We start from the raw sequence: 46,526 nt of genomic DNA, 5'->3' as shown, positions 1-46,526 counted from the left end.
GTTTTTACACGTTTCCTGAACGGTGACTGCGTCATGGGCACCACCAGGCGCGGACCGGCGTCCGAGACGTGCTGGACAGGTATGTCGCCGACCACGCCGTCGCGCTCGCAGCCGTCGCCCGACTCCATCTCAGAGCTGATCGCGGAGGCGCCGGGGGCAGCGCAACGCCGCGGACGCCGTCCGGTGCGCGGATTGGTGGCGTGCGCAACTCGCGCGGTTACCGACGCCTCGCCTGCGCCGGGCAGTCGTCGACGTGGTGAGCGAAAGGGGCGGTGCGGTCGATGCCGCGGTGACCGCGCGCCTCGACGACATGCGGTCGCGGGTCGGCATCACCGCGTCCGCGCCCGAGACCGTAGGTCCGCTGCCGGTTGCGCCGGACGGGCCCGAACCCGGACACCGCGGGCTCGAAGACCGGATGACGATCCTGATCGGTGCGTCCGCGGGTCTCGGCCTGGGCAGGCTGGTGGTCTCGCCGCTGTCGATGGTGCCCGCCCTCGACATCGCGACCATCCCGCTCACCCTCGCGCTGGGAGCCCTCGCGGCGTGGTGGCTGACTCGGGTGCGCGGGCACGTCGCCGAGCGTGCCCACGTCCTGCAGTGGGCCGGCGAGGCGTTGGTCCACGTCCGGTCCCAGTGGGAGCAGTTCGCCCTCGGCCGAGTGCTCGCGGCAGAGACTCGGGTGAGTGAGGCGATCATCGCCGAGAGCCGGGTGTGTGCCGGGAAGGTGGACGAGCGGGTCGCGCAGATCGACGCCGAACTCCGGCGGCTCGTTGCGCGGCGGAACGCGCAGCTGTCCTCCTGTGAACGCGACCTCGTGGCGGTCGACCGCGGGCTGCAGGAGGTCCGCCGGCGGTCGGGGGAACCGAATCGGCGCGTCGAACGTCTGAATACATAGGTATCCGACCGATGTTGGCCGGTTTCCTGTGGGATCGTGTTGAATTATCTTGATGTGTCTTGATTTGTGCGTGAAACTGGTTCGAAATGTGAAGGGAGACCGCGGTGGCGACCACTGAGAGTTTTCTGGTCCCGGACGTGCCGGACCTCGATCCGAACACTTTCGGCCACGATTCCGGGGCGGTCACCCTCACCGATCCGACCCACGACATCGACGGCGACGGCGTCCTGGACACCCAGACCGTCGACGCCGAAGACGCGGTCGTCCTCGCCTCTGACCTCGACTCGGACGGCGAAGCAGACCATCTGACGATGATCCACGAGGACGGTGCCTACTCGTCGTGGATCATCGCGACGGCGACGGCGTCGTGCACTGGCAGCAGACCGATGGTGGCACTCTCGGTAACGGCTGAACACCTCCGAAATCCGCACTCCAGACCCGGGAAAGGCCCCTGGCAGCGCTACTGAATCGTTTCTGTGACCATTCCAACCGCACCCGATTCCCCGAGATGGGACTCGCGGCGTTAACCTCTAGGGATAGGACACCCGGCGCCCGCGTCTTCCATGTGGCATGGACGGCCTGGCTGGACCCCGCCGAGAGGGGAAATCGGACCGTCTGGCAGTCGCTGCGAGGCTCTCTCAGCGGACGGCAGATGGTCCGGTTCCGGCTCACCCCAGGAGAGTTTGATGACCTCAGCGACCATTCCCGGTCTGAACGGAACTGACGGCACGCCCCCCACGGAGCACAGTGAGCTGCTCGCCTGGGTTCGAGAGGTTGCCGAACTCACTCAGCCCGAACGCGTCGTCTTTGCAGACGGCTCGGACGCCGAATGGGATCGACTGACCGAGCAGCTCGTCGCGGCAGGCACGTTCACCCGCCTCAACGACGAGAAGAAGCCGAATTCGTTCGTCGGCAACTCCGATCCGTCGGACGTCGCACGCGTCGAATCCCGCACCTACATCTGCTCGCGTGAAGAGATCGACGCCGGGCCCACCAACAACTGGATGGACCCGACCGAGATGCGGTCGCTCATGACCGACCTCTACCGCGGCAGCATGCGCGGACGCACCATGTACGTGGTGCCGTTCTGCATGGGTCCGCTCGGCGCCGACGACCCGAAGCTGGGCGTCGAGATCACCGACTCCGAGTACGTCGTCGTGTCGATGCGCATCATGACGCGCATGGGTACCGCCGCCATGGAGAAGCTCGGCAAAGACAAGCCGTTCGTGAAGGCGCTGCACTCCGTCGGCGCGCCTCTCGAAGAGGGCCAGGCCGATGTCCCGTGGCCGTGCAACGACACCAAGTACATCACCCACTTCCCCGAGGACCGCGAGATCTGGAGCTACGGCTCCGGCTACGGCGGAAACGCTCTGCTCGGTAAGAAGTGCTACTCGCTGCGCATCGCGTCGGCGATGGCCCACGACGAGGGCTGGCTGGCCGAGCACATGCTGATCCTCAAGCTGATCTCCCCGGAGGACAAGCCGTACTACATCGCGGCCGCGTTCCCGAGTGCCTGCGGCAAGACCAACCTCGCGATGATCCAGCCCACCATCCCCGGATGGCGCGCCGAGACCCTCGGCGACGACATCGCGTGGATGCGGTTCGGTGAGGACGGCCGCCTGTACGCCGTCAACCCGGAGTACGGATTCTTCGGCGTTGCGCCGGGCACCAACTACGGCTCCAACCCGAACGCGATGAAGACGCTCGAGGCCGGCAACTCGCTGTACACCAACGTCGCGCAGACCGACGACGGCGATGTCTGGTGGGAGGGCCTCGAAGGAGACCCGCAGCACCTCGTCGACTGGAAGGGCAACGAGTGGACGCCCGAGTCCGGCGAGAAGGCCGCGCACCCCAACTCGCGCTACTGCACCCCGATGTCGCAGTGCCCGATCCTCGCCCCCGAGTGGGACGACCCGCAGGGTGTGCCGATCTCCGCGATCCTGTTCGGTGGACGCCGTAAGACGACGGTGCCGCTGGTCAGCGAGTCCTTCGACTGGCAGCACGGCACGTTCCTCGGCGCCACGCTGTCGTCCGAGCAGACCGCTGCCGCCGAGGGTGCCGTCGGCACCGTCCGCCGCGACCCGATGGCCATGATCCCGTTCATCGGCTACAACGCCGGCGACTACCTGAACCACTGGATCAACCTCGGCAAGCACGCGGATGCCGAGAAGCTGCCGAAGATCTTCTACGTCAACTGGTTCCGTCGCGGTGACGACGGTCGCTTCCTGTGGCCCGGTTTCGGCGAGAACTCCCGAGTGCTGAAGTGGATCGTCGACCGCATCGAGCACAAGGCGGGCGCCGAGTCGACCCCGATCGGATTCGTTCCGACCGCAGCCGATCTCGAGCTCGGCGGCCTGGACGTCGACGCCGACGATGTGGACGAGGCGCTGAAGGTCGACGTCGACGAATGGAAGCAGGAGCTGCCGCTCATCGAGGAGTGGTTCGAGTTCCTCGGCGAGAAGGTTCCCTCCGGCATCCGTGACGAGTTCGAGGCCCTGAAGCAGCGCCTGAGCTAGTCCCTCCCCGGTGACCGAATGTCACAGTGGTTCAGTTCGGCTGAACCACTGTGACATTCGTCGTTCGAGGGGCGATTCTGCAGTAAACGCATACCATTCGGTTTGTAAAGGGCTCGATTCTCGAAGCTCGCACGCGACGAAAGGATTGCAGATGCAGACAGGGACCAGCAGGGGCATGAAACGACTCGCCGGAGGCGCCGCACTCGCTGCCGCAGCCGCCGCCACCGTAGCCGTGACCATGCCGGCGACGGCGTCCGCAGCAACGGAAGTCCAGCCTCCCACCGTGGTGACCGCGGCCGACGGAAACACCCTCGCCATCACCGTCACCAACCCCAACGTCCTGAATCTGCTGGACGCCCAGTCCTGCGGTGCAGTCGCTTTCGACGCCACCAAGTTGCCCGCCGTGCTCGCCGATCCCACCGTTGTTCTCGAGCCGGGATTCGTCACGTGGGCCACCAACCCGATCGAGCGTGTCCTCGCCAACCAGGCCGGCGACGCCGTCAAGACGTTCACCACACCGGAACTCCCGGACGGCGCCTACGCGGTGATCGGCGAATGCCTGTCGCTGACCACCGTCGCCAACCCCCAGACCACGCTGCCGCAGATCGTCCTGGTCGGCGGCCCTCTGGGCGGAATCCAGTTCGGCAGCTAGATCCGGAAGCAGGGCCGGCGATCACACCGTGATCGTCGGCTCCTCCGCTGTGGACAGGGTGAGTATCGCGCGAACCACGTGCGAGTTCCGCTCCAGCCGCGACTCGAGGTCGCGGAGAGTGTGGGCGACGCGCGACTCCGCGTAATCGCCGACCAGGTCGACACTCGCCACCAGGTACGCCTGTCGCGGTCCGAGGTACTCCATGCGGAGAAATGTCACCCGGTCGACCTCCGGCAGCGCCTTGAGGGCCTCGATGCCGGCCTGGCGCAGAGCGGGCGACGCCTCTTCGCCGATCAGGAAGCGCCGATTGCGATCGATCAGGATCAGCGCGATGACGCCGAGCAGGATTCCGACCAGGATGGAGCCGACGGCGTCCGGGATCGCCGACCCCGTGATCTGGTGGAGGAGAACACCCAGGAATGCGATGACCAAACCGAGGAGTGCCGCAGCGTCCTCTGCGAACACCGCCCGGGTGGTCGGGTCCGACGTGCGGAGTGCGTGCGCCAGCACGTCGCGGTCGATGGCGATGGCCTCGGTACGCAACTGCCGGTACGCCTGCTGGAACGAGATGGACTCGAGAACGAACGAGACGCCGAGCACCACGTACGCGACGGCGAAGTCCGTGGCCGGTTCGGCGTGGACGAGTTCCTGGATGCCGTGCGTGATCGACACCCCCGCACCCAGCGCGAACAGTCCGAGCGCCGCGAACATCGACCACACGTAGGCCTCACGCCCGTACCCCAGCGGGTGGACGCGGTCCGGCGTGCGCTTGGCCCGGGAATTGGCGATCAGGAGCAGGATCTCGTTGCCGGAGTCGGCCCACGAGTGGGCGGCCTCCGCCACCATCGACGCCGACCCGGTGATCACCGCGGCGACGGTCTTGGCCAGCGCGATCAGAAGGTTCGCGCCGAACGCGAGGACGACGGTGAGCGCGCTCTCGCCTGCGGCGTCGTCACGGCTGGTGTCCGGAGTCGATGCGGTCACCCGATCACGCTAACGCCTGTGCGCCTTTCTGGTAGCTGCAGCAACCAGAAAGGCGCACGAGCGCGAAGCGCCTATCCGCTGTAGCCGGGCGGCATGAGGACGGACTTGGTCTCGCAGAACGCTTCGAGGCCCTCCGGCCCGTTCTCTCGACCGATGCCGGAGGCCTTGTAGCCGCCGAACGGTGATCCCGGGTCGAATGCGTACCAGTTGATGGCGTAGGTGCCGGTGCGGATCTGCTTCGCGACGGCGAGCCCGTGATCGATGTCGGTGGTGTACACCGAGCCGGCGAGGCCGTAGTCGGAGTCGTTGGCGATCTTGATCGCCTCGTCCTCGGAGTCGTAGGGGATCACGGACAGGACGGGTCCGAAGATCTCCTCGCGGGCGATCGTCATCGAGTTGTCGACGTCCGCGAAGATGGTGGGCTCCACGTACCAGCCCCTGTCGAGGCCCTCGGGGCGGCCGCCGCCGAGCACCACGCGGGCGCCCTGTTCCTTGCCCTTGGCGATATAGCCCTCGACGCGGTCGCGCTGCTTCTCGGAGATCAGCGGTCCGAGTTGCGCGGCGGGGTCGGACGGATCTCCGACGGTCATGAATCCGGCATCGGCCACGAGCGCGTCCAGGACCTCGTCGTAACGGGACCGCGGGGCGAGGATCCGGGTCTGCGCGACGCACGCCTGGCCGGTGTTCATGAGCCCGGACATCACGAGCATCGGCATGGTGGACGCGAGGTCGGCGTCCTCGAGGATGATGGCCGCCGACTTGCCGCCCAGTTCGAGGGAGCAGCGCTTGAGGTTCTGTGCGGCGATGGCCCCGATCTTGCGGCCGACGGGGCTGCTGCCGGTGAACGTGATCTTGTCGATCCCCGGATGCGACACCAGGTATTCGCCGGTCTCGGCGCCGCCGGGCAGGACGGAGATGACGCCTTCGGGTACCCCCGCCTCCGCGAAGATCTCGGCGAGAAGGTGGGTGGAGAGCGGAGATTCGGGCGCGGGCTTCAGCAGGACGGTGCAGCCGGCGAGCAGCGCCGGGGACAACTTGTTGACGGCGAGGAACAGCGGCACGTTCCAGGCGAGGACGGCGGCCACCACGCCGACGGGCTCCCGCAGCACCCTGGTCTGGCCGAATGCGCCGGTGCGGGTCTGCTCCCATTCGAACTCGTTCGCGAGCCCGGCGTAGAAGTTCAGGGTCGCGAGCGACGGCGTCTGCTGCATCATCCCGACCATCGCCGGCGGCTGACCCATCTCGGACGAGATCAGCGCGTTGAGTGTGTCGCCGCGCTCCTCGATGAGTTTCGCGGCCTTCGCGAGGATCTCACCGCGCTCGGCGGGCGTGGTCTGCGGCCACGGCCCTTCGTCGAACGCCTGCCTGGCCGCGGCGACGGCGTCGTCGATGTCGGCCGGCGACGCGACGGGACAGCTGCCGACGCGTTCCTCGGTTGCCGGGGAGAACACTTCGAGCACCTGATCGGTGGCCGGGGCCACCCACTTGCCGCCGATGTACAGCTTGTCGTAGTCGGTCATGAGTCCATTCCTCGTGTCGTTCCCCCGGTCAGGAGGCGGTGTCGGTGAAACTGTCGAATCCGTAACGTGCGTGGGGGCCGATCGCGGCGACCTCGAACAGCCCGGTCCCGACGACGCTCCGGCCGCCGTCGTCGAGCCGGAAACGGGTGAGATTGTCGACGGGGCAGAACATCCGGAGTCCCGGTTCGATCTCGGACGCTCGTTTGCGCAGTCCCTGGACCACCAGTTCGCCCTGCCACATGCCGTGCCGCCAGTCGGCTTCGAGTCCGTACCCGGTGCCGATGCCGATGTAGTTGGGAACCAGCAGTTCGCAGGTGACGGTGACGACCTCGCCGGTCGGCCGGTGGAAACTGAGCGACGCCGCCGTGACGTCCCGCGTTCCCGGCTCGAACTTCAGCTCGTGTTCGGGTCTGCCCAGCCATTCGGGTTCGCGGCCGGCGTCCGGCCAGATGCGGACGGCGTCCTCGACGATGCGCCGGCCGAGTTCGTCCTCCTGCAGGACGACGGACACGGTGTAGTCCTCGAACTGCATCACCGAGTAGATCCAGAAGAAGTTCTGGATGCCGTCGACGGCTCGCCGTCCGGGAGGTTCGGACTCACCGACCGGGCGCACCCCCCACGACCGGTCGCGGTTACCGCGCCAGGTGTCGGGGGTAACGGTCCGGCTCTGCCCGTCGATGGTGAGTTCGCCTGCCCAGGTGCCGGTCTGGACGAAGCGGCTGGTGTCGAACGTGACGCGCTCGAGCTGCCTACGGAAGTGGCGGGGCTCCAATGTCGCGGGGATCGCGCCGTCGAAGGTGAGGTCGAAGGACAGGTCGTAGTCGCCGGGTTCGAGCACCACCCGGAGGCGCTGCAGACCGTCGAGGACCTCGACGCGGAACGGTCCGACGGCGGTGGCGGAGCGGTCGTGACCCAGCGCCGCCGATCCGCGGACGACGATGTGGTCGTCCCCGCGGCGGAGCACCGCGAACGCGTCCGTCACGCCGAGGTTGGGATACTGCCCGAGGCCGATGATGAGGAACAGATCGGACTCGGCGGACGGATAGCAGTTGAAGTAGTAGCGGTCGTAGAAGTTGCGGTCGGACGTCGCGACGCGCCGAATGGGTTCGGCCACCTGATGAATGGGATAGTCGTCCATCGGCGACAGCGGGTTTCCCGCGTAGTCGGCACTCATCGGATCTTCGCCCAGTATGTGCCGTCGAGCATCGCCTCGAGCGACGCGCGGTGCATGATCATGTCGTCCGGGTCCTCCGGGGCGACGGCCTGCCCGAAGTGGATGGCGCGCTCCTGGATCCGCAGCATGATGGTGGCCTGCCGCAGTGCCGCGTAGGCGGTGTAGTACTCGAGATCGCGGGGCGTGTGGCCCGTCAGTTCCTCGTAGAGGGCGGCGAGGTCGTCGAGTCGCAGGAAGTCGGGCATCCCGTCGAGTCCGGCGGCCGCGGCGATGTCCTCGAAGAACCGGTGCAGGTATGTCATCCAGCCCAGGTCGAGTTCGCGGGGTCCGAGTGCGGCCATCTCCCAGTCGAGTACGGCCACGGGCCGGAAGTCCTCGAACATCATGTTGCCGATGCGGGCGTCGCCCCAGCAGAAGACGGCGGGGGAGTGGTCGTCGGGGAGGTTCTCCTCCATCCACGCGAAGCCGCGTTCGATCAACGGGGACCGGGGACCGGACAGCGTCGTCCATTCGTAGTAGTCGCGTTGCTGCCGGATGTGCGCGGCGAGCGCCTCGGTGACGGTGGGACCGGAGCCGGGCAGTCGCAGGAACGCGAACCGCTCCCACGGCCGGTCGATGTCGTGCAATTGCGCAAGCACATTCACCGCACTGTGCTGCAGCAGCGCGCGCTGCTCCTCGGTCGCCTCCGTAACCCACGACCCGAAGTTGTAGGGCATCACGTCGGGCGGGACCTGCCCGGAGACGCGGGCCATGACGAAGAACGGGGCGCCCAGCGGACCGGGATCGGGCTCGGACCAGTAGACGACCGGGACGGGGACGGCGGAGTGCTCCCGCACCTGCGCCATCACCTGGAACTGTCCGTCGAGGTCGTAGCTCGGGAAGACGGGCATCGTCGTGTCGGCCGGCGCGACCCGCGCCACCAATGGGTGGACCTCGCCGGACCAGGTGGCGTCGAACAGGATTGTCTCGCTCGACATGCCGTTGGCGTCGGGGAGATGGACGTGCGTGACTTCCGGTGCGGCGTCGGAGGGCAGTTGCGTGGCGAGCCAACGTTGCAGCGCGCCTCGCAGCACCTCGGGGTCGCGACGGGAGTCAGTGGGCCGGGCGACTTCGGACGAGTGATCGGAGTCGTCAGCGGATCGGGCAGTGCTCGTGCTCACGGTCACCTCCTCTCCTGAACGTGGTGTGACCCTGAACACTAGAACACGTTACAGAATTTCGGAACAGGTGAGGAGATCCCGTTGTGTCAGTCGTCGTCGACGGCCAGGACTCCCGCCCCGACGAGGGTTCCGGAGGCGCCGAGTTCCGCCGGGACCACCCGCAGATTCGCGACGAAGGACAACCGGGCGTGACGGGCGGCGGCCCGGCGCATCGGGTCCCACAACGGGGGTCCGGCCTGCGCGAATCCGCCGCCGATCACCGCGAGATCGACGTCGAGGAGAGCCGCGGCCGACGCGATGGCCTGGCCCAGGGCGGTCCCCGCGCGATCGAGCGCGGCCACGGCGACGTCGTCACCGTCCGCGGCGGCCCTCGCCAACTCCACGCCCGTCGTTCCGCGCCACCCGTGGGCGCGGGCCCAGCGCACGGACGACGGTCCGCTCGCCACCGTTTCCAGGCATCCGACCCCGCCGCAGGTGCAGGGTTCGGTTCCGCCGGGGACCACCAGGTGACCGATGTGTCCCGCGTTGCCGGTCCGCCCGGTGGCGATGCGGCCGCCGAGGACCACTCCGCCGCCGATGCCGGTGGACACGACGAGGCTCAGCAGGTCGGGGACTCCCCGTCCGGCGCCGTGGTGGTGTTCACCGAGTGCGGCCGCGGCGCCGTCCATGGCGAGTCGTGCGGGGACGCCGGGGAAGAGATCCTGCACGGCGTCGACCAGTCCGAATCCGCCCGACCACTCGGCGATGTTGATCGGGGACGCGGAGCCGGCGACCGTGTCGACCGGTCCTGCGCAGGCGATCCCCACCGAGGTGATCGTGGCCGTTCCAGCGACCTCGCGGAGCAGGGCGGCGCACGCGTCCGCGACGCCGGTCGCCGGGGTCGGCGTGGTCGCCGGACGCGGGACGGTGCCGTCCGCGTCGACGAGGCCGGCGGCGATTTTGGTGCCGCCAATGTCGAGAGCCAGCGCGACCACGGTCAGTGCTTCCGCATCACGAGGACGAGGTTGCTCACCAGGAACTCGCGCAGTCCGGGAACCCGCACCATCCACCACGCCCACCGCGGGTGGTAGCGGGGGAAGGCCGCCAGGAACTCCGCGTCCCTGCTGTGTCGCGCCCACCGAAGACCGTCGGTCGCACCCACTTTGAACAGGGAGACGCCGTAGCGATTTTTTGGTTCGCGGCCGTTCTTCCGCAGGTAACGGCGCGCGGCGTACTCGCCGCCCAACGCATGCCAGGGTCCGGTCTCGTGCCCGCCGAACGGCCCCCACCACAGCGTGTACGACAGCACGATCAGGCCGCCGGGTTTCGTCACGCGGACCATCTCGTCCGCCATTGCCCACGGTTCGCTGACGTGCTCGGCGACGTTCGACGAGAAACAGATGTCCACGGACGAGGTCCGGAAGGGCAGTGCCAGCCCCGATCCGCGGACGGCGCCGCCGACGGCGAGCCCCGCGGCGTGCATTTCCGACGGGTCCGGTTCCACCGGGACATACCGGGCGCCGGCCTCCTGGAACACGTCCGCGAAATAGCCGGGTCCGCCGCCGACGTCGAGCACGGTCGTCCCGGTGAGGTCCGATTCGGTGAGACCGCCGTACAGGTCGCCGATGAGTTCGACGGAGTCGCGGGCGAGGGCGCCGTAGAAGAGGTCGGGCGCGGTCTGTTCGTGCCGGAAGTCGCTGAGCAGGCCGAACGACCGTTTCAGGGTTGCCCGTCGACCGAATCGCCGGGTCACGGGAGGCGTCGTCACGAGACTGAACCTTAGCGAGTGCAGCCGCCCGGACGGCAATCCGCTCGCGGTGGCTGCAACATCCGGCGGAATGCGACCGATAGGGTGTTCGGGGACTACCGCGCGGAACGTCCCGCCCCGAGACACAAGTACCGCACCGACCACAGGAGTATTTGAACGTGCGAGAGGTTCTGCTGCTCTGCTGGCGCGACACCGGTCACCCCCAGGGTGGCGGCAGCGAGCGGTACCTCGAGGAGGTCGGCGCCCAGCTCGCGGCGCGGGGAATCAAGGTCACTCTCCGCACCGCCGGTTACCGTGGCGCCGCCAAGAAGGAGACCGTCGACGGCATCGACATCAGCCGGGCCGGCGGGCGGTACAGCGTCTACCCCCGCGCCCTCGCCGCGATCGCCGCGGGCCGGCTCGGTTTCGGTCCCCTCCGCGGCATCCGCCCGGACGCCGTCATCGACACCCAGAACGGCATCCCGTTCTTCTCCCGCGTCGTCGCCGGCGCGCCCGTGACGCTGCTCGTCCACCACTGCCATCGGGAGCAGTGGCCGGTCGCGGGCCGGCTGATGGGCAAGATCGGCTGGTGGGTGGAATCACGGTTGTCGCCGCGCACCCACCGCGACGACCAGTATCTCACCGTGTCGCTGCCATCCGCCGACGAACTGGTGGAACTCGGTGTCGCGCGTGAACGAATCGCGGTGGTGCGCAACGGAGCCGACGACATTCCGCTCGGCGTCGAGGTCGGTGGCACCGGCACCCGGACCGCGCATCCGAGCGTGTGCGTGCTGTCACGGCTGGTGCCGCACAAGCAGATCGAGGACGCCCTCGAGGCCGTCGCCGCCCTGCGCCCGACGATCGCCGACGTGCACCTCGACGTCATCGGCGGCGGCTGGTGGGAGCAGAACCTCCGCGACCGCGCGCACGAACTCGGCATCGGCGACGCCGTCACGTTCCACGGGCACGTCGACGAGACCCGCAAGCACCGGGTGCTGTCGCAGTCGTGGGTGCACGTCATGCCGTCCCGCAAGGAAGGCTGGGGCCTCGCCGTCATCGAGGCCGCGCAGCACGGCGTCCCGACCGTCGGCTACCGCAGCTCCAAGGGACTGACGGATTCGATCGTCGACGGCGTGACCGGAGTTCTCGTCGGCAGCGCGGAAGCGTCGACGGCGGACGTCGGCGAACTGACCGCGGCGGTCAACGCGCTCCTGCTCGACCCCGAGACCCGTCTGGTGCTCGGTGAGAAGGCGCGTGTCCGGGCCGGCGAATTCTCCTGGAGGCACACCGGGAACGGTGTTCACGAGGTGCTGGCGGGCACCGCCGCGGGCCTCCGCACGTCAGGGCTGGTGTCGCCGGCGCTGGCGCGTCCGGGCCTCGAGCACGCCCGCGCCGAGTAGTCCGCCCACCAACAGGAGCGCCCACAGCAGATGGGCCGCGATTACCGTGGCCCGCGCCCAGTCGGACGCCTCGTGCCCCGCGCCGTCGCCGTCGACGCGGTACAGCTCCAGATGGTCGTCCGAGAACTGTCGCTCCAGGCCGGCAAGGGTGGTCGCGGATTCGCCGCGCGGCCCGGGCGTGTCGCGCTCGACGAGAACCCACCGGACGCCGAGCGACGCGAGATCGGCGGCGGATCCGCCGGTGAGCAGCACCCGTTCCACCTGCTGGGCCCGGGACCCCTCACCCTTCACCGTGCCCCCGGCCACCACCAGCTCGCCCGTCTGCAGGACATCCTCGGGCAGCATCCGCGGGGCGGGGTCCAGAACGGGGGCGGAACCGCTGTAGGGGAACTTCCGGAACATGCCGGTGGGGAGCACGGCGACGTCCCCGCTGTCCGGGTCGCCGTCCAACGCGGAGGCAACCTGCTGCCACGACGGCGGATAGTGGACCGGACGCAGGGCGCCCCCGACTCCCCACGCGAGGTCGGGCAGGGCGAGCAACACCACCAGGATCGCCGAGACGGACCAGGTGCCCGGCCGTCGCAGCACCGCGGCCGCGGCGGCGAGCGCGTACAGCGGCGCCGCCAGCGCAACCCACTTCTGCGCGTCCCGGAGCAGCCCCGCCCCCGGGACGTTCTGCACCAGCCAGCGGCCGAGGTCGAGACCCCACGCCGTCGCCCCGAGCGTGGGCAGCAGCACCGCGACCAGGGCGAGCGCCGACAGTGCGGCCACCACGGGATGCCGGCGTCGCCGCCACAACGCAGGCAGGCCGAGGAGAACGACACCCAGCAGCAGGACCGTTCCGACGAGCGCGAACAGCGACGTCCGGCTCTGCGGGACGGCGGTCTCGTTCCACACGCCGCCGAGGCCGGCGAGACTGCCGAGCGTCGCCAGTCCCGGTTCGGCCCGCGCCGCGAACGCCGCGACCCCCGCGGGGTCGGAGCCGTCCCCGCCGCCGCCGGACAGGGCCGTGGCCACCAGCCACGGTGCGCTCGCGACAACGACGAGGCTCAGCGCACCGGTGAGACGACGCCACCGGGCGCAGCGTCTCCCCGGGAAGGCGAGGACGGCCAGCGCCGTCACCGCCGCGAGCAACACCCCTGTCGGTGTCAGACCGGCGGCCGCCAGGCACGCCGCGAGGGCGAACCACCCCCCGCGGTTGCCACGGCGCACCGCCACAGCCGCGCACACCGTCCACGGCAGCGCCGCGTACCCCGTCAGCAGGCTCCAGTGCCCCTGCAACAGTCGCTCGGCGACGTACGGGTTCCACACCGTCACGGTCGCGGCCACGAGCTGCGGTCCGAGCCCGGCCGTCGGCAGGACGGTGCAGACCATGCGGGCGGCGCCCCAGCCCACGGCCCACAGCGCGACCAGCAGGATCGCCTTCACCACCAGCCCGCCGTCGACGACGACGCTCAGCGTCGCGAGGAGAGCATCCTGCGGCACGGCCCGCGCGGCGGCGTCCGTGAGCCCGAGCGCCGAATCCGTGAGATACGAGCGGGGAGTGCTGACCGCGTCACGCAGGAGCAGATAGCCGGGACCGAGCAGAGGTCCGAGGATCAGCAACGCCAGAAGGAGGCTGTAGCCCGGCGCGACGAACAGTGCTCGGCGCCGGGCGGTCATGGGCCGTCACGATACGTGGTGCATCGACTCGGCTCGCACGGCACGTAGTGCATCATGGGGCGCATGCCACGCCAGACCCTCACCAGCTCGGCGGTCGCCGGGGTGACGATGGTGACGGCAGGCTCGATGACCGCGAATATCGCGTCCTACCTGCTGCAGCTGTTGGCGAGTCGGTGGCTCGGCCCGGCGGGGTACGGGGAGTTCGCGAGTCTGCTGGCGGCCCAACTCGTCCTCGCCGTGCCCGCCCTCGCGCTGCAGACCGTCGTCGCCCGCGAGGTGGTCCGGGGCAAGGGATCCCACGCTGTGCGGTTGCTGGGGTACCGCTGCGCGGTGATCGTCGCGGTCGCGGCGATGCTGCTCGCGCCCGTCGTGTCCTGGGCCCTCGACACCGGCATGCTCGCGACGTTCTCGGCGTTGATCACGGCGCCCGTCCTGGTGCTGCTCGCCACGGAACAGGGACTGCTGCAGGGCGCGGCGCGGTTCGGCCCGCTGAGCGTCGTCCTCGCGGGAGCCGGCGTCGCGAAGGTCGTGCCCGCGGTCGTGGTGCTCGCCGTCGGCGCCGGACCGGGCCTCGCGCTCGCCGCCAGCGCGGTCGGGACCGGGCTGGTGGCCCTGTGTGCGCGACTGTTCGCCGATTCGGGCATCGCCGGGGAGTCGACCACCCGGATCGGCGTCCCGGCCGTCCTGAAGGCGTCGCAGGTGCAGTTGGCGCTGATCGCCCTGTCGTCGATGGACCTCGTGATCGCCCGGATCGTGCTCAGCAACGACGACGCCGGCCTGTACGCGCTGGGCACCGTCGCGACGAAGGCCGCGTTCTGGCTCCCGCAGGCCGTCGGGGTGGTGCTCTATCCGCGGATGGCGAACCCGGCGCACTCCGCGAAGGCCATCCGTTCGGCGCTGGCCGTCCTCGTCGGGCTCGGCGCGGTCCTCGTGGCGGGAGTCGCGGTGGCCGCCCCCCTCGTCCCGCTCCTCGTCGGCGACGCGTATCAGCCCGTCCAGTCGCTGCTGTGGCTGTTCGCACTGCACGGCGCCTGCCTGGCCGTCCTGCAGGGTGCCCTGCTCTCCGCCATCGCGGGGGAGCGGACGCACCTCGCCGTGATCGCGTGGATCGGCTTCGCCGTCGAGATGGCCGCCATGCTCACCCTCGCGTCCACGATCGGGCAGTTCATCACCGTGGCCGTCACCGTGGCGTCGAGCACCGCACTGATCGTCAGCGTCCTCGCCGTGCGCAGCGCGCGACGTGATGCGCGCCCGATGTGACATTCGTTCGGTCTGACGAGCCGCCTGCGACATCGGGCGACGCCGTGCACAGGGCACCCCCCGGCACGACGAAGGGGACCTCGGTGAAGTACCGAGGTCCCCTTCGCGACCGGACTACGTGGCGTCCGGCTGTACTGCTCTATCGCTCGTCGTACCGGCGCGGATCCTGCACGGGAATCTCTTCCGTCTTGTCCGTGGTCCAGTCGTGCTGCTCCGTGGGAGCCTCCGACTTGTCCAGGTCGACGTGGCGCCCACCACCGCTCTGCGGGTAGTCACCACCGTCGGCCGGTGCGGGCTGCTTGCCCTTGCCGCCGCGCAGCGCCAGGACGAGTCCGGCGATCAGCGCGATGACACCGAGGATGCCGGCGATGATCGGCACGGTGCGACCGAACGTGCTGAGCTTGTCCATGCCGTCCTTGGCCTGCTGGACCTGGTACTCGATGGTCTGCTCGTTGAACGGCAGTTCCACCTTCAGGACGTCGATCTCAGGCTTGTCCTTGTTGCGGGCGTAGTACTGGTGCAGCTGCTCCTGGCCCTTGACGACGACACCGGTCTCGGGCTCGACCCACAGGTCACGCACGTTGGTGTACCAGCGGGTCATCGTGACGGGGAGAGTGCCACCGGGGACGCCCCAGGCTTCGGCGGGCAGCGTCAGCTTGTTGGTGGGCGAGCTGACGACCTTCGACAGGTCGACGGGCTCGATCGTCTGGTTGTAGTGGTACACCTTCAGGCCGTTGATCTCCGTCTCCTCGACGAAGTCGATGTCCTGGGTGGCGCGCGCGTTCAGGTCGAAGTAGGGGTAGCTCTGCTTCTCCGAGTTGAACGGGAACTTGTACTGCAGTCCGTCGCGCGGAACTTCCTCGGCAGGCTGGTTGGGCTGCGTCTGGATGGTGCCCACCGGGTCGTTGGTCGGCATCGACGTCTTGCGGTCGACGGTGTTGCGGTCGACGATCGCGGACAGCAGTCCGGTGTCGCCCTGCTTGTCCGTGCGCCGCAGCGTCTGCCCCGCCTGGAGAGTGACGACGTCCGCGTTCGCGGGGTCCTCGGTGGTGACGTAACGCTGTGACACCAGTGGAACGTTCGTGTTGACTTCGGCCTTGCCTGCGAGAAGAGCCTGCGAGTTGAGCACGCTGCCGGAACCTTCGGCGATCGTGGTCACTTCGAGATCCAAGGGCGTCTTCTCCAACTTGCCCACCGTGTAGGTGGGAATGAGAATGGCGACGGCCAAGAGGAAGGCACCGAGGCCCACCAGAATGCAAGCAAGTATCCGGCTCGGCCCTGAGCGCTCCGCCATGCTTTCTCTCCTAACCCAATTCTGTCGATTGAGATTCCCCCACCGGCAGCACGGCTGCACGGATCGCATGGAGCCCACATCGACACCACGTGAGGCAAAACACTAACAGTCTCGAAAGCGCATTTGCCCCATCGGATAGTAAACGCACCGGCCGTTCGGCAGCGAAGTGACTCGGGCGGAGTTTTCCGTCACAGCGCCCTAACCAGGCACACTGTTCGTGATGAGCACTTCGGTCAGCACCTCGCCGGCGCCTGCGGCGCCCACCACCCCTCGGGGCTTCATTCCCGCGCTCGAGGGGATGCGCGGTCTCGCGGCGCTGGGTGTGCTCGTGACGCACGTGGCCTTTCAGACGGGTGCGACGCACGTGCCCGTCCTCGGCCGCATCTGGGGACGATTCGATCTGGCGGTGGCGGTCTTCTTCGCGCTGTCGGGATTCCTGTTGTGGCGCAGCCACGCCGGGGCGGCGCGGGGGATGGGTCCCGCGCAGGGGGTGATCCGGTACTGGATCTCGCGGGCGACGCGCATCCTGCCCGCGTACTGGGTCGCGGTCGCGGTGGTGCTGACGTTCCTGCCCACCGCCCACGCGAGTTACCGCACCTGGTGGGCGAATCTCGGTCTCGTGCAGGTCTTCGTGCCGCTCACGCTCACCGACGGTCTGACGCAGATGTGGAGTCTGTCGGTGGAAGTGGCGTTCTACCTGGTGCTTCCGTTGCTGGCCTTCGCGTTGGTGCGGATGCGGGGTCCGGCTGCGCGGCTGCGTGTCCCGGTGATCCTCGGCTTGATCGCGGTCAGTCTGACGTGGGCGTTCGTGCCGATCTCGACGCCGGGCGGCATCCATCACGACAACTGGCTGCCCGGCTACCTGCCCTGGTTCGGCGCTGGAATGTTGCTGGCCGAACTCGCGGTGAGTCCGCCCGGGCGGATGCATCGCTGGGCGCGTCATCGCGTCCGGATGTTCCTCGTCGCGGCGGTGGCATTCGCTCTCACGGCCACCGACCTGGCCGGCCCGGAAGGGCTGGTTCGTCCCGAACCGTGGCAGTACGCCGTCAAGATGGCGCTCGGCGCGGTCATCAGCTTCGCGCTGATGGCTCCGCTGGTGCTGTCCGACACGTCGAACCACCGGTTGCTCGCGAGCCCGCCGGCGCTCGCGGTGGGTCGCTGGTCGTACGGCATCTTCATCTGGCACCTCGCGGTGCTGTCTATCGTCTTTCCGGTGTTCGGTCTGGTTCCGTTCACCGGCCACTTCGTCTACATCCTGTTCCTCACCACCGTGATGAGCGTCGCGGTCGCGTCGGCCAGTTACGCGTTGGTGGAGGAACCGGCCCGCCGCGCCGTCAAGCGCTGGGAGGCGCGGACGAGCAGCGCCGACCGTCCGAACGGCAGCACGGCCAGCCCGGTCGCGACGAGCGCCAGCAGCAACGGGAACTGAACCAGGAACGAGTGCCCCACATACCCGCCGGGCGCGCGCCACGGCCCGGTGGAGAGCATCGCCATGCCGAGCATCGCCGACGCTCCGGCGACCCCGACCAGCACCCGCGCGGTGGTGGCGGTTCCGCGTAGACGGACGAGACCGACCGCCAGCACGCTCACCACGACCGTCGTCGCCGCGCCGACGGGACCGCCGATCACGGTGGCCACAGCGACAACTCCCAGCCACCCGACCGTCGCGCTGCCCCAGGTCCGGGGGGCCGGGCCGGGATCGCGCTCACGTGCGCGCCGCGGCCACAGAGCGGCACCGATCAGCGGAATCAGCAGGAGCAGACCGCCGAATATGCCCAGCCGGTACCAGTGGTCGGTGGGGAAGTCGAGGGTCACCGTCCCGTCGGTTCCCGCGGGCAGGATCCAGCCCTGCTGCCAGCCGTCCACGACGATCGGTGTCAGCTCGCTGCCGTCGGGTGCGGTCGCCACCCACCCGACGTTCGTGCTCTCGGGGACGACGACGATCCGGTCCGCATCCGAACCGGGCACCGTGAGTTCACGGTGGTTCTCCGTCCATGCGGTGGTCGACACCTGCTCGGTCGGAACCGGCTGCGCGGGAGCCCCGGCGTTCAGTCGGAGGCTGTCGACGAAGAACGCGGACCCCGGGTCGACGGTCACGTCCTGGGCTCCGGCTCCCAGCGGAACCGGGCCGGGGGAGCCGCAGACGGTCGCGGGAACCGGTTCGCCGGAAAGTAATTGCCCGACAGTTGCCGTGACACTCGTGCGAACGGGCTGACCGCCGATCGTCACCACCGGGCCCTCGTCGCAGGGCACGGTGACCATGCGGGCGCCGGCGTCGTCGATCGGACCCGAACCGGGCAGCAGGGCGCCGTCCTCGCCCAGCACCCCGACCTCGGCGAGTCCCGCGGGCTGCAACTGGGCGAACCCCAGCGCGTTCTGGTCGAGGGTGCTCTTCCAGGACACGAGGCTGAGCACGATCCGGTCGGTCACCCGGGGTTCGACCGCGACGGTGCCGTCGTCCTCGTTCACGTCGCGCACCTGCGGTCCGTTCCCGAGGTCGACGGCAACCCGGTCGGGGGCGGCGGGCAGGGCGCCCAGACTGGGGGTCAGTTGCAGGCCGGTGACGAGCGTGGGCTCGGGAAGGTCGAGGGTGAGGGTGGGTTTCTCGCCCTTTCCGCTGGTGGTGTCCTGCATCGCCGACCAACTGGTGCGCGGATCGTTGTCGGTGGCGGCGAACGCCGATCCGCGCAGGTCGGCGATGTTGCTGGTGCCGTGCGCGGACGGCCGGTCCTGTTGGGTGAGAAGCTCTTCCAACGGGGCGCCGTGCCGTGCGCGCAGCGTGAGCTGCGGTGTGACCGCGGTGGGTTCGGGCACCGACAGCGTCCGTTCGAACGTGCCGACCTCCTCGGGCGGCAGGACGAACGCGTTGCTGCACCGCACACGGTCGGGGGATTCGGCGCAGGCGTTGCGGCCGGGCAGTTCCTGACCGAGATCCCAACCCGAGACGGTCGCGCCGTCCGGGGTGGGAGGCAGCACGGTCCGGTACCGGATCGGCACCGTGACGGGGGCGTCGCGCTGCGAGAAGTCCTCGACCGACACCTCGCTGATCCCGAACTGCGTTCCCGCGGAACCATTCTCGGTTCTCGTCGCGGTGATCCGTACCCACGTGGTGACGCCGCCCGGGACGGACACCGCGATCGGCTTGCCCGGCGCGTCCACCTTCACGGCCGTACTGCCGTTGGGGGTCGACACCTCCATCCAGCGGACGGGGGCGCCGATCGCGGCCGGGCTCGTCGTGATGTGCAGCAACGAGCTGGTGAGCGGCGTGTCGAAATCGATCTGGAGCCACTGGCCCAGCGCCCGCTCGATCCCGTTGCTGAACCAGCCGGTCGCCGGGTCGCCGTCGACGGTCGCGGCGGCGCCGGCGGCCGGCGAGGTGCCGCCGAGTTGGGTGGCATCCGACGCTGCGCTCGACACGCTCAGCGTCGCGCCCTCCCACTGCCCTTCCACCAGCGGCGTGTCCGCCACCGGATAGTCGGGGACGAGGTTGAAGGTGCGGCGCGCGTCGTCCGGGGTGCGCAACGCCGAACTGTGGCTGTCGACCTGGCCGTAATCGGTTTCGCGGTCCCGGGGCGTGTCGGTGACGGTGACGTCGCCGACCGGCAGTCCGGCGCGCTTCGCGTCCGCGGCCAGCAGCACCGGCCCCGCTCCCGGCAGGGCGGCGTTCTCGCGCAGTCGTTGCACCGATTCCGGACCACCCTGCACACGGGGGATTCTGTCGAGATTCGCGGTGTACGGACCGCTCGTCGCCGGTGAACCGTCCGGCATCGACACCTCGAAGATCTCGATCGCCGGATACCGGGGCCGCAGGTCGCTGTCGATCACCAGGCCCTCGACGTCGCCGGGACCGATGTCCTCACCGAACTCCGCCACCTGCGTGAATCCGGGGGAGCCGGTGACGGCCTGGTGTGCGAGCAGCGGGCGCGTCGACCGGGACGTCTCGGGGTCGAGGTCGTTGCGGAGGACGAGATAGTGGATGCCCTGGCCGAGCAGCGTCTGCGCCATCCCGTCCGAGGGGCGGCCGTCGGTGATCAACCGTTGGATCGAGTCCATCGCCCGGATGGTGCCGGGCGGGGTGAGGGGGACGGCGTCGCGGGACGCCCACGGTGTGGACGCCAGCGCCTGCATGGGCTCGTCGCGGGTGAGCCCCCAGACCTGGCTGCCGAACGGTGCGCCGGGCACCACGAGCGCCCGCTCGGCGTCGGAACCGTCGGGGCTCGTGCCGCCGGCGTTGTCCTCCAGCCACGACGCGGCCTGCTGCCAGTAGTCGGGGACCTCGGTATACGTGCCGCGCGGCGCCAGCTTGCCCGTCCACGCCAGCGACGTCGCCAGGGTGAGCGCCACCAATACCAGGCTCGTCACCGCGACCATCGGTTCGCGTTCGGGGTGCGCGAACGCGCTGCGCCACCGGGCGACCGGTACGGAACCGGGCAGCGGCACCTTCGCGAGAAGATGCGCCAGCCCGAGCACCAGCGGCAGCCGGACGAGTGGCTCGAGTTTGTGCACGTTCCGGAGGGGAGCCCCGGTGGAGTCGAGGAAGAGTCGTACCTGCTCGGCGAACGGGGAACCCAGTTCGCCGATGTATCCGGCGGCCAGTCCGGCGACGCCGACGAACAGGATCAGGGTGAGGCGGCCGCGGGCCGGCATCGAGCGCATGCACAACCCGGCGAGCCCGGCGGCCGCGATCAGCCCGGTCGCGGCGACCGCGGCGGGCTGGGTCACGAGGACGGCGCCGGCGATGCGCTCGGGGGAGACGAACGGGGTCCAGCTGTCGGTACCGCGGAGGATCTCGGCGAGCGACGTCCACTGCGTCGTCACCCCGGACGACTCGATGTAGTCCAGGAACGGCGGGCTCACCTTGCCGAGCAGCAGCAGCGGCACGATCCACCACAGCGTGGCCAGGGCCAGGAACGGGAACCACCACGCGGTGAACACCCACCACCGCCGGTTGGGCCGGTGGGAGATCCACCACAGACCTGCGACGAGGCACGCCGCCGCGGTCGCGACGGCGTTGACCGCACCCATCAACGCGACGGCCAGCGCCGACTGGGCCGCCAACCGGTCAGGTGAGTGCCAATGTGTATCCCGGGACGCATTGCCACTCACGTGGGCGAGGGCGACGACGACGGGAAGCAGGACCCACGGCGCCAGCATCATCGGGAGGGTTTCCGAGGAGATCGAACCCAGGGTGGTGAGGACGCGGGGGGAGAACGCGAACGCGACACCGGCGATGATGCGGGACGAGCGGCTGCCGACGCCGAGCGCTTCGGCGAGGCGGACGATGCCCCAGAATCCGGCAACCAGCAGCAAGGCCCACCACACGCGCTGGGTGATCCACGCCGGCACGCTCAGGACGTCGCCGAGCGCGAAGAATGCACCGTGCGGGAAGAAGTATCCGTAGGCCTGGTTCTGCACCTGGCCCATGGGAGCTTGGCTGCTCCACTGGTGCGCGGCCCGTTCCAGGAACCCGATCGGATTCTGGGACAGGTCGTATTTGGTGTCGGCGGCGAGCCGGCCGGGGGTTTGGAGAAAGGCGAGAAGAAACGCTACGACAGAGGCGCCGAACAGCCACCGCCGTGACAGAGGCTCCGCCGAGGGCGACATGGCCGCCGACTCGGGGGAAGTGCGGGAACTAGTCGAACCGGCGCTCTCAGCGGCTGCCGTACTCAACCTGGTTCAGGAGTGAGGAATCCGCGTTGCCGCTCCGGTCGATCTCGGGACGCGTGTTGTCCTGTGCGGCTGCGGTGATGCCGAGCGTCGCCACGGTGCCGAGAGCGACACCGACCACGGCGCTGACCACACCGGGCACAAGGAACTTCCCCATCAGACATCTCCCACCGTTTGCCATCGACGCACACGGCTACTCCCGCGTACGAATTGCTCGGGTCAAGGTATCACCCACAGGCTGCCGAACTGCTGATTGGTGCGCGGGCGTCACCGTTTGTGCAGTTCAGGGTTCCGGCTGCACGCCGAGTGCCCGAAGCAGGGTGCGCAGTTTGGTGCTCGTCTCGTCGAGTTCGGCTTCCGGGTCGGACTCGGCGACGATCCCACCGCCCGCCGTCGCCAGCGCCTCGAGACCGTCCGCGGTGATCTCGGCGCACCGAATGGCTACCACCCAGTCGCCGTCACCGTCGCCGTCGCACCACCCGACCGCGCCACCGTAGAACCGTCGATCCCCCTCGACGTCGCGGATGGTCGCCAGGGCGAGATCCGTGGGGGTGCCGCACACGGCGGGGGTCGGGTGCAGCCGGGTCGCGAGGGTCAGCGCGCTGGTCGACGGATCGCGCAGCACCCCTTCGATCGGGGTTGCGAGATGCCACACCTCGTGGGTGCTCGTCAGGACCGGAGATTGCGGGACGTTCAGTTCAGTGCAGAGCGGGGCCAGGACGTCGCGGATCCAGGCCGTCACGAAGGCGTGCTCGGCCAGATTCTTCGTGGACTCGAGCAGTCCGCGGCCTTCCTTCTCGTCGGACTCCGGATCGGCGCGGCGAGGGGCGGTACCGGCGAGGGGGCGGCAGGTGACGCGGCGGCCCCGCCGGCTGAGCAGTACTTCGGGACTGGCGCCGACGAGGCTGTGCCCGTGGAAACCGTCGCCGGCCGCGGAGAGGTCGACAGCGAACCCGTTGGCGGTGGGATTCTGGTGAATCATTCTCGCGGCCAACGCTTCCGGGGAGATCGGCGTGTCTGCTCCGAGGGCGACGCTGCGGGCGGCCACCACCTTGCCGAGGGTGCCGCCGCGCAGGCGGTCGACGAGGGACCGCACACGGGCCACGTGCTCGGCGGGTTCGGGGACCTCCCGTGTGAGGCGGACGGGCGGGAGGCCGGGAACGGTGCCGGGCCGCCACGGGCCCTCCGTGAACTCCCAGGATTCCGGGGCGCTCAGCGCGGTGCGGCGTTCGGGGTCGAACGGAAGCGCCCCGACGACGAGTTCGGTGTCACCGTTCGCGAGTGCGGCGACAGCGGCCGCCGCGGTGTCGTACCCGTGCCGCACGCCGGACGTGCGCAGCGTCCGGTCGACGCGGGAGAGAAGAAAGCCGTCCATGGTGCACCCGACAGTAGTCGGGCGCACGTCTCACTTCCCGGGAGGCACGATCAGCACGGGACGGTGGCTGTGACGCAGCACGTGGTCGGCGACACTGCTCTGCAGGAGCGACCGCAGGCCGGTGGTGCCCCGGGTGCCGGTGACGATGATGTCGACCGAGAGTTCGTCGGCGGTCTCGACGATGGCCGTCCAGATCGTGCTGGTGCACTCGACGCAACGACTCTCGGTGGTGAGCCCGGCGGCCTCGGCGAGTTGGGTGCCTTCTTCGTTGGTGACCCGGGCGTCGGAGAACGCGACGTCCTCGGTCTCCTCGTCGGGCACCCACTCGGGCTGCATCACACCCGACAGTCCGGACATGCGCGCGGCCTGACGGACCATCGGCTCCCACACCGTCACCAGCACAGCGCGATTGGAGGCGAGGAAGCGACCTGCGCACTCCACCGCGCGCTTGGCGTTGTCGGATCCGTCGTAGGCGATCAACATCAAACCACCTGGCACCACGACCTCCTGAGAACGGGCTTCCTCTGTGTCCAGATTACCAAGACGGACGGCAATGGTCCCTGATTCGGGCCCTGTCGCGGGAGCATCGCCGCCGAACTGGGCTACCGTCGAACCCATGCGGATCAAGTATGCCCTCGCGCTCGCTGCCTGTACCGGCCTCGTCGCCGGATGTTCGTCGGGTGGTGGCGAGACGGTCGCGGAGTCGTCCACGGCGACGCCGGCCCCGTCGCCGTCCTCCGTCGAGCCCGCATCGCACACCGGTACCGCATCACCTGCCGCCGCACCGGCGTCGTGCGAGACGGAGTTCCTGCAGTCGTTGCCGTTGCGGCGCAAGCTCGCTCAGTTGCTGAACGTGGGCGTCACCGGCACCGCGGATGCGGCGCAGGTGGTCCGTGCCGAGCAGGTGGGTGGCATCTTCATCGGCAGCTGGACCGACGAGACGATGCTCGCGAACCGCGAGGTTCCCCAGGTCGCGTCGGCGTCGTCGCTGCCGCTGATGGTGACGATCGACGAAGAGGGCGGACGCGTGTCGCGCGTCGAGAACCTGCTCGGCGCCGACCCGTCCGCCCGGCAGACCGCCGCCACCATGACGGAGGAACAGACGTATCAGATGGCGCTCGAGCGCGGCCGCGGACTGAAGGACCTCGGTGTCACCGTCAACTTCGCCCCCGACGTGGACGTGAGCAGCCAACCCGACGACAGCGTCATCGGCGACCGCTCCTACTCCGACGATCCCGCCGTCGTCACCCGCTACGCAGACGCCTACGCGCGCGGAATGCGGGACGCGGGAATCCTGCCCGTGATCAAGCACTTCCCCGGCCACGGTTCGGCGTCCGGCGACTCCCACACCGGGGCCGTCACCACCCCGCCGCTCGAGCAGTTGCAGAACAAGGATCTCGTCCCGTTCCGGAACCTGGTGTCCACGGGTGTCGGCGTCATGCTCGGCCATCTCGAGGTGCCGGGTCTGACGGCACCCGGGATTCCCGCCAGCATCAGCCCGGACGCGGTCGCACTGCTGCGCGGCGGCACCGGGTACGGCGCACCGCCGTTCACCGGCCCGATCTTCACCGACGACCTCAGCGGCATGCAGGCGATCACCGACCGCTACGACATCACCGAGTCTGTCGAGACGGCGCTGGCGTCCGGTGTCGACGTCGCGCTGTGGCTCACCACCGACGACGTCCCGCGGGTGCTCGATCACCTCGAAGGCGCCGTCGCTTCGGGCACGCTGCCGCAGCAGCGCGTCGACGAGGCCGTCCTGACGGTCGCGCGAGCCAAGGGCGCACTGGCCTGCTGAGGGAGTGCTGCTGCTATTCTTCTCGTCCGCCGGTCGACCCCGCTTTATTACCGTAGAGTAAGATAGCGGGTTCGACGAATATTGGAGGACGAATGGCCGGCGGCACCAAGCGACTGCCGCGCGCAGTGCGCGAGCAACAGATGCTCGACGCTGCTGTCGACGTGTTCTCCGACAGAGGCTTTCACGAGACGTCGATGGACGCGATCGCGGCCAAGGCGGAAATCTCGAAGCCGATGCTCTACCTCTACTACGGTTCAAAGGACGAACTGTTCGCAGCATGCATCCAGCGGGAGGGACTGCGCTTCGTCGAAGCGCTCGCTCCGGCGGGAGATCCGGGGCTGAGCCCGCGTGAGCAGCTGCGTCGGGCGCTCGAGGGGTTTCTCGGATTCGTGGGCAAGCACCGCAAGTCGTGGATGGTGCTGTACCGCCAGGCGATGGGGCAGCAGGCGTTCGTCGGGTCGGTGCAGTCGAGCCGCGACCGGCTGATCGAGCTGACCGCGCACCTGCTCGAATCCAGCACCAAGGACCCGGAACCCGGTCAGGACTTCGAACTGATCGCCATCGCGCTGGTCGGGGCGGGTGAGGCCGTGGCCGACCGCGTCGCCGGTGGTGAGATCGAGGTCGACGCCGCCGCCGACCTGCTGGAGTCCCTGGCATGGCGCGGTCTCGCGGGCAAGAAGAAGCCGGAATGAATGTACCTTTCGACGCCTTGGCAGCGTCGAAAGGTACATTCGCCCCGGCAGCAGCTACCGCAGCGTTGCGGTGAGGTGCGGGTACCCCTTCTTCGGGTGCTTGATCGACAGATCCCAGCCGTCGGCGGTCTGATCGGCGTAGACGTTCAGCGTGGACGGCAGCAGGATCGGCTTGCCGAAACGCACGCTGTACGTGACGGCGTCCGGGATCCGGCCCTCCACCGACCCGAGAACGGCGGCCGCACTCCACATGCCGTGCGCGATGGTCTTCGGGAATCCGAAGGCTTTGGCGCCCAACGACGACACGTGAATCGGGTTGCGGTCACCGGAGACCGCGGCGTACTTGCCGATCGTCTTCTGATCGACCCGCATCGTCCGCAGGGGACGCGGCGGCTCCTCCTCGGCCTTGGGTTCGGGGCCGGGCTGACCGGACAGCGACGTCTTCTGCTGACGCAGGAACGTCGACGTCTGCTTCCACACCAGTTCCCGTCCGACCTTGATCTCGCTGATCACGTCGATCAGGAGTCCCTTGCGGTGTTCGCGCAGATTCTCCGCGTGCACCGACACGTCGAGGGGCTCGATCACCGAGATGGGCCGGAACTGTTCGATGACGTTCTCCGCGTGCACGGAACCGATGGCGGGGAAGGGGAAACCCTCGGACACCATCAGTTTCATGACAATGGGGAACACCAGCGTGAACGGGTAGGTGAGCGGCAGGGTGTCGCCGAACCGCAACCCGGTCACCCTGTCGTACGCCGCGAGATTGTCGGGGTCCACGCGCACGCCGTTCAGGACGAGCGTCGTGTCGGGAGCGCTGTCCCCGCTCGCGCCGATGACCGGCAGTGCGCTGCGCACGGCGCGCGCGTAGATGTCGAGCGTGCCCGGCTTCTCCGTGAGTTGCACGACCTTGCCCGACATCAGGCGCCCAGCAGGCTCTGGCCGCAGACGCGTACGATCTGTCCGGTGACGGCGTTGGACGCGGGGCTCGCGAAGTAGGCGACGGTCTCCGCGACGTCGACGGTCTCGCCGCCCTGCAGCAGGGAGCTCATGCGACGTCCGGCCTCGCGGGTAGCGAAGGGGATCGCCGCCGTCATCGCGGTCTCGATGAAGCCCGGTGCGACGGCGTTGATCGTGATCTTCTTCTTCGCGAGCACCGGCGCGGAGGCCTGCACGAGTCCGATCACGCCGGCCTTGGAGGTGCCGTAGTTGGTCTGGCCGCGGTTGCCCGCGATGCCGGCGATGGAGGAGACGTCGACGACCCGTCCACCCTCCTTCAGCGCGCCCTTGGCGACGAGGACGTCGGTGATGCGCTGCGGTGCAAGAAGGTTGACCCCGATCACCATGTTCCAGCGGCCCTCGTCCATGTTGGCGAGAGTCTTGTCGCGGGTGATGCCGGCGTTGTGGACGATGATGTCTGCACCGCCGTGCCGCTCGAGGACGAACTCGGCGAGCTTGTCGGCCGCGTCGGGTGCTGTCACGTCCAACGCGAGGGACGTGCCGCCCACCTTGTTGGCCGTCTCCGACAAAGCCTCACCGGCGGCCGGGATGTCTGCGCAGATGACGTGCGCGCCGTCGCGGGAGAGGACCTCGGCGATGGTCGCGCCGATGCCGCGGGCGGCGCCGGTGACGATCGCGACCTTGCCGTCGAGCGGCTTGTCCCAGTCGGCGGGCGCGACGGAGTCTTCGTCGCCGACGCGGATCACCTGGCCGCTGACGAACGCAGACTTGGCGGACAGCAGGAAGCGGAGCGTCGATTCGAGACCCGACAGTCCGGCGGAGGCCTTCGGTGAGACGTACACGAGCTGAGCCGTGGCGCCGCGCTTGACCTCCTTGCCGACGCTGCGGGTGAACCCCTCGAGTGCCCGCTGGGCGATGTGCTCGTCGACTCCGGACGTCTCCTCGGGGGTGGTGCCGATGACGACGACGCGCGCGGACGGCGCGAGGTTGCGGATGACCGGCTGGAAGAACTCGAACAGCTGCTCGAGTTCGGTGACCGAACCGATGCCTGTGGCGTCGAACACCAGGGCGCCGTACCGGTCGTCGCCCGCTCCCGCCGCGGGGTAGTCGGACAACAGTTGGCGCAACGGCTCGACGAGGCGGCCCTTGCCGCCAATCAGGACCGGGCCGGCGAGCGGCGGTTCACCGTGCTTGTATCGCCGCAGGTTCTCGGGCCGCGGCAGTCCCGCCTTCGCGGCGATGAACGCGCCGGGTGCGGATGAGAGGAACTGGGAATAGATGTCGGGAGCTCCCTTGCTGGCTGCCACGGTCCTACCTTCTGTCGTCGTTTGGCGGTCAGTCACCGAGCACCGAGTGAAGTGCGGTGTCGACAATTAACTTACTCCTGAGTAAGAATAGTAGCCAACAGGTAATCGCACCAGATCCTTGGAGACGTCAGTGACCAGCAAAGCTCGCACCAATTCGAACTCCGCAGCGGCGCCGAAGCCAGGCGGAAAGCAGCAGCGTCCCGTCGCGATCGTCGGCGGAAACCGCATCCCGTTCGCCCGCTCCGACCGGAAGTACGCACAGGCGTCCAACCAGGACATGTTCACCGCGACGCTCGACGGGCTGGTGAGCCGCTTCAACCTCCAGGGCGAGAAGCTGGGACTCGTCGCCGGCGGTGCCGTCCTCAAGCACAGCCGCGACTTCAACCTGATGCGCGAATGCGTTCTCGGCAGCGCCCTCAGCCCCTACACCCCGGCCTTCGATCTGCAGCAGGCCTGCGGCACCGGACTGCAGTCGATCGTCGCGGTCGGTGACGCGATCGCGGCCGGCCGCATCGACGCCGGTGTCGGCGGCGGAGTCGACACCACGTCCGACGCGCCGATCGGCGTCAACGACGAACTCCGCGAGTTCCTGCTGTCGCTGAACCGCGCGAAGAGCACCGGCGACCGCATCAAGCTCCTCGGGAACGTCCGCCCGTCGATGCTCGGCATCGAGATCCCGCGCAACGGCGAGCCCCGCACCGGACTGTCCATGGGTGAGCACGCCGCCATCACGGCCAAGGAATTCGGCGTCCGCCGCGAGGACCAGGACGAACTGGCCGCCGCCAGCCACAAGAACATGGCCGCCGCCTACGACCGCGGCTTCTTCGACGACCTGGTGACCCCGTTCCTCGGCCTCACCCGCGACGACAACCTGCGGCCCGACTCCAGCGCCGAGAAGCTCGCGAAGCTGAAGCCGGTCTTCGGGGTGAAGGCGGGCGACGCGACGATGACGGCGGGTAACTCCACCCCGCTCACCGACGGTGCGTCCGCGGTCCTGCTGTCCACGGACGAGTGGGCCGCCGAGCGCAAGCTCCCGGTGCTCGCCCATCTCGTCGATTCCGAGACCGCCGCCGTCGACTACATCCACGGCAAGGACGGGCTCCTGATGGCGCCGACGTACGCCATCCCGCGTCTGCTGGCCCGCAACGGCCTCACGCTGCAGGATTTCGACTTCTACGAGATCCACGAGGCGTTCGCATCCGTCGTCCTGGCGACACTGCAGGCGTTCGAATCGGACGAGTACTGCAAGGAGCGCCTCGGGCTCGACGGTGCCCTCGGCTCCATCGACCGCAGCAAGCTGAACGTCAACGGGTCGTCGCTGGCGGCCGGTCACCCGTTCGCCGCGACCGGCGGACGCATCGTCGCATCGCTCGCCAAGATGCTTGCGGAGAAGGGTTCGGGCCGCGGTCTGATCTCGATTTGCGCCGCCGGCGGCCAGGGTGTGACGGCAATCATAGAGGCGTGATCCGCGTGGCCTTTCCGGTAGCTGGGAGACCGGAAAGGCCAGCGTGTGCGCAGTGCGAGCGGGGATCCGGCAACGAGGGGTGGCCGGATCCCCGAAATCTTTTCCGACAGGTGTAACGCTGGAGATTAGCTGGCGATAACCCTGTCAGCCCCGTGTTGCTGCCTGACCCCCGACCTGGCAGCAGCGCGGGGCTCTTGCATTTCCGGCGGCCGGTACGCTGACGTGGGGGTCTCGACCGGGCCTCGCTCGGATCGGATCGCGCTTGAAATGCAACGAGCACCGACGGCAAGCTGAGGCCCGCACGAAGGACAACTCGGTGAGAGGGCCACGGTGAACGACGAAGACGGCGACAAGGGGCGCACTGCACCCGAACGGTCGACGCCGGACCCTTCCGCGACGCCTGACAGCGTCGAACCCGAGAACGCGGGCGCTACGCCCGCTCCGGAACCGGACGAGGTCGCGACACCCGAAAACGCCCCGGCTCCCGACGACGCACCGACAACCCAGTTGAACCTCGGTGACCTGGGGGAACGTTCCGACGAGCAGGCTCCGGAACCTCCGTTGTGGGTGGAGCCGCCGGCGAACGAGGACGTCACGCAGGTGATCCCCGCGATTCCGCCGGGCCCCGTTCCGGGTCCGACGCAGGCATACACCACGGCGGCGGAGGAACCGACGGTGGTGGCCCCGGCCGCCGCGTCGCCCGTCCCGCCGCAGCCCGAACCGGAACCTGTCGAGGCGTCCGCTGAGAAGACCCCGGCCCGTGCCCCGTGGGTGAAGATCGCGGCCGTGGCCGGCGGTGTGATCGCCCTGATCGGCATCGCCTACGCCGCCGACCTCGCGGTGTCCTCCGGGAAGCTGCCGCGCGGCGTGACCGTGGCCGGCGTCGATGTGGGCGGTTCGTCCCGCGAGGAGGCGGAGGCCACGTTGCAGGCGCAGGTCGGCCCGCGCGCCGATCAGCCGCTGACGGTGCAGGCCGGCGACGTGTCCACGGAACTGGTGCCCGCCGACGCCGGGCTCGGGGTCGACTGGGAGGCCACCCTCGACCGAGCCGATTCGCAGCCTTTGAACCCGTTCACCCGCCTCACGTCGTTCTTCACCACCGACGAGATCGGGGTGGTGTCGACTCGCGACGAGGCCGCGCTGGCGTCCGCCGTCGACGGCCTTCGCGGGGAGACCGATCGCGCGTCCCGCGAGGGGACGGTCGTGTTCGAGGGTGCGATCCCGGTACCGGTGGATCCGTCGACCGGGCAGAACCTGAACGGTGAGGGTACCGAGGCGGCGTTGACCGAGGAGTGGGCGTTCGGCCGGACGGTGGAACTGCCCGTCGACGTCGTGCCCGTCACGGTGACGAAGGACGGCGTCCAGAAGGCGCTCGCCGAAGTGGCGACGCCCGCGGCCTCGGCAGACCTGGTGGTCACCGGTCGTGACGGCAAGGTCGCGACCGCGCCGCGCCAGCAGATCGGTGCGATCGTCGGTTTCGAACCGGACGGCACCGGCGGGCTGAAGCCCACGTACAACGTCGAGGCCGCCATCGGAATTCTGGCTCCGCAACTCGTTTCGACGGAGATCGCACCGAAGGACGCCGCGATCACGCTCGACGGGGGATCGCCCACGGTCGTCCCGGCCGTCGTCGGCGACCTGGTGCAGTGGCCCAAGACGTTGGAGACGCTGCCCGAGGTGTTGCGCGGCAACGGTTCTCACACGACCGCCGCGGTGTACGGTCCCGTACCGCCGGCCCTCACCACGGAAGCTGCGCAGGGTCTCGGGGTGAAGGAAGTGATCGGAGAGTTCACCACCGGCGGCTTCTCCGCGGCGTCCGGCACGAACATCCGTCTCGCCGCCAGTGAGATCAACGGCGCGCTGATCAAGCCCGGCGACACGTTCTCCCTCAACGGGTACACCGGTCCCCGCGGCACGGCTCAGGGCTATGTGGAGTCGGGCATCATCAACAACGGCCGCCCGGACACCGCGGTCGGCGGCGGTGTGAGCCAGGTGGCGACGACGCTGTACAACGCCGCGTACTTCGCCGGCATGGAGGACGTCGCGCACACCGAGCACTCGTACTACATCTCGCGGTACCCGGAGGCGCGGGAGGCGACCGTCTTCGAAGGCGCCATCGACCTGCAGTTCCGCAACACCGCCAAGACGGGCGTGATGATCCAGGCCATCGGCGGCGCCTCGGATCTGACCATCCGGTTCTGGGGTACCAAGTCGGTCGACGTCGAGTCGATCACCGGCGACCGCACCAAGCCGACGCAGCCCGACACGGTCACCCTGCCCGCAGGCGATCACTGTATCGCCTCCAGCGGCGCACCGGGGTTCACCGCCAGCGACACCCGCGTCATCTCCGATCACGCCACCGGCCAGGAGATCTCCCGGGACACCAGGACCGTCCGCTACGACCCCGTCCCGATCGTCAAGTGCGCGGCACCCGGCGCGCCCAAGCCCGACGAGCGCACCCCCGCCGCTGCGACACCGGCCCCGTCCACCGCGGCCGAGAGTCCGAAAACCACCACCCCCAAGCCGAAGCCGAACGACGGCGAGTAGAGGCACCCCTTTTCTGCAGCCGCACTCCTTCTAGGGCACCAATATGCGTGCAAATGCCGAGAAAGGGTGCGTCTGTGGGGGAGTTGTCCACAGATCGAAGATCGGTCGTGCGCCAGGCCTTCGTGGCCGCGAGTATCGACGCCATGGAACACGATCCGGGGGAATTGATATGCAGGCAGGACGCGCTTGCAGCCGGCTTCACCGACGACGAAATCCGCCGTCTCTATACACGTGGAGGATGGCGTCGTCTCGGTCACGGCGCGTATCTCGGCGAGTCGGAATTCGAGCAGGCGACGCCGGAAGCACGTCATCGCCTCTTGATCGACGCGACGGTTCCGCGAATGTCGAGCGACGCGGTGCTGAGTCACCAGTCGGCAGCCGTCATGTATGGATTGCCGGTGTGGAGAACGCCACTCGATCGGGTGCAGGTCACCAGGAACCGCCGGGGTGGCGGGCGGATCAAGACCCGCTTGACGGTGCATTGCTCCTCGCTGGACGGCCGCGTCGCGGAGGAGGACGGCTACCTCGTGACGACACCGTCACGGATGGTGGTGGATCTTGGCCGTGCGCTCCCGTTCGAGCAGGCCGTGGTGACAGGAGACGCGGCCGTCCGGGCCTTCGGAATCAGTCCCGAGGACCTGGCGTGCGAACTCGCATCTGCTCAGGGACGGAAGGGCGTGGGAGCTGCCCGTCGTGTCGTGCAATTTCTCACCGGATACAGCGAGAGTGTCGGGGAGTCGCGCAGTCGCGTGATGTTCTCGACCATGGGGCTACCTCTGCCATCTCAGCAGGGTGTGGTTCGCGGATACGACGGCAGAACCCTCGGCCGCGTTGATTTCTACATCGAGAGTTCGGCGTTCCTGGGCGAATTCGACGGACGCGTGAAGTACGAGCGGATGCTGAAACCCGGTCAGGGACCGAGTGACGCGGTGTTCGCCGAGAAGCGGCGCGAAGATGCCATGCGGGAGCTTGGTTTCCAGATGGTGCGGTGGACGTGGGAGGAGCTGGGTGACCCTCTTCGACTCGCTGCTCGCATCCGTCGGGTCCTCACTAGGGGAGAGGCATCGCTGCCTCCGATGGGGAGGATTGAGCAGTCGTCTCTGCCGGTGCCGCGGCGACTGACGCTGCGCACTGTGTAGACACCGACAAACGCACCCCTCCCCCGCAGGCGCACCCGAAATCGTGTCCGAAAGGGGGTGCGTGTGCGGAGAAGGGGTGCGTCTGCGGAGATCAGAAGCGCTGGAAGCCGATCAGAACGCTGCTTCGTCGAGCTCCATGATCTCGTTGTCGAGGTTGGCGACGATGCCGCGGGTGGCGGTCAGTTCGGGCAGGACGTTCTTCGCGAAGAAGGACGCGATGGCGACCTTGCCCTCGTAGAACGCCTTGTCCTTGTCGGAGGCGCCTTCGTCGAGGGCCTTGATCGCGATCTCGGACTGGCGCAGCAGCTGCCAGCCGATGAGCAGGTCGCCGACGGACATCAGGAAGCGGACGGAACCGAGGCCGACCTTGTACAGCTCGGACGGCTGCTCCTGCGCACCCATGAGGTACCCGGTGAGGGTGGCGGCCATGGTCTGGACGTCCTCGAGGGCGGTGGCGAGCAGGGCGCGCTCGGCCTTGAGGCGACCGTTGCCCGCCTCGCTGTCGATGAACTTCTTGACCTCGCCGGCGACGTGGGCGAGTGCCACACCGCGGTCGCGGGCGATCTTGCGGAAGAAGAAGTCCTGCGCCTGGATGGCAGTGGTGCCCTCGTACAGCGAGTCGATCTTGGCGTCGCGGATGTACTGCTCGATCGGGTAGTCCTGCAGGAAGCCGGAGCCGCCGAAGGTCTGCAGGCTGTCGGTCAGGTACTGGTAGGCCCGCTCGGAGCCGACACCCTTGACGATCGGGAGCAGCAGGTCGTTGACGCGGAACGCGAGGTCCTTGTCGGCGCCGGACACCAGCTTGGCGGTGGCCTCGTCCTGGTGTGCCGCGGTGTACAGGTACACGGCGCGCAGGCCTTCGGCGTACGCCTTCTGCATGGCGAGCGCGCGACGGACGTCGGGGTGGTGCGTGATGGTGACGCGCGGCGCGGCCTTGTCCGTCATCTGCGTGAGGTCGGCGCCCTGGACGCGTTCCTTGGCGTAGTCGAGGGCGTTGAGGTAGCCGGTGGAGAGGGTGGCGATGGCTTTGGTGCCGACCATCATGCGGGCGTGCTCGATGACGTCGAACATCTGCGCGATGCCGTTGTGGACCTCGCCGACGAGCCAGCCCTGGGCGGGAATGCCGTGGCCGCCGAAGGTGACCTCACACGTGGCGGAGACCTTCAGGCCCATCTTGTGCTCGACGTTGGTGACGAAGGCGCCGTTGCGCTCGCCGAACTCGTTGGTCTCGAAGTTGAAGTGCGTCTTCGGGACGAAGAACAGCGACAGTCCCTTGGTGCCGGGGCCTGCGCCCTCGGGGCGGGCCAGGACCAGGTGGAAGATGTTCTCGAACAGGTCGTCGGAGTCGGCGGACGTGATGAACCGCTTGACGCCCTCGATGTGCCAGGAGCCGTCGTCCTGCTTGATGGCCTTGGTGCGGCCTGCGCCGACGTCGGAACCGGCGTCGGGTTCGGTGAGGACCATGGTGGCACCCCAGCCGCGTTCGACGCAGGTGGCGGCCCACTTCTTCTGCTCTTCGGTGCCGTTGTGGAACAGCACGTCCGCGAACGCGGGTCCGGCCTGGTACATGTGCGCGGCCGGCTGGGCGCCGAGGATCAGCTCACCGATGGCCCACACGACGGACCGGGGCACGGGAACGCCGCCGATCTCCTCGGAGAGTCCCATGCGGTACCACTCGGCGTCCCAGAGTGCGCGGAACGACTTCTTGAAGGATTCCGGCAGGGTGACGGTGTGGTTCTCGGGGTCGAAGACCGGAGGGTTGCGGTCGGCGTCGGCGAAGGACTCTCCCAGCGGTCCCTCGGCGAGGCGGGCAACTTCGCTGAGCATGTTGCGGACGGTGTCGGCGTCGAGATCGCCCCACACGCCTTCACTCAGCGGCTGCTCGAGACCGAGAACCTCGAAGAGGTTGAACTCCAGGTCGCGGACGTTGCTCTTGTAATGGCCCATGTCTTCTGTCTCTCCCAGTGAGATGGTGCGGTCTATCCGTTAGTACCGCCCAAGTTATTACTCGTCGGTAACATTGACCGATATTACGCCCCATTTACCTGACTGCCAAGACTCGGGCGGTGCGCGACGACGAGCGCGTCGATCGCCGTTCCGGCCTCCGTCTCGCGGAAGCGCCGTTCGGCAACGTCGACGGCGAGACGCTCGTCGAACATTTTCACCACATCGTCTGGCGTGTACAGGATTTCGAGATCCTGGGGACCTCCGACGCCCTGCGACAAGTTAACGGCGTCATGCCCCAAAATCATGAGGATTCCGTCAGGTTTCAGCGCAGATATGGCGCGGTTCACAACCCGCAGCCGCTCCGCCGGGGCGAGATGGAGGTAGATCACGAGCACGAGGTCGTACTCGCCGCCGAGGTCCGAATCGGTGACGTCGGCGACGCGATAGTCGAGTCGTTCACGGACCGACCGGGGTGCGTCGGCGGCCACCCGGCGGGCCTTGTCGACGGCCACGGCCGAGTAGTCGAGGCCCGTCACCTCCCAGCCTCGGGTGGCGAGCCAGAGTGCGTTGCGGCCCTCCCCACACGCCAGGTCGAGTGCGCGACCGCGGGGGAGCGCGGTAACCTGCTCGACCACGACGGCGTTGGGTGGGGCACCCCACACCAGGTCGCTCTGTGAATACCGTTCGTCCCAGGCCGCTGCATCCATGCCGTCGACGCTAGTACGACGACTACGGCGTGAGCGTCGTGCGCATGAGGAGCACGTTGTAGTTGTTGTGCACCGTCGTGAGGAAGTAGAGGTCGGGTCCCGACGACCACGGGTGGATGTACGCGCCGTACGCGGTGGGCAGCTCCCGCGTGTCGACGAGCACCTCCGGCGGGCCCCACGGACCGGTGACCGACGGCGAGCGGCGCATGACCACCGAGTTGTACTGGTCGGTGGTCAGCATGAGGTATTGGCCGAGGTATTCGTTGTACGCGACGGACAGTTCGCCGACGCCGCCCGGCATGATCGGCTTGGCGACGTCGGGGTTGCCCTTGATCCACTTGGCGCCGTCGAAGTACTCGTACGCCCCGAGGTCCATGATCTGGGGCTCCGGCACCCGCGCGATGTGGACGAGACCGCCGCGGCCGGCGGGTGTTCCGTACTGGTAGACGAAACCGTCGGCCTTGACGAAGGCGCTCATCTGGAAGTTGGCGTTGCCGCCGACGTTCGGGCGCTGCGTCTCGGGGGCGACGGTCCAGTTCTCACCGTTGTCCTGGGAGTACACGAGACCGGAGTAGTTGGTGTCCCACGTCCCGGCCGGACCCCAGTTCTTCACCGACATCATGCTCAGCACCTGGGTGTTGCCGACGGCGACGCCGGCGGTGGGGATGCGGCTGATCTCGACGAACGGGATCTTGGGGCTGGGAACGAGTTCCTTGGACTGGCCGAAGATGTCGCGCGGCGAGCTGTCGAAGTTCATTCCGTCCGAGAGGATGCCGTCCGAGCTGCGGAAGAGTGTGCTGCTGCGCCAGGCCCACAGGCTGCCCGACAGCAGGTTGGGCAGTCCGAGTCCGGCGGAGTCGCCGAACGCCGTGAGGACCTGGCCCTGGCCGTTGTCCCACATGACGCCGAGGTCGGTGCCGAGGACGTTGGCGTCCTGGGTGCGGTTAGGACTGAGCATGCCGGTCTGCTGCGCGACCGCCTGGGTGCGCCCGTTGAGGTGGGGGATCCCGTTGGTGCCGTTGAGGCCGGGGATCGGATTGATGGCGTTGGGATTCGCGGCGGCCGGGCCGGCGAAGGTGATCAACGTCACCGCTGCGCCGATGAGTGACGCTGCTGCAAGAGCTTTGGTTCGCTTCACGAGGACACTCCATCTCTAGCAGCAGGCGGCACTGCGTGGCCTGAAACGACCACTCCCCCTACCGGTGATCAACTGCTGGAAATCGCGAGAAGTCTAACAAGTCTGTTCATACGAAAGTGTCGGTTTGACCGCCGTGTTCGTTTCGACCACGTCCCCGCCGAACCGATGTTACCGACGAGTAACAGGAACCGGTGCTACCCCGTGGGCGGCGCTCGACGTAACGTGTGCTGGCGACAAGTCCACACTGCGCGTAACCACGCGGGACCTGATGAGGAGATCGATCGATGGGAAAGCAGATTGCCACCGTGGCTGGAGGTCGGCAGTCCGCCCTTCTCGGGCTCGGCGTGTATCGGCCCGAGCGGGTTGTCACCAACGACGAGATCTGTGAACTGATCGACTCGACGGACGAGTGGATCCAGTCTCGTTCGGGCATCCGGAACCGGCGCTTCGCGGCGGAGGACGAGAATGTCGTCACCATGTCCATCGAGGCCGGACGCAAGGCCATCGAGGCGAGCGGTATCGACCCCGAGCAGATCGGCTGCGTCATCGTCGCCACGTCGACGTATCTCCTCCTGACGCCCCCGGCCGCGGCCCTGGTCGCCGACGCGCTGGGTACCAGTGGGCCCGGTGCGTTCGACCTCGGTGGCGGATGCGCCGGCTTCTGCACGGCGCTGACCGTGGCGTCGGATCTGGTTCGCGGCGGATCGGTCGACTACGCCCTCGTGGTGGGTGTCGAGAAGATGAGCATCACCACCGAACCGACCGACCGCTCCACGCGCTTCATCTTCGGTGACGGCGCAGGCGCCGTCGTGGTCGGCAAGAGCGATGTCGCGGGCATCGGACCGGTGGAGTGGGGTTCCGACGGTTCCCAGTCCGACGCCATCGTGCAGGACCTGGACTGGTACGAATACATCACGACACCGGGGGCCAAGCGCCCGTACATCAAGATGGCCGGCACCGCGGTGTTCCGCTGGGCGGCCTTCGAGATGGGCAAGGTGGCGCTCGCCGCCGTCGAGAAGGCCGGACTGACCGTCGAGGACCTCGACGCATTCGTTCCGCATCAGGCGAACTCCCGGATCACCGAGGTGATCGCCCGCAGCATGAAGCTCCCCGAGAACGTCCCGGTCTCCGACGACATCGCCGAGTCCGGCAACACCTCGGCCGCGTCCGTGCCGCTCGCGATGGAGGCGATGCTGGCGAACGGCGACGTGAAGCCCGGCGACACGGCGCTGCTCCTCGCGTTCGGTGCCGGACTGTCGTACGCCGGGCAGGTCGTCACGATGCCGGTGTTCGCGCAGAACTGACCTGCGCTTCGTGCACACCCTCCGGCGGAGCGGTTCTCGCACCGCGGCCACGATCGCCTGTCTGGTGATGGTGGCTGCGGTGTCCGGCGGGTGCGGACGGGACGCCACGCTGCCGAGGGAACCGGCCGGCGAGGACGGCTCCGCGGTGGAACTGAACTCGGGCGGCGACTGCGCGGGCCGCGACGTGATCGTCAACAGGGACGGTGTCGGCGTCGTCCTGGACGGCGAGTGCGGCACCGTCACCATCGAGGCCAACGGTGTCTCGGCGAACGTCGCGACGTCGAACGCGGTGATCGTGCGCGGTCAGGACACCAACGTGGTCGGCGGGCAGACCGGAACGCTCACGATCTCGGGGCGCAGCAACAGCGCCGGCATCGACGTGGTCGAGTCGATCGACCTGCAGGGCAACGCCGTGACGGTGCTCGGCAAGCAGGCGGAGCGGATCTCGGTCAGCGGAAGCGGCAACTCGCTGAACGTGGACGATTCCGGCGCGGTGACGGTGAGCGGCAACGACAACTCCGTGCGCGCCGCGTCTCTCGATTCGCTCGAACTCACCGGTTCCAACAACACCGTCGACTGGGATTCCGGTGCGACGGTCCCGGCGGTCGACACGGGTTCGGAGAATCGGCTCACCCCGCCCGGAGCGTGATCACCGGGCACCGCACCCGGTGAGCACCGCGGCCATCGCATCGCGCTCGGGTGGTGTCACCCAGAGTCGGTACGCCACTTTCACTTCCACCTGACGGGCCACGTAGGTGCAGCGGTACGCCGCCAGCGGGGGCAGCCACGTCGACGCGTCGGCGTCGCTCTTGCGCTGATTCGTGGGACCGTCCACCGCCTGCAGGTTGCGGGGGTCGTTCGCGAGGTCGGCCCGTGTCTGCGCGTCGAGGAGTTGCGCGCCCTTCTGCCACGCGTCCGACAGCGCCACGACGTGATCGATCTGCACGGCGTCCGACGTCTTCGTGCCCCGGGTGAACGCAATGGTGTTGCCCGTGTACAGATCCCGCAACGTGCCCGACTGCACCACGCACTCGCGGGTGCGATCGCGGGAGCTGATGTCGACGAGATCACGCCGGAGGATGTCGTTGCGGGTGTCGCAGCCGTTGCGCCCGAGCGAGACCGACACGTTGTCGGTCCAGCTGGCGCCGAACAGTTCCCGGTCGTACCCGGTCTTGGGTGCCCGGCCCTTCACCTCGAGGGTGGCGAGCTGGACGAACGCCGACTGTATCTGTTGTTTGTCAGTGACTTCCGAGGGCGAGATCGGTCCGGTTCCGGCGGCGAGGGTGTCGTCGGGGTCCGGGGACAGCATCGCGACGAGCACGACGACGACGAGGCCGGCGAGGATCCAGGGCCATTTGTTCCTGACGGTCGTGATGATGGAGCCGGTGTTCGGTACCGCAGAGCGGGGCATGAATCTCTCCTGAAATCAACGCTGTTCGTCATTTCTATCAGGAGTGGCACCGAGGGCCGGTGAGCGGCCCGGGATTACGCGGTGGCGGTGTGGAGCAGAGGAATCAGCAACTCGTCGTCGGTGAGGGCGCCGTGCTGGCCGGGGAGTGCGGACAGCCTCGACTCCGCCTTCCGCCGGACCACCGCGACACCGCCCTGCGCGATGGCGACGACGTCCCCGATGCGGCCCTGCACCTCGGACCGCACGGCCGGTCCGAACAGTCCTGCGGTGACGGCCTCGTCCCGCGTGCCGATCCACATGCGGTGTCCCAGTTCGCTCCTCCACCGGTCGGCGACGTCGTGCGCGGCTCCGGCTCGGGTGTGGACGTGCCTGCAGCGGGGTTCGCCCGCGAGTGCCATCACGTCGTCCGACAGCGCCGCAGTGTCGTCGAAGTCGATCTTGTCCGCGTCGTCCACGGTGACCATGCCGTGGTCGGCGGTGACGTGGAGTGTGATGCCCGGACCTGCGGCCTCGAGGCCGGCGACGAGTTTCTCGACGAGCCGGTCGACGACGGTGAGCTGATGCAGCCAAGATTCGGATCCCGGTCCGTAAATGTGTCCGAGCGTGTCGATTTCGCTGAGGTAGCAGTACGTGAGGGTTCGTTCGCCGGACCGGGACGCCGTGACGACGTGCGCGATGAGGTCACCGTACGCGTGTATGCCTCGGAACGTGCCGCCGCGGAGGACCGCGCGGGTGAGCCCGGACCCGTCGAACTTCGCGGGCACCACGGTCGTGCACGTGATGCCGTCTGCCGCGGCACGTTCGAACACCGTCGGTGCGGGCTGCGCGACCTCGGGGACCAACCGGGTGAGTTCGTCGCCCTTGTGTCCGGCGCGCCACGACAGCCAGTTGAGCGTGCCGCGAACCTCACGAACGTATGACTGGTAGCCGGTGATGCCGTGGCTGCCCGACGGCAGCCCCGTGCCGAACGACGCGATGCTGGTGGCCGTCGTGGTGGGGAACCCCGCCCGGATCGGCCGGCCGGCCAGGCTGTCGAGGAACGGCGCGTGTTCGCGGTGGCGTCGCAGCAGAGTCCAGCCGAGGCCGTCGATCAGGAGCACCACGGTGTGCCTGCTGTCCGGCAGGTGCAACCGGTTGGGTTCGCCGGCGACCCCCAGCGAAGCGAGAACGGACGGCATCAGGGCGGACAGCGTGGGCTGCGAGTACACGTCGAGCGGGGGCGCCGAAACGGTCATGACCTCCACTATGCGGGATCGGCTCGGCCCGCACCATGCTGAGTCGGCTCAGACCGCACCACCGTGAGTCGGCTCAGCCGACGCGGTGATACAGATCCACCGGTTGGCCGTCGGAGGGGAACGGCAGCGAGGTGTAGTTGAGCGGGGCGACGTAGTCGGGGCTCACCTGCCAGTCGAATCGCTGCAGCAGGTGGTGCATGACCGTCTTGATCTCGGCGCCGGCGAAATGCATTCCCAGGCATTTGTGCACGCCGCCGCCGAACGGCTCCCACGCATATCGGTGCACCTTGTCCTCGCGGCGTTCGGGTGCGAACCGCTCGGGGTCGAACTTCTCCGGTTCGGGCCAGTACTCGGGCATGTGGTGGGTGAAGTGCACGACCACGGACATGTACGTTCCCCGCGGGATGTAGCGGCCGAGCACCTCGGTGTCCTTCACCGCCCGGCGGGCGACCACCGGGACCGGCGGGACGAGGCGCATGCACTCCTTCATCACGAGGTCCAGGTCGGTGAGTTCGTCGAGTTGGTCGTAGGTCGGGGTGGTCGTGCCCAGTGCCGCGGACTGACGCCGGCAGCGCTCCTGCCATTCGGGGTGCTGGCCGAGATACTGCATCATCGTCGACAGGGTGATCGTGGACGTGTCGTGAGCGGCCATCAGCAGGAAGATCATGTGGTTGACGACGTCGTCGTCGCTGAACCGCTGTCCCTCTTCGGATTCGATGTGGCACAGCGCGGAGAACAGGTCGTCGCCGGCACCCGCGCGGCGGGCGGGCAGGTAGCGGCGGAAGAAATCCTCGAGGCGTGCGCGTCCGTCGATGCCGCGTTTCCATCGGGTTCCGGGCAACGGGTACCGCACCACCGAGGTGGCGGCCTGCACGCAGTCGATGAAGGCCCTGTTGATCTCGGTCATCTCCTGGTGCGTCGCCCCCTCGGCGCCGCCCATGAAGATGCTTGTGGCGAGATCCAGCGTGAGTTCCTTCAGCGTGGGATACGCGGCGAAACCCAGGGCGGGCCGCCACGCGTCGAGTCCCTTCTCGACCGCGGGGTGGAGCGCCTCGGTGTAGCGGGACAACCGGTCGCGGGTGAACGCCTGCTGCATGATTCGCCGGTGGGCGAGGTGTTCGTCGCCGTCGAGCAGCATGAGCCCGCGGTGGAAGAACGGTCCGATCAGCACGCTCCACCCGTCGCTGTTGACGAATGCGCGGTCCTTGTTCTGCAGCACTTCCTGGCAGCCGTCCGGTCCGAGCACGGTGACCCACCTCTGGCCGGCCATGCTCAGCCACGACATCGGGCCGAAGCGGTCCCAGCGGCTCTGCAGCAGTCCCATCGGGTCGCGGAAGTAGTCCAGCGAGTGTCCGATGACGGGCAATCCGGCATTGCCCGAGATGGGTTGAAGGGCACTTTCCGGTGGGGGAGCAGCGAGAACTCTGGGCATCGGCCCTCCTCGTCGGCGTATGTGACAGGGCAGCCTGTCAGATGTGTGTAGTGTGCGTCACACCTACGGGTCTGTCAATATCGAGTCATGAGTCAGCCGGCGCGGCAGTACCGCGGGCGAAGTTCCGAGCAGCGGGCCGCGGAGCGTCGCGCGCGGTTGCTCGAGGCGGGGCTCGAGGTGTTCGGCACCGTCGGCGGCGAAAAGGCGACCATGACCGCGATCTGCGCCGAGGCGAAACTCACGGAACGCTATTTCTACGAGAGCTTCCGCAGCCGGGACGACCTGCTGGTGCAGGTGATCGAGGGCATCGCCGCGGAGATCGGGGAGGCCGCGCGGGTCACCCTGCAGACCGTGACCGGCGACCCGGAGGTGCGGGCGCGGGCGGCGATCGCGACCTTCGTCGACATCCTGACCGCCGACCCGCGGAAGGGCAGGGTGTCGATCATCGAGTCGGCCGGCGCCGAACCGCTGCGGACGCGAAGACGCGAGTTGCTGCGGGCGTTCGCCCTGCTGGTCGCCGAGGAATCGAAGGAACTCTACGGCGACCGGGCGTGGTCGTCGCCACAGGACGAGATCACCGCGCTGCTGTTCGTGGGCGGGCTCGCGGAACTCATGACGGCGTGGCTGAACGGCGAGATCGAGGTGTCGCCCGACCAGATCGTCGACGCCGCCACCTACCAGTTCACCTCCACCGCACACCGCTGATCGGGTCCCGGGCGAAAACGTGACGGGGGTCACGTGCGAAGCTGTGGGCATGGTGGATATCGCACGCCCGCAGTTGGAGGGCACGGTCGCGGTAGGCGAGGGGCGTCGGCTCGGCTTCGCGGAGTTCGGTTCGGCTCAGGGCAGGGCGGTGTTCTGGCTGCACGGCACGCCCGGCGCGCGCCGGCAGGTGCCGATGGAGGCCCGCGCGTTCGCCGAGCGTGAGCACGTCCGGCTGATCGGGATCGACCGGCCGGGCGTCGGCTCGTCGACGCCGCACCGGTACGGCGCGGTGATCGACTTCGCCGAGGACCTGCGCACGGTCGCCGACACACTGGGCATCGATCAGATGGCCGTCGTCGGACTGTCCGGTGGCGGCCCGTACACGCTGGCGGCGGCGCACGCGATGCCCGACCGCGTGGTCGCGACCGGCATCCTCGGTGGTGTAGCGCCGACGCAGGGGCCCGACGCCATCCGCAGCGGATTGATGGATCTCGCGGTGCTGGCGGCCCCGGTGCTGTCGGCGGGCGGCGTCCCGGTCGGGTTGGCGGCGAGTTCCGTCATCAGGCTGGCGAGGCCGTTCGCGTCACCGATCATCGACCTGTACGGACGGATGTCCCCGGAGGGCGACCGCCGGTTGCTCGCGCGGCCGGAGTTCAAGGCGATGTTCCTCGACGATCTGCTCAACGGCGGCCGCAAACAGCTCAGTGCCCCGTTCGCGGATCTCGTTCTGTTCGCGCGGGACTGGGGATTCCGGGTCAATTCGGTGAAGACCCCGGTGCGGTGGTGGCACGGCGACTGCGACCACATCATCCCGCTCCGGCACGGGCAGCACATGGTTGCGCTGCTCCCGGACGCCGAGTTCCACACGATGCACGGGGAAAGCCATCTCGGCGGTCTGGGGATGTCGGAGGAGATCCTCCGCTCGCTCCTGGACATCTGGGACGCCAAGGAGGCACAGGCACCGTTCGGCCCGGTGTGACGGCGGCGCGGACGGGCCCCGCCACCGTCACCGGTCAGGACTGCAGCGTGGTGATCTGGAAGGTGGCGCCGAGGGGGTCGGCGACGGACGCGAGTCGCCCGAACGGCGTGTCCTCCGGTTCGCGCCGGACGCTGCCGCCCAGTTCGGTCACCTTCGCGACCGCCACGTCGGTGTCGTCGACGCCGATGTAGAACTGCCAGAACGAGGGGACGCCCTCGGGCAGGAACGAGTCGGCGTCCATGATGCCGGCGACGGTGCGATCGCCGAGGTTGGCCTGGGAGTAGCGGAATTCGTCTGTGTCGCCGAGGGTCTGGTAGGTCCAGCCGAAGACGTCCGCGTAGAAGGGGAGCGCCGCCGTGTAGTTGCGCGACAGCGTTTCGTGCCAGACGGGCGCGCCGGGTTCGTCGACCAGGCCGAAGCCGCCGTGCTGATCGGCCTGCCACACGCCGATGACGGCGCCGGCGGGATCACCGAGAATGGCCATCGTGCCCTGGTCACCGACGGTCATCGCGGGCATCATCACCTGGCCGCCCGCCTCGGCGGCCTTCGCCGCGGTGGCTTCGGCGTCCTCGGAGGCGATGTAGGTGGTCCACACGTTGCCGTACGGGTTTCCCGGCTGTTGGGGGCCGAGGCCCGCGATGGGTTTGCCGTTCCTGCTGAAGATGGAGTAGCCGCCGTACTGCGGATCCTCGTTAGTGTCGGAGTTCCACCCGAACAGCCCGGTGTAGAACGGAATGACCTGTTGGGGGTCGGAACTGGTGAGATCGATCCAGCAGGGAGCGCCGGTGAGGGACGGACGGTCGGGCATCGCGGTCTCCTAGGACGTCTGTGAGTGAACGGTGTGGTGCCGGTCACAAACCTACGCGTCCCCTCGACCTGACCTCGGTCCGTGGTGCGCTGTGGAAGACTCTGCCCATGTCTGCGAGCGAGAACCAGGACAGCCCGGGCAGGGCCCGCCAGAATCTGATCTACCGCGACGGCGTCCTCGGGCGCACGCCCACCGTTCCCGCCGACTTCGACACCCTCGAGCGGCGTGCGCGGAAGAAGATGAGCGCGAAGGGATGGGCCTACGTTCACGGCGGCGCCGGACTGGGTCGCACAATGCAGGCCAACCGCGACGCGTTCGACAAGTGGCAGATCGTTCCCCGGGTGCTGCGCGACGTCTCGAAACGCGACATCGGGGTGGAACTGTTCGGGCGCCGGATTCCGGCGCCGGTGCTGCTCGCCCCCGTCGGCGCCGCTGAACTGGCCCGGCCGGAGGCCGATGTGGCCATCGCCGCGGCCGCCGCCGAACTGGGTGTGCCGTACATCTTCTCCAACCAGGGTTGCGCCCCGATGGAGGAGAGCGCGGCGGCGATGGGCGACGCACCCCGGTGGTTCCAGCTGTACTGGAGCACGGACGACGATCTCGTCGACAGTCTGCTCCAGCGCGCGGAGAAGATTCGGGCGGACGCCGTCGTCGTCACCCTCGACACGACCATGCTCGGCTGGCGGCCGGAAGACCTCAACCTCGGCTCGCTGCCCTTCGCGCAGGGGCAGGGGATCGCGCAGTACACATCCGACCCGGTGTTCCGCAGAATCGTGCACGACCGGATCAAAGCCGCGGCGAAGAAGCCGGACGTCGAGGTGACGCTCGGCGCGATCCGGTCGCTGGTGTCGATGACCCGGCGCTTCCCGGGCCGCTTCCTCGACAACCTGCGGTCGCCGGAGCCGCGGGCCGCCGTGGAGACGTTCCTCGACATCTATTCCCGGCCGTCGTTGAGTTGGGCCGACATCGAGACCCTCCGCGGCCGGACGTCGCTCCCGATCCTCCTGAAGGGCGTGCTGCACCCCGACGACGCCCGGCGCGCACTCGATGCCGGGGTCGACGGCATCGTCGTGTCGAATCACGGTGGGCGGCAGGTGGACGGCAGCGTGTCCTCGCTGGACGCGCTCGTCGACATCGCGCCCGTCGTCGATGGCCGGCTGACGCTGCTCCTCGACAGCGGAATCCGCACGGGAGCAGACGTCTTCAAGGCCCTCGCGCTCGGTGCGGACGCGGTGACGCTCGGCCGGCCCCACCTGTACGGTCTGGCCCTCGCGGGTCAGGCCGGCGCGCGGGACGCGACGGCCAACGTGATCGCCGAGTTCGACCTCACGATGGGGCTGAGCGGCCTGACGTCTGTGGCCGAGATCGACCGCGACGCGTTGCGCCGGGCGTAGGCGTCACAATTCGGCGATGGTGATGATCCCGTCCTGAAGCGCCCGCACGAGCAGTGCCGTCTTAGTGGACGCGTCGCGCCCGACCAGCGCGTACTTCTCACGGATCCGGGTCAGGTGGGTATTGACCGTTCCGAGGGCGATGTGGAGGTCGGCGGCGACGGCGAGCTTGGAGTCGCCGCGCAACCAGTGCCGCAGAACCTCGACTTCGCGAGCCGACAACGCCGGCTTCGGATAGATGCGGGTGACGGGCGGTTCGCCCGTATGGCCCGTATGAGG

38 protein-coding genes and 1 pseudogene (1 of these 39 cut by a window edge) are annotated in these 46,526 nt (G+C 68.6%); 17 read left to right on the top strand and 22 right to left on the bottom strand.

All coding sequences use genetic code 11. The annotated features are described in order from the left end of the window. Positions 1 to 256: 256 nt before the first annotated feature. From RJ1_RS08415 to RJ1_RS08400, 4 genes are all read left to right on the top strand, one after another. Positions 257 to 895, top strand: coding sequence for a hypothetical protein (locus RJ1_RS08415; RefSeq protein WP_240319917.1), 639 nt, complete (start codon positions 257 to 259; stop codon positions 893 to 895). 104 nt (positions 896 to 999) lie between these two features. After that, on the top strand, positions 1,000 to 1,362 hold the full coding sequence (locus RJ1_RS08410) for a DUF6802 family protein (RefSeq protein ID WP_240319918.1): 363 nt from the start codon (positions 1,000 to 1,002) through the stop codon (positions 1,360 to 1,362). 219 nt (positions 1,363 to 1,581) lie between these two features. Then, complete coding sequence (locus RJ1_RS08405; RefSeq protein WP_061042467.1) at positions 1,582 to 3,411, top strand: phosphoenolpyruvate carboxykinase (GTP); 1,830 nt, start codon at positions 1,582 to 1,584, stop codon at positions 3,409 to 3,411. 151 nt (positions 3,412 to 3,562) lie between these two features. After that, positions 3,563 to 4,063 (top strand): hypothetical protein, encoded by a 501-nt coding sequence (locus RJ1_RS08400; RefSeq protein ID WP_005243741.1) that lies wholly within the window; start codon positions 3,563 to 3,565, stop codon positions 4,061 to 4,063. Between the two features lie 21 nt (positions 4,064 to 4,084). Here RJ1_RS08400 and RJ1_RS08395 read toward each other — a convergent pair whose 3' ends face one another. The 6 genes from RJ1_RS08395 to RJ1_RS08370 all read right to left on the bottom strand — a co-directional run bounded on the left by RJ1_RS08395 (position 4,085) and on the right by RJ1_RS08370 (position 10,633). After that, positions 4,085 to 5,047 carry a cation diffusion facilitator family transporter gene (locus RJ1_RS08395; RefSeq protein WP_073359482.1) on the bottom strand — a complete coding sequence of 321 codons (963 nt, stop codon included), beginning with the start codon at positions 5,045 to 5,047 and terminating at the stop codon, positions 4,085 to 4,087. Positions 5,048 to 5,118: 71 nt separating this feature from the next. Further along, positions 5,119 to 6,567 (bottom strand): aldehyde dehydrogenase, encoded by a 1,449-nt coding sequence (locus RJ1_RS08390; RefSeq protein ID WP_073359481.1) that lies wholly within the window; start codon positions 6,565 to 6,567, stop codon positions 5,119 to 5,121. 28 nt (positions 6,568 to 6,595) lie between these two features. Further along, a complete protein-coding gene (locus tag RJ1_RS08385; RefSeq protein WP_073359480.1) occupies positions 6,596 to 7,741 on the bottom strand; it encodes an Rv3169 family protein in 1,146 nt (381 codons plus the stop codon). Then, positions 7,738 to 8,907 carry a phosphotransferase family protein gene (locus RJ1_RS08380; protein ID WP_073359479.1) on the bottom strand — a complete coding sequence of 390 codons (1,170 nt, stop codon included), beginning with the start codon at positions 8,905 to 8,907 and terminating at the stop codon, positions 7,738 to 7,740. Before RJ1_RS08380 ends, RJ1_RS08385 begins: the two co-directional genes overlap by 4 nt. Before the next feature lie 80 nt (positions 8,908 to 8,987). After that, positions 8,988 to 9,875: an ROK family protein gene (locus tag RJ1_RS08375; RefSeq protein ID WP_073359478.1), complete on the bottom strand. Its 888-nt coding sequence runs from the start codon at positions 9,873 to 9,875 to the stop codon at positions 8,988 to 8,990. A gap of 2 nt (positions 9,876 to 9,877) precedes the next feature. Beyond that, entirely contained in the window at positions 9,878 to 10,633 is a 756-nt protein-coding gene (locus tag RJ1_RS08370) for a class I SAM-dependent methyltransferase (protein ID WP_073359477.1), read from the bottom strand. Positions 10,634 to 10,806: 173 nt separating this feature from the next. On the opposite strand from RJ1_RS08370, the gene RJ1_RS08365 reads away from it, so the two are divergent. Beyond that, entirely contained in the window at positions 10,807 to 12,027 is a 1,221-nt protein-coding gene (locus RJ1_RS08365) for a glycosyltransferase family 4 protein (protein WP_073359476.1), read from the top strand. Here RJ1_RS08365 and RJ1_RS08360 read toward each other — a convergent pair. Further along, positions 11,968 to 13,689, bottom strand: coding sequence for an MmpA family trehalose lipid delivery protein (locus RJ1_RS08360; protein WP_073359475.1), 1,722 nt, complete (start codon positions 13,687 to 13,689; stop codon positions 11,968 to 11,970). The two genes, RJ1_RS08365 and RJ1_RS08360, sit on opposite strands and share 60 nt — an antisense overlap. Positions 13,690 to 13,752: 63 nt before the next feature. Here RJ1_RS08360 and RJ1_RS08355 point away from each other — a divergent pair, with 63 nt between their 5' ends. After that, positions 13,753 to 14,949: a polysaccharide biosynthesis protein gene (locus RJ1_RS08355; RefSeq protein ID WP_073359506.1), complete on the top strand. Its 1,197-nt coding sequence runs from the start codon at positions 13,753 to 13,755 to the stop codon at positions 14,947 to 14,949. A 139-nt stretch (positions 14,950 to 15,088) separates the two neighbouring features. Here RJ1_RS08355 and pgfA read toward each other — a convergent pair whose 3' ends face one another. Beyond that, on the bottom strand, positions 15,089 to 16,243 hold the full coding sequence (pgfA, locus tag RJ1_RS08350) for a cell envelope lipid trafficking protein PgfA (RefSeq protein ID WP_073359474.1): 1,155 nt from the start codon (positions 16,241 to 16,243) through the stop codon (positions 15,089 to 15,091). A gap of 220 nt (positions 16,244 to 16,463) precedes the next feature. Between pgfA and RJ1_RS08345 the strand changes: the two are divergent. Further along, positions 16,464 to 17,471, top strand: a pseudogene (locus tag RJ1_RS08345) (acyltransferase family protein); the annotation flags it as partial. 71 nt (positions 17,472 to 17,542) lie between these two features. On the opposite strand, the gene RJ1_RS08340 reads toward RJ1_RS08345, so the two are convergent. From RJ1_RS08340 to RJ1_RS08325, 4 genes are all read right to left on the bottom strand, one after another. Further along, the gene (locus tag RJ1_RS08340) at positions 17,543 to 21,847 is read right to left on the bottom strand and encodes an alpha-(1->3)-arabinofuranosyltransferase (RefSeq protein WP_073359472.1); all 4,305 of its coding nucleotides are present in this window, start codon (positions 21,845 to 21,847) and stop codon (positions 17,543 to 17,545) included. Between the two features lie 46 nt (positions 21,848 to 21,893). Continuing rightward, the gene (locus RJ1_RS08335; RefSeq protein WP_005258546.1) at positions 21,894 to 22,067 is read right to left on the bottom strand and encodes a DUF2613 domain-containing protein; all 174 of its coding nucleotides are present in this window, start codon (positions 22,065 to 22,067) and stop codon (positions 21,894 to 21,896) included. Positions 22,068 to 22,193: 126 nt separating this feature from the next. Further along, positions 22,194 to 23,285: an isochorismate synthase gene (locus RJ1_RS08330; protein WP_073359471.1), complete on the bottom strand. Its 1,092-nt coding sequence runs from the start codon at positions 23,283 to 23,285 to the stop codon at positions 22,194 to 22,196. Positions 23,286 to 23,315: 30 nt separating this feature from the next. After that, the gene (locus tag RJ1_RS08325; RefSeq protein ID WP_073359505.1) at positions 23,316 to 23,783 is read right to left on the bottom strand and encodes a universal stress protein; all 468 of its coding nucleotides are present in this window, start codon (positions 23,781 to 23,783) and stop codon (positions 23,316 to 23,318) included. A gap of 118 nt (positions 23,784 to 23,901) precedes the next feature. Between RJ1_RS08325 and RJ1_RS08320 the strand changes: the two genes are divergently transcribed. Both RJ1_RS08320 and RJ1_RS08315 read left to right on the top strand, forming a co-directional pair. Beyond that, complete coding sequence (locus RJ1_RS08320; RefSeq protein ID WP_073359470.1) at positions 23,902 to 25,083, top strand: glycoside hydrolase family 3 N-terminal domain-containing protein; 1,182 nt, start codon at positions 23,902 to 23,904, stop codon at positions 25,081 to 25,083. 92 nt (positions 25,084 to 25,175) lie between these two features. Next, entirely contained in the window at positions 25,176 to 25,775 is a 600-nt protein-coding gene (locus RJ1_RS08315; protein ID WP_005243713.1) for a TetR/AcrR family transcriptional regulator, read from the top strand. 54 nt (positions 25,776 to 25,829) lie between these two features. Here the strand turns inward: RJ1_RS08315 and RJ1_RS08310 are convergent, their stop codons facing one another. Both RJ1_RS08310 and RJ1_RS08305 read right to left on the bottom strand, forming a co-directional pair. Beyond that, positions 25,830 to 26,693, bottom strand: a complete 864-nt coding sequence (locus tag RJ1_RS08310) for a MaoC/PaaZ C-terminal domain-containing protein (RefSeq protein WP_073359469.1) — start codon at positions 26,691 to 26,693, stop codon at positions 25,830 to 25,832. Beyond that, on the bottom strand, positions 26,693 to 28,039 hold the full coding sequence (locus tag RJ1_RS08305) for a 3-oxoacyl-ACP reductase (protein WP_073359468.1): 1,347 nt from the start codon (positions 28,037 to 28,039) through the stop codon (positions 26,693 to 26,695). Before RJ1_RS08305 ends, RJ1_RS08310 begins: the two co-directional genes overlap by 1 nt. A 130-nt stretch (positions 28,040 to 28,169) precedes the next feature. On the opposite strand from RJ1_RS08305, the gene RJ1_RS08300 reads away from it, so the two are divergent. The 3 genes from RJ1_RS08300 (at position 28,170) to RJ1_RS08290 (ending at position 33,190) form a co-directional block, all read left to right on the top strand. Further along, positions 28,170 to 29,504, top strand: a complete 1,335-nt coding sequence (locus RJ1_RS08300) for an acetyl-CoA C-acetyltransferase (protein ID WP_073359467.1) — start codon at positions 28,170 to 28,172, stop codon at positions 29,502 to 29,504. Positions 29,505 to 29,834: 330 nt separating this feature from the next. After that, the gene (locus RJ1_RS08295; protein WP_073359466.1) at positions 29,835 to 32,051 is read left to right on the top strand and encodes a VanW family protein; all 2,217 of its coding nucleotides are present in this window, start codon (positions 29,835 to 29,837) and stop codon (positions 32,049 to 32,051) included. A 107-nt stretch (positions 32,052 to 32,158) separates the two neighbouring features. Continuing rightward, positions 32,159 to 33,190, top strand: coding sequence for a hypothetical protein (locus RJ1_RS08290; protein ID WP_240319919.1), 1,032 nt, complete (start codon positions 32,159 to 32,161; stop codon positions 33,188 to 33,190). Positions 33,191 to 33,301: 111 nt separating this feature from the next. On the opposite strand, the gene RJ1_RS08285 is transcribed toward RJ1_RS08290, so the two are convergent. The 3 genes from RJ1_RS08285 to RJ1_RS08275 form a co-directional block, all read right to left on the bottom strand. Further along, entirely contained in the window at positions 33,302 to 35,137 is a 1,836-nt protein-coding gene (locus RJ1_RS08285; RefSeq protein WP_073359465.1) for an acyl-CoA dehydrogenase, read from the bottom strand. Positions 35,138 to 35,220: 83 nt separating this feature from the next. Continuing rightward, on the bottom strand, positions 35,221 to 35,844 hold the full coding sequence (locus RJ1_RS08280) for a class I SAM-dependent methyltransferase (protein WP_073359464.1): 624 nt from the start codon (positions 35,842 to 35,844) through the stop codon (positions 35,221 to 35,223). A gap of 22 nt (positions 35,845 to 35,866) precedes the next feature. Then, complete coding sequence (locus RJ1_RS08275; protein ID WP_073359463.1) at positions 35,867 to 36,982, bottom strand: glycoside hydrolase family 183 protein; 1,116 nt, start codon at positions 36,980 to 36,982, stop codon at positions 35,867 to 35,869. A 284-nt stretch (positions 36,983 to 37,266) separates the two neighbouring features. On the opposite strand from RJ1_RS08275, the gene RJ1_RS08270 reads away from it, so the two are divergent. Both RJ1_RS08270 and RJ1_RS08265 read left to right on the top strand, forming a co-directional pair. Beyond that, a complete protein-coding gene (locus tag RJ1_RS08270) occupies positions 37,267 to 38,286 on the top strand; it encodes a beta-ketoacyl-ACP synthase III (RefSeq protein WP_073359462.1) in 1,020 nt (339 codons plus the stop codon). 10 nt (positions 38,287 to 38,296) lie between these two features. Next, positions 38,297 to 38,935: a DUF3060 domain-containing protein gene (locus tag RJ1_RS08265; RefSeq protein ID WP_240319920.1), complete on the top strand. Its 639-nt coding sequence runs from the start codon at positions 38,297 to 38,299 to the stop codon at positions 38,933 to 38,935. On the opposite strand, the gene RJ1_RS08260 is transcribed toward RJ1_RS08265, so the two are convergent. The 3 genes from RJ1_RS08260 to RJ1_RS08250 form a co-directional block, all read right to left on the bottom strand. Next, a complete protein-coding gene (locus RJ1_RS08260; protein ID WP_073359461.1) occupies positions 38,936 to 39,697 on the bottom strand; it encodes an HNH endonuclease family protein in 762 nt (253 codons plus the stop codon). A 74-nt stretch (positions 39,698 to 39,771) separates the two neighbouring features. Next, positions 39,772 to 40,932: an alkaline phosphatase family protein gene (locus tag RJ1_RS08255; RefSeq protein WP_073359460.1), complete on the bottom strand. Its 1,161-nt coding sequence runs from the start codon at positions 40,930 to 40,932 to the stop codon at positions 39,772 to 39,774. A gap of 73 nt (positions 40,933 to 41,005) precedes the next feature. Further along, on the bottom strand, positions 41,006 to 42,364 hold the full coding sequence (locus tag RJ1_RS08250) for a cytochrome P450 (protein ID WP_073359459.1): 1,359 nt from the start codon (positions 42,362 to 42,364) through the stop codon (positions 41,006 to 41,008). A gap of 87 nt (positions 42,365 to 42,451) precedes the next feature. Here RJ1_RS08250 and RJ1_RS08245 point away from each other — a divergent pair, with 87 nt between their 5' ends. Then, positions 42,452 to 43,069, top strand: coding sequence for a TetR/AcrR family transcriptional regulator (locus tag RJ1_RS08245; protein ID WP_073359458.1), 618 nt, complete (start codon positions 42,452 to 42,454; stop codon positions 43,067 to 43,069). 49 nt (positions 43,070 to 43,118) lie between these two features. After that, positions 43,119 to 44,048 carry an alpha/beta fold hydrolase gene (locus RJ1_RS08240; protein WP_073359457.1) on the top strand — a complete coding sequence of 310 codons (930 nt, stop codon included), beginning with the start codon at positions 43,119 to 43,121 and terminating at the stop codon, positions 44,046 to 44,048. A 34-nt stretch (positions 44,049 to 44,082) separates the two neighbouring features. Here RJ1_RS08240 and RJ1_RS08235 read toward each other — a convergent pair whose 3' ends face one another. Beyond that, positions 44,083 to 44,856, bottom strand: coding sequence for a VOC family protein (locus tag RJ1_RS08235; RefSeq protein WP_073359456.1), 774 nt, complete (start codon positions 44,854 to 44,856; stop codon positions 44,083 to 44,085). Between the two features lie 107 nt (positions 44,857 to 44,963). Between RJ1_RS08235 and RJ1_RS08230 the strand changes: the two genes are divergently transcribed. After that, complete coding sequence (locus RJ1_RS08230) at positions 44,964 to 46,250, top strand: lactate 2-monooxygenase (protein ID WP_073359455.1); 1,287 nt, start codon at positions 44,964 to 44,966, stop codon at positions 46,248 to 46,250. Positions 46,251 to 46,253: 3 nt separating this feature from the next. Here RJ1_RS08230 and RJ1_RS08225 read toward each other — a convergent pair whose 3' ends face one another. Continuing rightward, positions 46,254 to 46,526 carry the 3' portion of a response regulator transcription factor gene (locus RJ1_RS08225; RefSeq protein WP_073359454.1) on the bottom strand. It continues 33 nt past the right edge of the window, so only the last 273 of its 306 coding nucleotides appear in the window; its start codon lies beyond the right edge, outside the window — the gene reads right to left on this strand; its stop codon occupies positions 46,254 to 46,256.

The sequence above is a fragment of the Rhodococcus jostii NBRC 16295 genome (assembly GCF_001894825.1).
GTDB classification, from domain to species: domain Bacteria; phylum Actinomycetota; class Actinomycetes; order Mycobacteriales; family Mycobacteriaceae; genus Rhodococcus_F; species Rhodococcus_F jostii.
Note: the sequence above shows the minus strand (reverse complement) of the source record. Positions and strands in the feature narration are given on the sequence as shown.

What these genes read in the sequence shown, in the direction of transcription:
- RJ1_RS08355 (WP_073359506.1), top strand. Translation starts at nt 13,753, where the DNA reads ATGCCACGCCAGACCCTCACCAGCTCGGCGGTCGCCGGGGTGACGATG.
- RJ1_RS08315 (WP_005243713.1), top strand. Translation starts at nt 25,176, where the DNA reads ATGGCCGGCGGCACCAAGCGACTGCCGCGCGCAGTGCGCGAGCAACAG.
- RJ1_RS08340 (WP_073359472.1), bottom strand. Translation starts at nt 21,847, where the DNA reads ATGTCGCCCTCGGCGGAGCCTCTGTCACGGCGGTGGCTGTTCGGCGCC.
- RJ1_RS08330 (WP_073359471.1), bottom strand. Translation starts at nt 23,285, where the DNA reads ATGGACGGCTTTCTTCTCTCCCGCGTCGACCGGACGCTGCGCACGTCC.
- RJ1_RS08400 (WP_005243741.1), top strand. Translation starts at nt 3,563, where the DNA reads ATGCAGACAGGGACCAGCAGGGGCATGAAACGACTCGCCGGAGGCGCC.
- RJ1_RS08255 (WP_073359460.1), bottom strand. Translation starts at nt 40,932, where the DNA reads ATGACCGTTTCGGCGCCCCCGCTCGACGTGTACTCGCAGCCCACGCTG.
- RJ1_RS08240 (WP_073359457.1), top strand. Translation starts at nt 43,119, where the DNA reads ATGGTGGATATCGCACGCCCGCAGTTGGAGGGCACGGTCGCGGTAGGC.
- RJ1_RS08285 (WP_073359465.1), bottom strand. Translation starts at nt 35,137, where the DNA reads ATGGGCCATTACAAGAGCAACGTCCGCGACCTGGAGTTCAACCTCTTC.
- RJ1_RS08230 (WP_073359455.1), top strand. Translation starts at nt 44,964, where the DNA reads ATGTCTGCGAGCGAGAACCAGGACAGCCCGGGCAGGGCCCGCCAGAAT.
- RJ1_RS08385 (WP_073359480.1), bottom strand. Translation starts at nt 7,741, where the DNA reads ATGAGTGCCGACTACGCGGGAAACCCGCTGTCGCCGATGGACGACTAT.
- RJ1_RS08280 (WP_073359464.1), bottom strand. Translation starts at nt 35,844, where the DNA reads ATGGATGCAGCGGCCTGGGACGAACGGTATTCACAGAGCGACCTGGTG.
- RJ1_RS08260 (WP_073359461.1), bottom strand. Translation starts at nt 39,697, where the DNA reads ATGCCCCGCTCTGCGGTACCGAACACCGGCTCCATCATCACGACCGTC.
- RJ1_RS08335 (WP_005258546.1), bottom strand. Translation starts at nt 22,067, where the DNA reads ATGGGGAAGTTCCTTGTGCCCGGTGTGGTCAGCGCCGTGGTCGGTGTC.
- RJ1_RS08270 (WP_073359462.1), top strand. Translation starts at nt 37,267, where the DNA reads ATGGGAAAGCAGATTGCCACCGTGGCTGGAGGTCGGCAGTCCGCCCTT.
- pgfA (WP_073359474.1), bottom strand. Translation starts at nt 16,243, where the DNA reads ATGGCGGAGCGCTCAGGGCCGAGCCGGATACTTGCTTGCATTCTGGTG.
- RJ1_RS08235 (WP_073359456.1), bottom strand. Translation starts at nt 44,856, where the DNA reads ATGCCCGACCGTCCGTCCCTCACCGGCGCTCCCTGCTGGATCGATCTC.
- RJ1_RS08250 (WP_073359459.1), bottom strand. Translation starts at nt 42,364, where the DNA reads ATGCCCAGAGTTCTCGCTGCTCCCCCACCGGAAAGTGCCCTTCAACCC.
- RJ1_RS08320 (WP_073359470.1), top strand. Translation starts at nt 23,902, where the DNA reads ATGCGGATCAAGTATGCCCTCGCGCTCGCTGCCTGTACCGGCCTCGTC.
- RJ1_RS08390 (WP_073359481.1), bottom strand. Translation starts at nt 6,567, where the DNA reads ATGACCGACTACGACAAGCTGTACATCGGCGGCAAGTGGGTGGCCCCG.
- RJ1_RS08405 (WP_061042467.1), top strand. Translation starts at nt 1,582, where the DNA reads ATGACCTCAGCGACCATTCCCGGTCTGAACGGAACTGACGGCACGCCC.
- RJ1_RS08310 (WP_073359469.1), bottom strand. Translation starts at nt 26,693, where the DNA reads ATGTCGGGCAAGGTCGTGCAACTCACGGAGAAGCCGGGCACGCTCGAC.
- RJ1_RS08360 (WP_073359475.1), bottom strand. Translation starts at nt 13,689, where the DNA reads ATGACCGCCCGGCGCCGAGCACTGTTCGTCGCGCCGGGCTACAGCCTC.
- RJ1_RS08245 (WP_073359458.1), top strand. Translation starts at nt 42,452, where the DNA reads ATGAGTCAGCCGGCGCGGCAGTACCGCGGGCGAAGTTCCGAGCAGCGG.